This window comes from Streptomyces sp. sk2.1 (assembly GCF_008120935.1).
Lineage (GTDB): Bacteria > Actinomycetota > Actinomycetes > Streptomycetales > Streptomycetaceae > Streptomyces.
Map to the genome: position 1 here is coordinate 288,851 of NZ_RDBO01000033.1, position 54,392 is coordinate 343,242.

The 54,392-nt window shown below is 71.6% G+C and carries 37 protein-coding genes and 7 pseudogenes; 23 read left to right on the top strand and 21 right to left on the bottom strand.

The genetic code is table 11. The features are described 5' to 3' along the window. Positions 1-15 precede the first annotated feature (15 nt). From EAO76_RS13355 to EAO76_RS13385, 8 genes and pseudogenes are all read left to right on the top strand, one after another. Positions 16-3,213: pseudogene (locus tag EAO76_RS13355) on the top strand (SDR family NAD(P)-dependent oxidoreductase); the annotation flags it as partial. A 342-nt stretch (positions 3,214-3,555) separates the two neighbouring features. Further along, a pseudogene (locus EAO76_RS47565) lies at positions 3,556-7,578 on the top strand (beta-ketoacyl synthase N-terminal-like domain-containing protein); the annotation flags it as partial. Between the two features lie 159 nt (positions 7,579-7,737). Further along, positions 7,738-10,764, top strand: a pseudogene (locus EAO76_RS47570) (SDR family NAD(P)-dependent oxidoreductase); the annotation flags it as partial. Beyond that, the gene (locus tag EAO76_RS13365; protein WP_148836138.1) at positions 10,761-11,522 is read left to right on the top strand and encodes a thioesterase II family protein; all 762 of its coding nucleotides are present in this window, start codon (positions 10,761-10,763) and stop codon (positions 11,520-11,522) included. The pseudogene EAO76_RS47570 and the gene EAO76_RS13365, both read left to right, overlap by 4 nt. 65 nt (positions 11,523-11,587) lie before the next feature. Next, complete coding sequence (locus EAO76_RS13370; RefSeq protein WP_148836139.1) at positions 11,588-12,760, top strand: alpha-hydroxy-acid oxidizing protein; 1,173 nt, start codon at positions 11,588-11,590, stop codon at positions 12,758-12,760. After that, entirely contained in the window at positions 12,757-13,635 is an 879-nt protein-coding gene (locus tag EAO76_RS13375) for a thioesterase II family protein (protein ID WP_148836140.1), read from the top strand. Before EAO76_RS13370 ends, EAO76_RS13375 begins: the two co-directional genes overlap by 4 nt. Further along, on the top strand, positions 13,632-14,369 hold the full coding sequence (locus tag EAO76_RS13380; protein WP_148836141.1) for a 4'-phosphopantetheinyl transferase: 738 nt from the start codon (positions 13,632-13,634) through the stop codon (positions 14,367-14,369). The genes EAO76_RS13375 and EAO76_RS13380 overlap by 4 nt, the downstream gene beginning before the upstream one ends. Beyond that, a complete protein-coding gene (locus tag EAO76_RS13385; RefSeq protein WP_148836142.1) occupies positions 14,369-15,688 on the top strand; it encodes an MFS transporter in 1,320 nt (439 codons plus the stop codon). The genes EAO76_RS13380 and EAO76_RS13385 overlap by 1 nt, the downstream gene beginning before the upstream one ends. Positions 15,689-15,762: 74 nt before the next feature. Here EAO76_RS13385 and EAO76_RS46140 read toward each other — a convergent pair. Then, positions 15,763-16,060, bottom strand: a pseudogene (locus EAO76_RS46140) (transposase); the annotation flags it as partial. Continuing rightward, positions 16,036-16,191 (bottom strand): hypothetical protein, encoded by a 156-nt coding sequence (locus EAO76_RS44500; protein WP_187438596.1) that lies wholly within the window; start codon positions 16,189-16,191, stop codon positions 16,036-16,038. The pseudogene EAO76_RS46140 and the gene EAO76_RS44500, both read right to left, overlap by 25 nt. Before the next feature lie 224 nt (positions 16,192-16,415). Between EAO76_RS44500 and EAO76_RS13390 the strand changes: the two genes are divergently transcribed. Beyond that, positions 16,416-17,600, top strand: a complete 1,185-nt coding sequence (locus EAO76_RS13390; protein ID WP_148836143.1) for a cytochrome P450 — start codon at positions 16,416-16,418, stop codon at positions 17,598-17,600. Positions 17,601-17,793: 193 nt separating this feature from the next. Here the strand turns inward: EAO76_RS13390 and EAO76_RS13395 are convergent, their stop codons facing one another. Next, positions 17,794-19,308 carry a carboxylesterase/lipase family protein gene (locus tag EAO76_RS13395; RefSeq protein WP_222872157.1) on the bottom strand — a complete coding sequence of 505 codons (1,515 nt, stop codon included), beginning with the start codon at positions 19,306-19,308 and terminating at the stop codon, positions 17,794-17,796. A gap of 84 nt (positions 19,309-19,392) precedes the next feature. On the opposite strand from EAO76_RS13395, the gene EAO76_RS13400 reads away from it, so the two are divergent. Next, positions 19,393-20,004 (top strand): TetR/AcrR family transcriptional regulator, encoded by a 612-nt coding sequence (locus EAO76_RS13400; protein WP_148836144.1) that lies wholly within the window; start codon positions 19,393-19,395, stop codon positions 20,002-20,004. 310 nt (positions 20,005-20,314) lie between these two features. Here the strand turns inward: EAO76_RS13400 and EAO76_RS13405 are convergent, their stop codons facing one another. The 3 genes from EAO76_RS13405 to EAO76_RS13420 form a co-directional block, all read right to left on the bottom strand. Beyond that, positions 20,315-21,460, bottom strand: a complete 1,146-nt coding sequence (locus EAO76_RS13405) for a serine hydrolase (RefSeq protein ID WP_148836145.1) — start codon at positions 21,458-21,460, stop codon at positions 20,315-20,317. Between the two features lie 596 nt (positions 21,461-22,056). Continuing rightward, complete coding sequence (locus tag EAO76_RS13410; RefSeq protein WP_148836146.1) at positions 22,057-22,599, bottom strand: AAA family ATPase; 543 nt, start codon at positions 22,597-22,599, stop codon at positions 22,057-22,059. A gap of 230 nt (positions 22,600-22,829) precedes the next feature. Beyond that, positions 22,830-23,267, bottom strand: coding sequence for a DUF4259 domain-containing protein (locus EAO76_RS13420; RefSeq protein WP_148836147.1), 438 nt, complete (start codon positions 23,265-23,267; stop codon positions 22,830-22,832). Positions 23,268-23,577: 310 nt separating this feature from the next. Between EAO76_RS13420 and EAO76_RS13425 the strand changes: the two genes are divergently transcribed. Further along, complete coding sequence (locus EAO76_RS13425; protein ID WP_148836148.1) at positions 23,578-24,201, top strand: HEAT repeat domain-containing protein; 624 nt, start codon at positions 23,578-23,580, stop codon at positions 24,199-24,201. Between the two features lie 445 nt (positions 24,202-24,646). Further along, entirely contained in the window at positions 24,647-25,597 is a 951-nt protein-coding gene (locus tag EAO76_RS13430; protein WP_148836149.1) for an SDR family NAD(P)-dependent oxidoreductase, read from the top strand. 630 nt (positions 25,598-26,227) lie between these two features. Here the strand turns inward: EAO76_RS13430 and EAO76_RS13435 are convergent. The 4 genes from EAO76_RS13435 to EAO76_RS13450 form a co-directional block, all read right to left on the bottom strand. Continuing rightward, entirely contained in the window at positions 26,228-27,115 is an 888-nt protein-coding gene (locus EAO76_RS13435) for a septum formation family protein (RefSeq protein ID WP_148836150.1), read from the bottom strand. Between the two features lie 414 nt (positions 27,116-27,529). Continuing rightward, positions 27,530-29,083, bottom strand: a complete 1,554-nt coding sequence (locus EAO76_RS13440; RefSeq protein WP_148836151.1) for a hypothetical protein — start codon at positions 29,081-29,083, stop codon at positions 27,530-27,532. Between the two features lie 309 nt (positions 29,084-29,392). Continuing rightward, the gene (locus EAO76_RS13445; RefSeq protein ID WP_187438597.1) at positions 29,393-30,757 is read right to left on the bottom strand and encodes a GAF domain-containing SpoIIE family protein phosphatase; all 1,365 of its coding nucleotides are present in this window, start codon (positions 30,755-30,757) and stop codon (positions 29,393-29,395) included. A gap of 381 nt (positions 30,758-31,138) precedes the next feature. Then, entirely contained in the window at positions 31,139-32,743 is a 1,605-nt protein-coding gene (locus tag EAO76_RS13450) for a CocE/NonD family hydrolase (RefSeq protein ID WP_187438603.1), read from the bottom strand. Positions 32,744-32,924: 181 nt separating this feature from the next. On the opposite strand from EAO76_RS13450, the gene EAO76_RS13455 reads away from it, so the two are divergent. The 3 genes from EAO76_RS13455 (at position 32,925) to EAO76_RS13470 (ending at position 37,179) form a co-directional block, all read left to right on the top strand. Beyond that, positions 32,925-33,641, top strand: a complete 717-nt coding sequence (locus EAO76_RS13455; RefSeq protein ID WP_148836154.1) for a TetR/AcrR family transcriptional regulator C-terminal domain-containing protein — start codon at positions 32,925-32,927, stop codon at positions 33,639-33,641. 1,023 nt (positions 33,642-34,664) lie between these two features. Then, on the top strand, positions 34,665-36,368 hold the full coding sequence (locus tag EAO76_RS13465) for an amidohydrolase (RefSeq protein ID WP_148836155.1): 1,704 nt from the start codon (positions 34,665-34,667) through the stop codon (positions 36,366-36,368). A 31-nt stretch (positions 36,369-36,399) separates the two neighbouring features. Continuing rightward, positions 36,400-37,179 (top strand): LuxR family transcriptional regulator, encoded by a 780-nt coding sequence (locus tag EAO76_RS13470; protein ID WP_148836156.1) that lies wholly within the window; start codon positions 36,400-36,402, stop codon positions 37,177-37,179. A gap of 491 nt (positions 37,180-37,670) precedes the next feature. Here EAO76_RS13470 and EAO76_RS13475 read toward each other — a convergent pair whose 3' ends face one another. Together EAO76_RS13475 and EAO76_RS13480 are read right to left on the bottom strand one after the other, a co-directional pair. After that, complete coding sequence (locus EAO76_RS13475; protein WP_148836157.1) at positions 37,671-38,099, bottom strand: hypothetical protein; 429 nt, start codon at positions 38,097-38,099, stop codon at positions 37,671-37,673. A 21-nt stretch (positions 38,100-38,120) separates the two neighbouring features. Next, the gene (locus EAO76_RS13480) at positions 38,121-38,564 is read right to left on the bottom strand and encodes a hypothetical protein (RefSeq protein ID WP_148836158.1); all 444 of its coding nucleotides are present in this window, start codon (positions 38,562-38,564) and stop codon (positions 38,121-38,123) included. 214 nt (positions 38,565-38,778) lie between these two features. On the opposite strand from EAO76_RS13480, the gene EAO76_RS13485 reads away from it, so the two are divergent. Further along, the gene (locus EAO76_RS13485; protein ID WP_262375443.1) at positions 38,779-39,885 is read left to right on the top strand and encodes a CorA family divalent cation transporter; all 1,107 of its coding nucleotides are present in this window, start codon (positions 38,779-38,781) and stop codon (positions 39,883-39,885) included. Between the two features lie 10 nt (positions 39,886-39,895). Here EAO76_RS13485 and EAO76_RS13495 read toward each other — a convergent pair whose 3' ends face one another. Beyond that, a complete protein-coding gene (locus EAO76_RS13495) occupies positions 39,896-41,680 on the bottom strand; it encodes a hypothetical protein (RefSeq protein WP_262375440.1) in 1,785 nt (594 codons plus the stop codon). A gap of 155 nt (positions 41,681-41,835) precedes the next feature. Between EAO76_RS13495 and EAO76_RS44505 the strand changes: the two genes are divergently transcribed. Beyond that, positions 41,836-42,258, top strand: coding sequence for a hypothetical protein (locus EAO76_RS44505; RefSeq protein ID WP_187438598.1), 423 nt, complete (start codon positions 41,836-41,838; stop codon positions 42,256-42,258). 87 nt (positions 42,259-42,345) lie between these two features. On the opposite strand, the pseudogene EAO76_RS46145 reads toward EAO76_RS44505, so the two are convergent. Beyond that, positions 42,346-42,664, bottom strand: a pseudogene (locus EAO76_RS46145) (IS630 family transposase); the annotation flags it as partial. A gap of 8 nt (positions 42,665-42,672) precedes the next feature. Beyond that, positions 42,673-43,653 carry a helix-turn-helix transcriptional regulator gene (locus EAO76_RS13505; RefSeq protein ID WP_148836159.1) on the bottom strand — a complete coding sequence of 327 codons (981 nt, stop codon included), beginning with the start codon at positions 43,651-43,653 and terminating at the stop codon, positions 42,673-42,675. Positions 43,654-43,742: 89 nt separating this feature from the next. Here EAO76_RS13505 and EAO76_RS13510 point away from each other — a divergent pair, with 89 nt between their 5' ends. The 5 genes from EAO76_RS13510 (at position 43,743) to EAO76_RS13530 (ending at position 48,337) form a co-directional block, all read left to right on the top strand. After that, positions 43,743-45,116: an MFS transporter gene (locus tag EAO76_RS13510; RefSeq protein WP_148836193.1), complete on the top strand. Its 1,374-nt coding sequence runs from the start codon at positions 43,743-43,745 to the stop codon at positions 45,114-45,116. A gap of 119 nt (positions 45,117-45,235) precedes the next feature. Further along, on the top strand, positions 45,236-45,823 hold the full coding sequence (locus EAO76_RS13515; protein WP_148836160.1) for a DinB family protein: 588 nt from the start codon (positions 45,236-45,238) through the stop codon (positions 45,821-45,823). A 252-nt stretch (positions 45,824-46,075) separates the two neighbouring features. Beyond that, complete coding sequence (locus EAO76_RS13520) at positions 46,076-46,411, top strand: lysine transporter LysE (RefSeq protein ID WP_148836161.1); 336 nt, start codon at positions 46,076-46,078, stop codon at positions 46,409-46,411. A gap of 501 nt (positions 46,412-46,912) precedes the next feature. Further along, positions 46,913-47,704 (top strand): DUF2785 domain-containing protein, encoded by a 792-nt coding sequence (locus tag EAO76_RS13525; RefSeq protein WP_148836162.1) that lies wholly within the window; start codon positions 46,913-46,915, stop codon positions 47,702-47,704. A gap of 225 nt (positions 47,705-47,929) precedes the next feature. Further along, positions 47,930-48,337, top strand: a complete 408-nt coding sequence (locus EAO76_RS13530) for a hypothetical protein (protein ID WP_148836163.1) — start codon at positions 47,930-47,932, stop codon at positions 48,335-48,337. Between the two features lie 1,194 nt (positions 48,338-49,531). On the opposite strand, the pseudogene EAO76_RS46150 reads toward EAO76_RS13530, so the two are convergent. The 5 genes and pseudogenes from EAO76_RS46150 to EAO76_RS13565 form a co-directional block, all read right to left on the bottom strand. Beyond that, positions 49,532-49,666 (bottom strand): annotated as a pseudogene (locus tag EAO76_RS46150) (IS5/IS1182 family transposase); the annotation flags it as partial. 191 nt (positions 49,667-49,857) lie between these two features. Further along, positions 49,858-50,424 (bottom strand): hypothetical protein, encoded by a 567-nt coding sequence (locus EAO76_RS13550; protein ID WP_148836165.1) that lies wholly within the window; start codon positions 50,422-50,424, stop codon positions 49,858-49,860. Positions 50,425-50,624: 200 nt separating this feature from the next. Further along, on the bottom strand, positions 50,625-50,771 hold the full coding sequence (locus tag EAO76_RS44510; protein WP_187438599.1) for a hypothetical protein: 147 nt from the start codon (positions 50,769-50,771) through the stop codon (positions 50,625-50,627). 505 nt (positions 50,772-51,276) lie between these two features. Continuing rightward, positions 51,277-52,208, bottom strand: a protein-coding gene (locus EAO76_RS13560; RefSeq protein WP_399462024.1) for an IS5 family transposase whose coding sequence is annotated in 2 segments (ribosomal slippage) — positions 51,277-51,813 and positions 51,816-52,208 — 930 coding nt in all. Because the reading frame shifts where the segments join, the coding sequence is not laid out codon by codon here. Between the two features lie 125 nt (positions 52,209-52,333). Continuing rightward, positions 52,334-53,571, bottom strand: a pseudogene (locus EAO76_RS13565) (IS701 family transposase). A gap of 171 nt (positions 53,572-53,742) precedes the next feature. Here EAO76_RS13565 and EAO76_RS13570 point away from each other — a divergent pair. Then, entirely contained in the window at positions 53,743-54,045 is a 303-nt protein-coding gene (locus EAO76_RS13570; protein WP_148836166.1) for a hypothetical protein, read from the top strand. A 71-nt stretch (positions 54,046-54,116) separates the two neighbouring features. Here the strand turns inward: EAO76_RS13570 and EAO76_RS13575 are convergent. Continuing rightward, on the bottom strand, positions 54,117-54,392 hold a 276-nt coding region (locus tag EAO76_RS13575), incomplete at its 5' end, for a transposase (RefSeq protein ID WP_148836167.1).

The window sequence follows — 54,392 nt, forward strand, 5'->3', positions numbered from 1 at the left end:
GTGGTGACGGGTGTGGTGTCGGGTTCGGGGAGGACTGCGTTCCTCTTCACGGGGCAGGGCAGTCAGCGTGCTGGGATGGGTCGTGAGCTGTATGTGTCCCAGCCGGTGTTCGCTGCTGCGTTCGATGCTGTCTGTGAGCGGTTCGATGCCCGTCTGGGGGGTTCTCTCAAGGAGCTGGTGTTCGCCGAGGAGGGCGGTGTGCAGGCTGCCGCTCTTGACGGGACCCAGTACGCGCAGGCTGCGCTGTTCGCTCTGGAGGTGGCCCTGTACCGGCTCATGGAGCATCACGGTGTCACTCCCGATTACCTTCTGGGGCATTCGGTCGGTGAGCTTGCGGCCGCGCATGTGGCCGGTGTGTTCTCCCTCGACGATGCCTGCACGCTCGTGGCCGCGCGTGGCCGGCTCATGCAGTCCGCCAGGGCCGGTGGTGCCATGGCCGCTCTCCAGGCCACCGAGGACGAGATCCTCACCGCTCTCGTCCCCTACGAAGGGCGTGTGGCCGTCGCGGCGGTCAACGGTCCCGCCTCCGTCGTGGTCACCGGGGACGAGGACGCCGTTCTCGAACTCACCGGTCACTGGCGGGAGTCGGGGCGCAGGGCCAGCCGTCTCAGGGTCAGTCACGCCTTCCACTCGCCCCACATGGACGAGATCCTCGACGAGTTCCGCACCGTCGCGGCCGAAATCACCTGTGCCCGGCCGACCGTCCCTCTCGTCTCCAACGTCACCGGCACTCTCGCCACCACCGACGAACTCTCGGACCCGGACTACTGGGTACGCCACCTGCGCGGCACCGTCCGCTACGCCGACGGTGTCCGGGTACTCCAGAACCTCGGCGTCACCGGCTACATCGAACTCGGTCCCGACCCCGTCCTGTCCGCGATGACCCACACCTGCCTCGACGACACCCCCGGCACCGGAGCCATATCGCTGCTGCGCCGCGGCCACGCCGAGATCCGCACCTTCACCACCGCCCTCGCCCTGGCGCACGCGGGCGGCGCGGACGTCGACTGGAGCGGTTTCTTCCCCGGGGCCCGTACCGTGCCGTTGCCGTCCTACGCCTTCCAGCGGGAGCGGTACTGGATCGACGAGCCCCCGGCCGCGCCCGTGACCGCCACGGGCGGTCCCGCGGACGGCGCGGAGCACCCGCTGCTCACCAGCGGCATGGAGCTGGCCGGCGGCCTCGGCCGGGTCTTCACCGGCCGGCTCGACCTGGGCACCGACGCCTGGCTGGCCGACCACACGGTCATGGGCACGGCGCTGCTCCCGGGCGCGGCCGTCGCCGAACTCGTGCTGTACGCGGCGCGGAAGACGGGCTGCGGCCGGATCGCGGACCTGACCCTGGAAGCTCCGCTGGTCCTGCCTGCCGCGGAAGCCGTCGACGTCCAGCTCCTGGTCGGCTCCCCGGCCGAGGACGGCACCCGTCCCGTGACCCTGCACGCCCGTGCGGCCGACGACTCCGAGGGCCCGTGGATCCGCCACGCCGACGGCCTGCTGGACGGCGCCGGGACCACCGACGGGCCGGACAGCGGGCAGTCGGCCGAATGGCCGCCGCTCGGCGCCACCCCGGTTCCGGTCGACGATCTGTACACACGGCTGGCCGACCGGGGCTACGGCTACGGCCCCGCCTTCCGCGGCCTGCATGCCGTGTGGAGCCACGGGGACGACCTGTACGCCGAGGTGACGGCGGAGGACGACGGCAGGGCGGCCGGCGACGGCTTCCTGCTGCACCCCGCGTCCCTCGACGCCGCGCTGCACCCGCTGCTCGCGGTCGCCGGGGACGCCGCCCCGCTGGTGGTCCCCTTCGCGTGGAGCGGTGTGACCGCACTGGGTGACGGCACCGGCGTCCCGGGTTCCGACGTGCTGCGCGTCCGGCTCCGCCGGGGCCGTCCCGACGTCGTCTCGCTGCTCGTCTCCGACGGGACCGGTGCCCCGCTGCTCGCCGCCGACGCCCTCACCCTGCGCGAACTCCCCTCGGGCGCCGACCTGGTGTCCGGACGGGCTGCCCGCGACGGTCTCTTCGTCCTGGAGTGGGAGCGGTCGCGGACACCTGCCCCACCGATCGAGGCCGGAGCGGACTGGGCCGTGGTGGGAGGTGACGGTGCGGGCACGGCGGAGGCCGTACGCGATGCCGGAGTCTCCGTACGGCACTACCCCGGGCTCGGGGAGCTGCGGCGCGCCCTGGACGAGGGCGACCGGGCACCGGCGGTGGTCCTCGTGACCGAGCCCGCCGCCACCGGAGCCGAGCCGGGCGCGACGGACCCGGTCGACGTGCTCGCGGCCGAAACCGGAGCCGAAACGGCCGCCGCACGGCATCCGTTGGCGGCCCGTACGGCCCTGGCCGCGCGGACGGTCCTGGACCTCGCCCGCGAGTGGACCGCCGACGAGCGCCTCGCCGGTTCCCGGCTCGTCCTCCTCACCTCGGGCGCCGTCGCGACCGAGGGCGGCACCGGGCCGGACCCGGCTCTCGCCGCCGCGTGGGGTCTGCTGCGCTCCGCCCGGTCCGAGCACCCCGGACGCTTCTCGCTGATCGACACCGACGCCGCCGCCGACTCCCTGCGGGTCCTGGCCCGGGCCGTGGCGAGCGAGGAGGCCCAACTCGTCCTCCGCGAGGGCCGGATGTCCGTCCCGGTGCTGCGTCGGCCGCGCATCCGCCGCCCCTCCGGCACCACCGCACCGTTCGGGTCCGACAGCCACGTGCTGATCTCCGGCGGCCTGGGCACCCTCGGCCGGCTCGTCGCCCGTCACCTGGTCCGGGAGCACGGCGTGCGCCGGCTGCTCCTCACCGGTCGGCGGGGCACGGCGACGCCGGGAGCCGCGGAGTTCGTGGCCGAACTGGCCGTCGAAGGGGCCGAGACGACCGTCGCCGCCTGCGACGCCGCCGACCGGGAGGCGCTCGCCGCCGTCCTGGCCTCGGTGGACCCCGGACGGCCGCTGACCGCAGTGGTCCACGCCGCGGGCGTCCTGGACGACGCGGTCATCGGCGGGCTCACGCCCGAGCGGGTGGAACGGGTGCTGCGGCCCAAGGCCGACGCCGCCCTCCACCTCCACGAACTGACCCGTCACCTCGACCTGGACGCGTTCGTGCTCTTCTCCTCCTTCGCGGGGATGCTGGGCACGGCGGGCCAGGGCAACTACGCCGCGGCCAACGCCTTCCTGGACGCCCTGGCCGCAGTGCGCCACGCCCAGGGGCTCCCGGCGCTCTCCCTCGCCTGGGGCCTGTGGGAGTCCGACGGCGGCATGGGCGGGGAGCTCGACGCCGCCGATCTGCGCCGCCTCGCCCGCTCGGGCATCCGGGCGCTGTCCGACCGCGAGGGTCTCGCCCTGCTCGACACGGCCTGCGCCGGTGACGTACCGGTGCTCGCGGCGGCCGGGATCGACACGGCTGCCATGGACCCGGAGTCGGCCCCCGCCCTCGTACGGAGCCTGGTGCCGGCGGCCCGTCGGCAGGCCGCACCGACCGCCCGGACCGCGGACCGGCCGGCCGAGCTCCGCGCGCGGCTCGCCCGTGCACCGGAGCCGGAGCACCACCACATCCTCGTCGAACTGGTGCGGGAGCAGGTGGCCGCCGTCCTGGGCCATGCGGACCCGGGCACGGTGGCGGCCGAACGCCGCTTCCAGGACCTCGGCTTCGACTCCCTGACGGCCGTCGAACTGCGCAACCGGCTGGTCGGCGAGACCGGCGTCAAACTGCCTCCGACGCTTGTCTTCGATCACCCCACGCCGAGTGCGCTCGCCGACCGGCTCCGCACCGAACTGGCCCCCGAGCCCGCCCGTGACGCGTACGACGGCCCGGGTGACGGACTGGACGACCTGTTCGACACCCCCCTCGACCTCGACCTGATGACCGGCGACGACCTGGTGCGCATGGCACTGGGCAGCAGCGAGTCCTGAACCCGCCCACAGGGCAGTAGGAGATTCACGATGACGTCCACCGACCAGCAGCAGGTCGTCGAGGCGCTGCGGGCCGCGCTCAAGGAGAACGCGCGCCTCAAGCAGGCCCACGCCCGCAGGAAACAGCGCGACGAGGAGCCGATCGCGATCGTCGGCATGGCCTGCCGCTTCCCCGGCGGGGTGCGCTCCCCACAAGACCTCTGGCGGCTCGTCACCGACGGCGTCGACGCCGTCGGCCCGTTCCCCGCCGACCGGGGCTGGAACCTCACGGACCTGTACGACGAGGACCCGGACACCCCCGGCACCTCCTACGTGCGGGAGGGCGGCTTCCTGCGCGACGCCGCCCGCTTCGACCCCGAGTTCTTCGGGATCTCCCCGCGCGAGGCGCTGGCGATCGACCCCCAGCAGCGCCTGCTCCTCGAAACGGCATGGGAGACGTTCGAGCACGCCGGCATCGACCCCCGCAGCCTGCGCGGCAGCCGTACCGGCGTCTTCGTCGGCACCATGTACGACGACTACGCATCCCGTCTCTCCCCGGCGCCGGAGGCGTACGAGGGCTACCTCAGCACCGGCAGCGCGGGCAGCGTGGCCTCCGGGCGGGTCTCGTACACCTTCGGTCTCGAAGGCCCGGCGCTCACCGTGGACACGGCCTGCTCGTCGTCCCTGGTCGCGCTGCACCTGGCGTGCGCCTCGCTGCGGCGCGGCGAGTGCTCCATGGCCCTGGCCGGCGGCGCGACCGTCATGGCGACGCCCACGCCGTTCGTGGAGTTCAGCCGCCAGCGCGGGCTCGCCCCCGACGGCCGCTGCAAGCCCTTCGCGGGCTCGGCGGACGGCACCGGCTGGTCGGAGGGTGCCGGACTGCTCCTCGTGGAGCGGCTCTCGGACGCCCGCCGCAACGGGCACCATGTCCTGGCCGTCGTCCGCGGATCCGCCGTCAACCAGGACGGCGCGAGCAACGGCCTGACGGCGCCCAACGGCCCGGCGCAGGAACGGCTCATCGGCCAGGCGCTGACCGCCGCCGGCCTGTCGGCGGCCGACGTCGACGCGGTCGAGGCGCACGGCACGGGCACCCGGCTCGGCGACCCGATCGAGGCCCAGGCCCTGATCGCCACCTACGGCCGGGACCGTACCGACGGCACCCCGCTCTACCTGGGATCACTCAAGTCCAACATCGGGCACTCGCAGGCGGCCGCCGGTGTGGGCGGGGTGATCAAGATGACGATGGCGATGCGGCACGGTGTGCTCGCCCGCACCCTGCACGTGGACGAGCCCACCCCGCACGTCGACTGGTCGGACGGCTCGGTCGCGCTGCTGACCGAGGAGCGCGCCTGGCCCGAGCACGGCCGTCCGCGCCGGGCGGCGGTGTCCTCCTTCGGGATCAGCGGCACCAACGCCCACGTCATCCTGGAACAGGCCCCGGAGGAGCAGCCGTCCGACGAGCCGGCCGCGGCGCCGCTGCCCGCCGTCCCCGTGCTGCTCTCCGGGGCCACTGCCACCGCCCTGCGTGCCCAGGCCGACCGGCTCCACCACCACCTGACCGCCGACCCGGGAATCGGTCTCGCCGACCTCGGCCGCTCGCTCGCCACCACCCGCTCCCATCTGGCCCACCGCTCGGTGCTCGTCGCCGAGGACCGCGACCGGCTCCTCACGGGCCTGCGGGTTCTGGCGGACGAGACCGGCCCCGAAGGCGGCCCGGAGGCCGTGCGGGGCACCGCCAAGGAGGGCAGGACCGCGTTCCTGTTCGCCGGCCAGGGCTCCCAGCGGGCCGGGGCGGGCAAGGAGCTGTACGAGACGTTCCCCGCGTACGCCGCGGCCTTCGACACCGTCTGCGCGGCGCTCGACCCGCACCTGGAGCGGCCGCTGCGGGAGGTGCTCTTCGCACCCGAGGACTCCGCGGAAGCGGCGCTCCTGCACCACACCGAGTACACCCAGCCCGCGCTGTTCGCCTGCGAGGTCGCCCTCCACCGCCTCCTGGAGTCCTGGGGCGTCCGGCCCGACGCCGTCCTCGGCCACTCGGTCGGTTCCTTCGCCGCCGCGCACGCCGCCGGAGTCCTCTCCCTGGAGAACGCGGCCGAGCTGATCGCGGCCCGTGGCCGGATCATGCAGAGCCTGGCGCCCGGCGGGGCGATGGTGGCCTTGCGCACCGAGGAGACCGAGGCGGTCGCGCTGCTCGCCGGGTACGAGGGCGCCGTGTCGGTCGCGGCTGTCAACGGGCCCGGCGCCACCGTCCTCTCAGGCGACCGGCAGGCTTTGGAGTCGATCGTCGCCGCCTTCGAGTCCGGCGGCGGGAAGGCCACCTGGCTCCGGGTCAGCCACGCCTTCCACTCGCCGCTGATGGAACCCGCCCTCGACCGGTTCCGTGAGGTCGCCCGGCGCATGACCTTCCACGCGCCCCGGATCACGCTCGTCTCCGACCTCACCGGCAGGCCCGCGACGGCAGCCGAGCTCTCCGACCCCGAGTACTGGGTGCGGCACGTCCGCGAGGCGGTCCGCTTCCAGGACGCGGTGCACGGACTCGCCGGCCTCGGCTGCGTCCGCTTCCTGGACCTCGGCCCCTCCGGCGACCTCGCCGCCGTCGCCGCGAACTGTCTTGCCGAGGACACCGGGCGGCGCCCCCGCGGCGGCCACCGGGTGGTCCCCGCCCTGCGGCGCCGACAGCCGGAGGCCACTGCCCTCCTCGACGCGGTCGCCCGGCTCCACACGGACGGCGCGGACGTCGACTGGGCCGCGCTCTTCGCCGGACGAACCGCCCGCCGCGTCGAGCTGCCGACGTACGCCTTCCAACGCGGCCACTACTGGCTGGAGGGGACGCAACAGCGTACGTCCGGAACGGGAGCGGCGGGCCTCGACGAGACCGGCCACCCGCTGCTCGCCGCCGTCGCCGAGGTGCCCGGTCTCGACGGGCTGCTGTTCACCGGGCGGCTCTCCCTGACCGAGCACCCCTGGCTGGCGGATCACCGGGTCGCGGGCGAGGTGCTCGTGCCCGGCACCGCGCTCCTGGACCTCGCGGCGTGGACCGCCCGCGAGACGGGCTGCACCCTCGTCGAGGAACTCCTCCTGGAAACCCCGCTCGTCGTGCCCGAGGACCGCCCGGTGCAGCTGCGGCTGTTCCTTGCCGCGCCGGACGCCTCCGGCGCCCGGGCCCTCACCCTCCACTCCCGCCGCGAGCCCGCGCGTGGCAGGAGGAGCGCCGAGCAGTCGGGGTGGGTCCGGCACGCCCACGGCTCCCTCGCCCCCGGCGGCGGGGGGTGGCCCGCGGACCTCTCCGTCTGGCCCCCGACGCATGCCGAGCCCGTCGCCGTCCCACCGGCCGAGCTGTACGCCGACCTGGCGGCGCGGGGCCTCGCCTACGGGCCCGCGTTCCAGGGTGTCGACGCGATGTGGCGCCTCGGCGACGAGACCTTCGCCGAGGTGACCCTGCTCGAGGACGGTCCAACGCGGCCCGGCGAGTACCGAGTGCACCCGGCGCTGCTCGACGCGGCCCTGCACCCCCTCGCCACCGGTGGCGTCGTCGACGGCGGCACGGGGCTGCTGCCCTACGCCTGGTCCGGGGTTCGCTTCCACGGGCCCGCCGGCGGGCGGCTGCGCGTCCGTCTCGCCCCGGCCGGCGCGAACTCCGTCGCCATCGAGGCAGCCGATGCCACTGGCGCCCCGGTCGTCTCCGTGGCCGCGTTGGCGCTCCGCCCGCTGCCCTCCGGCACCGGAAGCACGGGGAGCACCGGACGGGCCGGGGCCGACTCCCGCGACGGCCTGCTCGTCCCCTCCTGGTCGCCACTGCCCGTACCGGCCCGCCCCCTCGCCCCCAGGCGCTGGACCCTGCTCGGCGCCGACGAGGACGGCCTGGCCGCTGCGCTCGGCGAGGCCGGTGCCGCACCGCCCGTCCACCGCGACGCCGAGGCGCTGGCCGCCGCGCTGGCCGCCGGCTCACCCGCGCCCGACCTGCTTCTGCTGCCCTGTGCCTCGGCCGACGACGGGGCCGCGACCGCCGACTCCGTCCGCGAAGTCCTGCACCGGGTCCTGTCCCTCACTCGTCTCCTCGTCGACGACGAGCGGCTGAGCCGCACCCGGCTCGTCGCGCTCACCCGCGGCGCGGTCGCCGTGGGCGGCGAGACGGTCACCACCCCCGAGCAGCGTGCCGTGTGGGGACTTCTCCGCTCCGCCGACCGGGAGCACCCGGGCCGCTTCCTGCTCGTCGACGAGGACAGCACGGCCGAGTCCCGGCGCGCCCTGCCGGCCGCGCTGGCAACGGGCGAGCCGGAACTCGCCCTGCGCGGCGGCGTCGCCCACCGCCCCGTACTCGGCCCGGACGGTCCTGCCGGGGCTCTCGTCCCGCCGGCCGACACGCCGCACTGGCGGCTCGACTACGTTGCCCGGAAGTCCTTCGCGGACCTGTCCCTCGAACCCTGGCCGGAGGCCGACGAGCCGCTGGCCCACGGTCAGGTACGGGTACGGATGCGGGCCGCGGGCCTGAACTTCCGTGACGTCCTGCTCGCCCTCGGCGTCATCCCGCCCGCCGTGGACGTCTCCGCCGAGAACCCCGGCCAGGGCGGCGAGGGAGCCGGCACCGTCCTCGACGTCGGCCCCGGCGTCACGGGGCTGAGCCCCGGCGACCGGGTGATGGGCCTGTTCTCCGGTGTCGGCCCGGTCTCCGTGACCGACCACCGGCTCGTGTGCCGCGTCCCCGAGGGCTGGTCCTTCACCCAGGCCGCGGCGGTCCCCGTCACCTACCTCACCGCTTACTACGGCCTGGTGGACCTCGCCGGGCTGCGCGCCGGAGAATCGGTCCTGGTCCACGCGGGCACCGGCGGCGTCGGCACGGCCGCCCTCCAGATCGCCCGGCACCTCGGCGCCCGCGCCTGGTCCACGGCGAGCCCCGCCAAGTGGGGTGTCCTGCGTGCCGCGGGCATCCCCGAGGACCGCATCGCCTCCTCCCGGAGCCTGGACTTCGAGGAGCGCTTCCGGTCCACCACCGGCGGCGAGGGCTTCGACGTGGTGCTCAACTCCCTCGCCGGTGAGTACGTCGATGCCTCGCTGCGGCTGCTGCCGCGCGGCGGCCGTTTCCTGGAGATGGGCAAGACCGACCGGCGCGACCCGGCCGCCGTCGCGGCCGAGAACCCCGGGGTCGCCTACCGGGCGTACGACGTGCGCGAGCCCGGACCCGACCGCATCCAGGAGATGCTGACCGCCCTGCTCGGCCTCTTCGAACAGGGCGCTCTCCAGGCGCCGCCCGTCTCGGTCTGGGACGTGCGCCGCGCCCCCGACGCCTTCCGCCACCTCGCCGAAGCGAGGCACATCGGCAAGGTCGTCCTCGCCCTCCCGGACGAGGCCGGCCCCTGGGACCCGTCGCGGGCCGTCCTGATCACCGGCGGCCTCGGCTGGCTGGGCCGGCTGACCGCCCGTCACCTGGTGACCCACCACGGCGTGCGGCAGCTGGTCCTGATGGGGCGCAGCGGCGCAACGGCCGGGACCGCCGACGCGCTCGACAAGCTGCGCGACCTGGGCGCCGAGGTGCACACGGCGATGTGCGACGCTGCCGACAGGGACGCGCTGGCCGCCGCCCTCGCGGACCTCACCGCGCGCGGTGTCCGCGTCGGCGGAGTGGTCCACGCGGCGGGGGTCCTGGACGACGGCGTCCTCGCCTCCCTGACGCCCGAGAAGCTCGACCGCACGTTGCGTGCCAAGGTGGACGCGGCGCTCAACCTGCACGACCTGACGGACGGTCTCGGCCTGAGCGCGTTCGTCGCCTTTTCCTCGATTGCCGGCACCCTCGGCTCGGCGGGCCAGGCAGGCTACGCCGCCGGGAACGCCTTCCTCGACGGCCTGATGGAGCGGCGGCGAGCCACGGGACGACCGGGCGTGTCCGTGGTCTGGGGCCTGTGGGAGGGCTCCGGCGGCATGGGCAGCGGCCTCACGGACGCCGACCTGGCGCGCGTGGCCCGCACGGGCGTGGCGCCGCTGCCGGTGAAGTACGGCCTGGAGATGTTCGACGCCGCACTGCGCCGCGACGTGCCCGTGGCCGTCGCAGCCGAGTGGAACGCGGACGGCTTGCGTGCCCGCAGCGCCGCAGGCACCCTCCCGCCGCTGCTGCGGGCGCTGGTCCCCGCAGCCCCCGCACCGGTGGTTCCCGTATCCGTGCGGGTGCCGGAACGGGCTGCGGTTTCGTCGGTGGCCGGTCTGTCGGACGTGGTCCGTCGTGAGATCGCGGCCGTTCTCGGGCATGCCTCCGCCGAGGTCGTGGCCGTCGATGGTGTTTTCGACCAGATCGGGTTCGACTCGCTCACCGCGGTGGAACTGCGCAACCGCCTCACCAAGGTGACAGGGGTCAAGTTGCCGGCGACCTTCATCTATGACTGGCCCACCCCCGCCGACCTCGTCGACCATCTCCGCGAAGAACTCGGCGACACCGCCCCCGACACCGACGAGCCCCCGACCGCCGAGGCTGCGGTTTCGTCGGTGGCCGGTCTGTCGGACGTGGTCCGTCGTGAGATCGCGGCCGTTCTCGGGCATGCCTCCGCCGAGGTCGTGGCCGTCGATGGTGTTTTCGACCAGATCGGGTTCGACTCGCTCACCGCGGTGGAACTGCGCAACCGCCTCACCAAGGTGACAGGGGTCAAGTTGCCGGCGACCTTCATCTATGACTGGCCCACCCCCGCCGACCTCGTCGACCATCTCCGCGAAGAACTCGGCGACACCGACGAGAACCCGCCACCCTCCGTTTCCCCGGCCGTCGAGGCGGCGCTCGACGAGGTCGTCCGGCTCACCGCCGAACTCGCCGACGAACCGCTCGGCGACCTGCTGCGCGACGCGGCGCGTGACCGGCTGCACGGTGTGCTGGCCGCCATCGGCACGGCCACGGAAGGTGGTGCCGCATGACCACAGCTGTCCGCGCGGGAGCCCGCTGCCTGCGCACCTTCCACCCCAAGGAGAACGCGGCCGCCCGTCTCGTGGCCTTCCCGCACGCGGGCGGCACCGCCAGGGCCTTCGCGGAACTGTCATACGCGCTCCCCGAGGACATCGGCCTCGAAGCCGTTCAGTACCCCGGTCGGCACGAGCGCAGGTCCGACCCGCATGCGGAGGAGATCGCGGTCCTGGCCGACGAGGCGGCACAGGCCCTGGCCGAAACCGCCGACCATCGGCCGCTGTTCCTGGCCGGCCTCAGCATGGGCGCGCTCGTCGCGTTCGAGACGGCCCGACGCCTCGCCGCGACGGGCACCGTGACCCGGCTGATCGTCTCGGCCGCCCTGCCGCCCTCCCGGGACTGGGAGGAGCGCGACCTGGACGCGTGCGCAGACGGCGAGATCGTCGCCGAGCTGCGCCGCCTCGGCGGGGTCCCGGAGGAACTCCTCCGGGACGAGGAGACCGTACGGCAGGTGGTCGGCCTGCTCCGGGCCGACCACCGCGCCCTGCGCCGCTACCGGTGCCCCGCCGACACCGCCCTGACGGTTCCGGTCACGGTGCTGCTCGGCGACGCGGATCCCAAGGCCGACGCCGACCGGTGCCGCGGCTGGGCGGACCACACCACCCGCGACGCCCGCACCGAGCTGCTGCCCGGCGGCCATTTCGCCCTGGCCGACCCCGGCACCGGTTCGGCCCTCCGCCTCACCGACCGGATCCGGACGGACCTCATATGAACGGCTCCCGTACCACGACCCCCACGATCGCGGCCCCCGCCGCGCCGCCCCTGAATGGAGATGCCATGCGGGCAGTCCCCGCCGATCTGGTGCGTGAGATCTACCGGGCCGGCTGCGACGGCCGCGTTCCCCGCCTGCCCACCGACCTGACAGCGCTGGAGGACGAGGCGCTGAAGGCAATGACGCCGGCCGCCATCGGATACGTGATCGGCAACGCCGGGACCGGCCGGACGGGCCGGGAAAACCGGGAGGCCTTTGATCGCCGTCGGCTCGTGCCCCGCATGCTGCGCGATGTCAGCGCGCGTGACCTGTCGGTCACCCTCTTCGGACAACGCCTGCCCGTCCCCGTCCTGTTGGCCCCGATCGCCTCGCAGACCGTGCTCCACCCCGAGGGCGAACTCGCCACTGTTCGGGGCGCGACGGATGCCGGCGTGCCGGTCGTCCTGTCCACCGGGTCCTCCCACAGCCTGGAGGAGGTGGCGCGGGCCGCCCCGGACGGACAGCGGTGGTTCCAGTTCTACTGGCCCTCGGACCGGGCGGTCGCGGAGTCCCTGGTCCGCCGTGCGGAGGCCGGCGGCTACACCGCACTCGTCCTCACAGTCGACGCGCCCGCCTTCGGCTATCGGCCGACGGACATGGACAACGGCTACCTTCCGTTCCTGCACGGTGCGGGCCTCGCCAACTTCACCTCCGACCCCGCCTTCCGGGCGGGCCTGCCGACGGACGCCGACGGGCGTGCCGTCGTCGAGCACTGGGCCCGTGTCTTCGGCAATCCGGCGCTGAGCTGGGACGACCTGCCGTGGCTGCGTGAACTGACGGAGCTGCCGATCCTGCTCAAGGGCGTCCTCCATCCGGACGACGCCCGCCGGGCGCGGGAGTACGGCGTCGACGGTCTCGTCGTCTCCAACCACGGCGGGCGCCAACTCGACGGCTCCGTCGCGGCGCTCGACGCCCTGCCGGTTGTCCGCGCCGCTGTCGGCCCGGACCTCCCGGTCCTCCTCGACTCCGGCGTACGAACGGGCAGCGATGTCCTCAAGGCACTCGCCCTCGGCGCGAACGCGGTGCTCTACGGCCGCCCCTACCTCTACGGACTCGCCCTGGACGGGCGGGAGGGCGTGGCCCACGTCCTGCGGTGTCTGCTGGCCGACCTCGATCTCGCCCTCGCCCTCGCCGGCTGCCCGGCCGTCGCCGATGTCACGGGGGACTTGCTGATGCCGACCGGAGGCGAGCAGCGATGACCTCGACGACGGCCTCGGCCCCGAACACGTACAGGCCGGATCATGAGGGTTGGATCCGCCAGTACCACGAGCCGGGCGGGGACGGCCGCACCCTGGTGTGCTTTCCCCACGCGGGCGGATCCGCGGTGACGTACCACTCGCTCTCGGCGGAGCTGTCCGTCGACAACCGCGTCCTGCTCGTACAGTACCCCGGCAGACAGGACCGCCTGGCCGAACGGCCCGTCGAGGACCTCCGGGAACTGGCCGACCACATCGTCGACGCGCTGGCGCCCTGGCTGGACCGTCCCCTGGCGCTCTTCGGGCACAGCATGGGTTCGGTTCTTGCCTACGAGGTCGCGCTGCGCCTCGAGGACCGGGACCGGCCCGGCGGTCCGGTCGATCTGATCGGTCTGATCGCCTCGGGCCGGGGTGCGCCGTCCGTACGGCAGGACCGGGGCGTGCACCTCATGGACGACGAGGAACTCACGGCCGAGATGGGCCGACTCTCCGGAACACCCTCCGCGCTGCTGTCCGACAGGGACTTCCTGGCCACCGTGATCCCCGCCCTGCGGGCCGACTTCAAGGCCGTGGAGACCTATCAGGGCGCTGCGGACAGGGCGCTGCGGTGTCCCCTCAGCACGTACTGGGGCGACGAGGACGGGAACCTCGCCGACGAGGACATGCGGAGGTGGGGCGCCCACACCCGGTCCCGGTTCGCCACGCGTCTCTTCCCGGGCGGCCACTTCTACCTCCAGGACCGGGAGCCGGATGTGACGGCGGCGATCCGGAGCGACCTCGCCGCCTTCACCGCGGGCTCCCCGGATCGGGATGAAGGAACGTCACCGTTCTCGTACTGCAGTCGGATCCCGGCCCGGTCGATGGGAGTCAGCCTGTGATCGAGCAGATCCTTCCGTATGGCATGGCCGTGTCCGAGGTGTTCGGCGACGTGCCGCAGGCCCACCTCTACCCGGAAGAGGCCCGTGTCGTCGAGCGGGCCGTGGCGGCGCGGCGCAGTGAGTTCGCCACAGGCCGCTGGTGCGCCCGCCAGGCCCTGCGGCGCCTCGGTCTCCCGGCCATGCCGATCCTGCCGGGCTTCGACGGCGCTCCCGAATGGCCGGCATCGGTCCTGGGAAGCATCACTCACTGCACCGGTTACCGCGCCGCGGTGCTCGCGCAGACGGGCGACGCGCACATGTTGGGCATCGATGCCGAACCGAACGCCCCACTGCCCGAGGGAATCCTGGAGTTCATAGCGCTGCCCGAGGAGCAGCGGCTCCTGGACCGACTACGGCTCCTCGCTCCCGAAGTACATTGGGACCGGCTGCTGTTCAGTATCAAGGAGACGGTATACAAGAGCTGGTTCCCCTTCACCCAGCAGCAGCTGGACTTCGACGAGGCCATCATCTCCCTGGAAACCGACTCCACGACGTTCACCGCGCGGATTCTGCCAAGAAAGTGGCCCTCGCCCGAGGCAGGCCTGCTGCAGGGCAGGTGGCTCGCCAAGGACGGTCTGCTGCTGTCGGCCATCGCGGTTCTCGGGACCCCGGAAGGCCGGACGGCGACGGGCCGCCCGCGGCAGGGCCACGCCGCCGGGAACGATTCGCTCTCACGAAAGGCGTGCATGCTGTGATGTCCTCCGAGTCCCGGTCGCAGAGCCTCCGGAACCAAACACTGCCACCGGAGCCGGCTCGCCCGGCCCGGTCCCGCTGGGGGCTGCTCGCCCAGCGGAACTTCCGGCTCCTGTGGGTCGGCGAGACGGCGAGCAAGCTCGGCAGCAGCATCACCACCGTGGCCCTGCCGCTGGTCGCCGCGGTCTCGCTCGACGCCGGTCCGTTCGCCGTGGGTCTGCTCACCGCGGCCGTGTGGCTGCCCTGGTTATTCCTGGGGCTGCCGGTAGGCGTGTGGGTGGGACGCCTCCCGGCACGGGCTGTCATGCTCACGTGCAACGTCGTGTCCATGGTCGTCTTCGCCAGTGTGCCGGTAGCGGGTTGGCTCGATGTCCTGTCCATGCCGCACCTGTTGGCGGTGGCCCTGCTGGGGGGTGTGGCGTCGGTCTTCTTCACCACCGCCTACCAGGTCTACCTGCCGGAAATCGTCGGCCAGGAAGATCTGATCGAAGGCAACTCGAAACTCCAGGGCGGCGCTTCCGCAGCACAAGTAGCGGGCCCTGGCGTCGGCGGTCTCCTCGCCCAGCTGTTCGGGGCGGTCACGGGACTTCTCGCCGACGCGGGCACATTCCTCGTGTCCACGATCATGCTGATGATGATCCGGACTCCGCGGAAGCCGTCCAAGCCGCGTGACCGGTCCGACGGTTCGCTGTTCAAGGACGTCGCCGACGGGCTGAGGTTCATCGTCGGCGATCCATTCCTCCGCTCCCTCACCACGTTCGGGGCGGCTGCGAACTTCGCGCTCACCGGGTACCAGTCGATCCTGGTCCTCTTCCTCATCCGCGACGTGGGGGCGGCACCGGGCATGGTCGGCGCCCTGGCCGCCGCCGGTGCGCTGGGCGGCATCCTGGGAGCAGCCGTCGCGAGGCCGATATGCCGACGCCTCGGCACGGCCCGCGGTCCGCTGCTGGTCCAACTCGTAGCTGCGCCCTTCGGCCTGCTCCTGCCGATGACCACGGGGGGAGCGACGCTCATCCTCTTCGTCATGGGATCGATCCTGCTGGTTTCCGGGGCGATGGTCTGCAACGTGGTCTTCGGCAGCTTCCGCCAGAGTTACACCCCACCCGCCCTGCTGAGCCGAGTTGTCGCCACCTCCATGTTCGTGAACCACGGGACGATTCCGGTCGGTGCCCTGGTCGGCGCCGGGCTCGGATCGGCGATCGGACTGCGCTCCACCATGTGGGTGATGACCGGACTCCTCGTCCTTTGCAGCGGAATCCTCCTGGCCAGCCCGCTGCGCCGGCTTCGGGACATGCCCACGGGCACGCGCGTGGTCTCATGAGGACCGCCCCGTGAACGGTCTATGGTGTGGCCCGGACGTGGGTGGTCGACGCGTGAACCGCTCGCCCACTCGCCGAGGGCGAGGTTGTGCAGTCGCGCGATGAAGATCTTCCGGACCTTCATCCAAACGAAGACGTGCTCGACGCGGGCGCGGGCCCGTTTGTGGGAGCGGTTGTGTTCCTCCTTCCGGGGCAGGAGTTCCCAGCCTCTGCAGCGGCGGTGCGGGATGGCCAACCGGTGCCCCGACAACTGCCGTCGACGATGGTCACAACGGTCCGACGGCCGCCTCGGCGCCGAACTCTTCCCAACCGCGGGAGCCGTGCCGGTTTCCCGGTACGGGGCGGCCGGCTACGACCACCAGGTGGGTTTCGGCGTGCTCGGCGGCCCGTCCAACAGGGCGATGTCCGCGGCGCCGTCGTGCGCGTTCGTGGCCGGGAGCCCGTCGGCCGGCAGCCGGGCCATGGCTCCACACGGGTTCGTGGCGGGTGCTGTGGACACCGGCATCAGAGGTCACCTTCCAGAGGGATGAACCGTGCGGCGACCGCCCGCACCTCGGCGAGACGGACCACGAGCGAGAACTGCCGCTCCGGCCGGGGCAGGGACTCGATCGACACCTGGAAAGTTCCAAAATCACCCAATGACCTGAATCGGAGTTCTGTCGTTGGTCGGGTGTCGAGGCGTGCCCGGCTGTCCGGGCTGCCGCTGCAGCAGGAACCAGGAGGAACACCGTGCCCGTCGCCCCCACCGTCCCCCTGCACCGGGCTGAGTCCCCGGTGCCCGGGCCGCCCCGGCTCGTCGAGCTGCCGAACGGCACGCCCGTCTGGCTCGTCACCCGGTACGACGACGTGCACCAGGTCCTCACCGACCCCCGCTTCGGGCGCTCACCCATCCACGAGCCCGGTACGTCGCCGGTCGCCGACAGCCCCAGCCTGCTGGACAGCCGCGAAGCCATCGGCCAGCAGGACGGCGACGCGCACCTGCGCCTGCGGCGTGCCGTCGGACGGGCCTTCACGCCGCGCTCGGTGGAGCACATGCGGCCGTGGGTGACCGCGGTCGTCGACGGGCTCCTGGACGGCCTCGTCGAGAAGGGATCGCCCGCCGATCTCGTCACCGACTACGCGCTGCCCCTGCCCTGCACGGTGATTCACCGGCTGCTGGCCGTGGACGACGTTCCCATCGAGCGGCTGCTGCACTGGGCCGAACACGCCTTCGCCGAGTCCGCCGCAGCGCGGGAGGAGGGCGATCGCGCCCGATGCGAACTGACCGCGTTCACCGCTGAGCTGATCACCGAGCGGCGCGGCGCGCCCGGTGACGACGTGGTCAGCTCCATCGTTCAGGCCGCCGACGGCGAAGGCGGTATCCCCGAGGCCGCGCTGGTCAATCTGATCGCCACCATGATCGTCGGGGGTCACGACACCACCATGACCATGCTCAGCAACTCCCTGGTCTATCTGCTGACCGAACAGCCCGCGGCCTGGGCCCGGTTGGCCGGCGACGAACAGGGCGCCGCGGTCCTCACCGAGCGCCTGCTCCACCTGATTCCCCTCAACGACCACGAGGAACGCCCCGGCCGTCTTCTCGCCGCCACCGAGGACATCCGACTCGGCGGAATGACGATCCGCTCCGGTGAATTCGTCGCGACCGACCGCGTCGCCGCCAACCGTGACCCGGAGGCATTCCCGGGCAACCCTCACGCCGACCTGTTCTCACCCCTGCCGAGGCCCTCGCTCGTCTTCGGCGCGGGCCGGCACTACTGCCTGGGAACCTGGCTCGCCCGGGCCGAACTCCAACTCGCCCTCCACCGCCTCGCCTCCCGCCTGCCCGCCCTGCGCCTCACCCTCACCGCCGACGACATCGTGTGGCGGCGCGGAACCGTCAGCCGCAGCCCTCTCCACCTGCCCGCGGCCTGGTGAGGGACAACCGCTGAGGCGCCCCACGACGGTCCGGAAGCGTACGGGCGTCCACGACCCGGCAGTCGGCCGCCGACCCGCTGGTGCGGTTCCCGGCCGACCCGGGTTCACAACTCCCGTCCGTGGCCTTCCGCCGACGCGCCGAGTGCCGGACGCGGCCCCGTCGGAGGCGGGGCGACGGAGCCGGTACCGGACGTCATGGGCTCCACGAGAGATCGAAGGGGGCGATGGAGTGGCCTTCCCAGATCCGGCGGGAGGCCTGTTCGGGGTAGGGCAGAGTCTCCGACTCGGCGTCCAGGACGCGGGTGAGCCGCTGGTCGGGCCGGTGGGCGGCCCAGCCCGCGTCCCCGGTGGTGACGAAGCGGATCCATGCCCCCCTGATTTCGTCGGAGAGCGCGACGGCCTCGGGGGCGGGCTCCTCTCCGACGAGTCGCACACCCACAGGGCTGTCCAACGTGCCGAACGCCAGAGGGACATCGAGGCTGTGGCAGGCACCCAGGGCACCGTCGAGCACCGGGGCGGTCCAGCGGAGCTCGAACAGGTACGAGGTGCCGCCGGCTGCGGCGTTCGCCTCGGCCAGCTTCTGCGACGGCATACGGAAGAGGGCGTCCGAGTACACCGTCTCCACCAACTCCTCCGGGTCGACCCGGGGAAACGCGTCACGGTACGCCTCCGCGCCGTGCGGTTGCGGGGCAAGCAGTTCCAAGGCCGCACGGGCGTCCTGCCCGGTGAAGGTGCCCCGCCGTCCGCCCATGACACTGAACAGCCGGAATTCGTCCCGGGTGTGGCCGGTGAGCAGCTCGATCCCGCTCGCGCGCCCACCGGTCAGCGCGGACCACGGCGTTTCGGGGAGGACCTCTCCGTCGATGACGGGACACAGGGCGGTGCCGGTCTCCGTGAGCCGTCCCCAGTTCTCCCGGTGCGCATGGAGATCGGCGTTGAAGGCGGTGAGCCCTGCGGCCAGGCGCCAGGGGTCGATCTCCCGCAGGGCCGCCGCGGTGGGGGCCGCCGCGCCGAGCCGCTGCGCGAACGCGGCAGTGACCTGCCGTGCCAGCGCGGGGGTGCTGTGCAGTCCCGGCACCGAGTGGGCGATGGCCCGCCGGAACAGGCCGCGCGCCGATCTCATCGCGAGCAGGGCGGCGACCGACCCCGCCCCGGCGGACTGTCCGGCCACGGTGACCCGGTCGGGGTCGCCCCCGAAGGCGGCGATGTTCCCCCGCACCCACTGCAGCGCCGCGACCTGGTCGAGGAATCCGCGGTTGGGCGGCGCGTCGTCCAGGAACGCGAAACCCTCGACGCCCACGCGGCAGTTGATGGTCACCACGACGAGTCCCGCCCCGGCCAGTGCTGCCGGGTCGTACATCGGGTCGCTCGACGCCGCCGAGACGTAGCCGCCCACCGGGAGCCACACCAGCACCGGTAGTCCCGCCGCACCCGTATCCGGAGTGCAGACGTTCAGCGTCAGCCAGTCCGTGCCCTGTGACGGACCCGCATCGACCGGCAGGGACAGCGGCACCGCGGGGCCGAACTCCGCCACCTGCCTCGTCCCCTCCCAGCGGTGCGGCGGGGCGGGCGCGGCGAAGCGGAACGCTCCCACCGGGGGCTGGGCGTAGGGGATGCCGCGGAACACCGCGTGCCCCTGTCGTCGGCGCCCCTGCACGACACCTTCCGTGGTCCGCACCCTTGGCCGTTCGGGCAGTTGTCCAGGCATGACCCCAGGTTCATAGGTCAGGTGTATTATGTCAACTGTATGGAAAAGATTCCGGGCCGCTGAGGAAGACGGGAGGGGGCGGCGATGCCGAAACAGGTGGATCACCGCGAACGCCGCGAGGCGATCGCCCGCGCACTGTGGCGAGTGGTGGAGCGACGCGGTGTCTCGCATCTGACGATGCGTGTGGTCGCACAGGAGGCGGGCATCTCCCTGGGGCAGTTGCAGCACTACTTCGCCTCCCGGGCCTCCATGCTGTCCTTCGCCATGGACTTCGCGTCCGAGCGGACGTCGCTGCGCGTCGAACAGGGACTCAAGGAGCTCGGCGACCGCCCGCATCCGCGTGACGTACTGCGACTGACGCTCGCGGAAATGCTCCCCCTGCACGCCGACGCCCGCGCGACCAGTCGGATGAGTGCCGCCTACGTCCTGGAGGCACTGCACGACGAGGCCGTCCACGAGCAGGCGCGCCGCGGCCTCGTACGGGGACGGGCCCTCGTCGAGCAGCTGGTCCGCCAGGCGGTCGCCGACGGGCACATCGACTCCGACCGCGATCCGGCGACCGAGACCAACCTGCTCCTCGCCCTCACCGGCTTCACCCCCCTGATCGAACTGGACGTGATCGGGCCGCAGGACGCACTCACCGCGATCGATCTGCATCTGGACAGGCTGTTCGGCGAGAACGCCCGCAACGCGTGACCTGAGCCCGCCCGCAGGATCAGGATTCACCGGCATGGATACGCACACGTGCCGGCCGCCCGCGGCGCCGGCCTCGACGAGGCCCGGCCGGACGGGCTCCGTCAGGAGGCCGGGGCCGGCACGGGCGTGACCGGCGCCGTCCCCGGCGAGGGTGGCGCGAGGCGGTCCTGTGCCGCCGTTCCCCGCCCGGCCGGGGCTCGGACGATCACGCGGTGGAGGGGGCCGTCCTCGACGGGACGGTCCGAGCCCGAGAAGCGGCGGCGTGACCGTCGGCCGGCCGCCCGCGTGGTCGTCCTGCCCCGCTGACGGGTTACCGCTTCGCCGGAACCGTGCCGCAGAACTCCGCCTCGATCAGCTTCTGGGTGTCACCGGCCCAGTCGGCGTTGAAGTTGGCGGCGAGGGAGTGCTTCCCGTCCCGGGTGACCTGGGCCTCGGACTGGGACCCGTGGATGCCGCCGCCGTGCCCCCAGACCTCCTTGCCGCAGCTCAGCTTCTGCCACATGAGACCGAGCCCGTAGCCGACGTCGGGCAGGTCGGGAGAGACCTGGACGGTGTCGGTCATCTCCTTCATCTCGGCCCTCGGGAGCAGTTGGCCCTTGAGCAGCGCACGGTAGAAGGTCTGCAGGTCGTTCGCGTCGGAGACCATCTCGCCGGCGGCGCCGGCGATGCTCGGATTGAGGTCGGTGACGTCGTGGACGGGCCCGCCGGTCCCGGGGGAGAGCTTGGAGTAGGCGCGGGAGTTCGGCTCGGGCATCCGGGAGCCGGTGCCGGGCACGGAAGTGGCGTGCAGCTTGAGCGGCTTGACGATTCGGTTCCCGATCTCCTTGCCGTAGGGGCGCCCGGTCACCTTCTCGACGACCATCCCGGCCAGCACGAAGTTGGTGTTGGAATAGTTCCAGTCCGTCCCGGGGGCGAAGTCGGGCTCGTGCGCCATCGCGACGGCGACGAGCTGTTCCGGGGTCCAGGTGTCGTAACGGTGCTGCAGGAAGCCGGGACCGAAGACCTTCTCCTGGAAGCCGGGGTCCTCGGTGTAGCTGTAGATGCCGCTGGTGTGGTTGAGGAGCTGGCGGACGGTGATCCTTCGCCCGTCGTGCCCGTGCCCGCGCACCACGGCGGGCAGCCACTTCTCGACCGGGTCGTCGAGGTCGAGCCGGCCCTCGGCCTGGAGCTGGAGCAGGACGGTGGCGGTGAAGGTCTTGGTGATGGATCCGACCCGGAACCGATCGCTCTTCTTCCGCTTCCCCGCGGTGTCGGCCCAGCGGGCCCTTCCGTCACGGGCCTGCGCGACGGCCCCGGGCACGCCCTCGGCGACGGCCGCCTCCAGGGCCTGCCGGGTGGCGGCGTGGGACGGCTCGGCCGGTGACGCGGCGATGGCGGGCGCGGCGAGCGCGGTGGCGGTGATCCCGGTGACGAGTCCGGCGGCGAGGAGGGTACGGACGGTACGTGCGGCTGACATGTGCGGGCTCCCGTGATCGTGAACTGCGGTCACGGGAAGGGACCGGGGGAGACGAGTGGCGGGTTGAGCCCGGTCGTGGCGGTTGAGCCGTTTTCAGCCGTTCGCGGGATCGGTCGGGTGCGAGAGCGACCTGGCGCGGGCCGATCGGCCCGCGCCAGGTCGCTCAGGAACCGTGCGGACCGTCCCGTCGGCCACCGGCGCATGCCGGGCCGATCGGTCGGCCCGCTGCCCGCTTCCCGGCCGGTTCGAGCCCGGGGCTCCCCGACAGCAGCCGCTGCGCGGGCGCCGACTGCTCCCGCCCGCCCTCGTCCCGCCGTGCGGTAACCCACTGTCCGAGGCCCTCACCCCGCACGACCGCCTTCCCGACGGTGGCCGGGAGCGCCCCGCCGGTCCGGACGCGGGCCTGGGCGAGGCGGAAGCGCCGCTGCACGCAGTGCACCGCCCCGGGTCGACCGTGTCCGGCTCGTCCTGTCGCGCCAGGGGGGCATCGCCCGGCCTACGAAGCCGGAGGGCGATGCGGGAGCCGTGGTGGGAAAAGACGTCCTCGGGACAGATCGCCAATGGCGGATTCGGGTACCGGAACTGCCTGAATGGCCCTACGGCTGCGTGGCCGGGTTGCCCAGCCATGCGTTGACAATCCGTTTCGCGGTGTCGCCGACGTGCTGGTCGCTCGTGTCGATGACTTCCGTACCGGTCGAGTCCGACTGCCTCATCCGGTCGAGCTGCTGGAGCGTCCGGCGGAGCTGGTCGTCGGCGCCCGAGCCGATCTCCCGGCGGCAGATCCTGGCCTTGAGGGTGGGGAGGTCGGCGATCAGGCGGACGGGCGTGATGTCGGCATGGGGAACAGCGTCCGAGATCCAGGGAAGTTCGCTGCTGAGCGTGGCGAACACACCTGTGATGAGAAGCCGCCTGTGGCCGAGGGCCGCAAAATTGGCCCAGAGCGCGGCGAGGTTGCGGCGGGCCAGCTCGCCGGGTTCCTGCCCTTCCGGTGGCCAGGGATGGACGCGGTCCAGTTCGTCGGAATCGATCAGAGCGTGGGAGACGTTCCGCTCCGCGAGCAGACGAGCGATCTCGTAGGCGGTTGAGGACTTGCCGACACCTGCGGGTCCACAGATCACCAGCACTTTCGTTGTGGGCATGGCCGGGATTGTGGCGGAGACGGCCTCCATCCACCAGCAACTTTCCGAGCGGCGACGGGAAACGTCGGCTGCGTGGGCGGCCGGGCCCCCGGCGGCTCGCTGCCGTTCACGGCCGGGAAGCCGAGGCCGAGGGCGATCTTCCGGGAGAGGGCCCGGCGCACGAAGCGGCCTGTCTTCGGTGAGTTCGGGTTCCGGCTCAAGTTCTGCGGTCCGTGACCGCGGGTCACCGATCAGATCTCGAAGAGGGCTTCCTCCTGCGGCGGGACCGGAGGGTCGAGGACGTCGCGGAGGCGGGTGATGTCCTGGCGCCACTTCGACCAGTTCACGGCTTCGGCCCACAGCTCGGCGAGTTCGGACCGGTTGGACACCACTTGGTCCAGGGCGTCGACGGCGAGCATCCGAAGGTCTGCGGGCAACTCCGGCAGCGGCTCCGATGGACCATGGCCCGAACACACCGGATCGCCGCCAGGATGCTGGGCGACGACCAGGGCCGCCGCGGCCACTGCACACTCGCCGTCGTAGACACCAAGGAAGTCCACAGGCCCGGCGGCACGTTCGAGCACGCTCCGGATCATGGCTTCGCGTTCTTCCCGTGCTGTCCCGTCCAGGTCACCGCCGAAGTCGGCGGCGGTGTCGTTGTCGAAGGGGCCGATGTCCCAGGTACCCATGTCTCTCCTTGCGTGGCTGCCCGGGGATCGTCGCACTGGCCGCTGACAGCGAGGTCAGTGGGCGAGCGGCAGTAGGACCCCGGCCCCTGCGATTCTCATGTATCGCCCGAGAACGCGCAGGGGCACCGTCTCCGGCGGCAAGCCCTCACGCTCCAGCCATCGCAGATGATCGACCGGCATGCACGCGTATGTCCTCCGGGTGCCCGGGCCCTCGTACTTCCGCCCTCCGCAGGAAGCCGTCCGCCTCCCGAGGATCCCTGCCCTCCAAACCGCGGTCGATAAAGTTGCCTGTGAGAAGGACACCCTGCGGGTGCGGTCGACCGGCCGGCTGGAGGGCACGGGCGTTCCCGTGCTCGTCGTCCGGGGCTTCCACCTCTTCAACGAGAACATCAACCACATGGGAGGTGGTCGGGCGATGACCCCTGAGGAGCAGGATCTGATCATGGGCCTGGCATTCGTACCAGGTGTGGGTCGGACGCGCACGATCGACGAGGTGCTCGCCCACTTCGGCGAGTCCGACGGTGGGGCCCTGGCGCTCCGGCTGCTCCGGGACGCCGTGGAGCGCCGGGACGCCGACGACGTCGAGATGGCGTTGATCGTCCATGGCGCCGCCGACGCCTCGGCCGAGGAATTCATGGAGCCGTTGACCGAGCTGTTCCCTGCCGAATGGCACAGGGAGCACGAGGACATCGTGTCCATGCTGGGCAGGCTCCGCTCGCCCAGGACGATGCCGACGCTGGTCCTGGCGACTCACTGGGTTCCCGAGCACCTGGACTGGGACGAGAACCGGGCGCTCGCGGTGAAGGCGATCTGGGCGCTCGGCGCCATTCCCGGCGAGGAAGCCCGGGACGCGCTCAAGGGCCTGCGCGACGCCGAGAACGAGATCATCCGTGAGAACGCGGTGAATCAGCTCGCTCGCCGAGGCGAGCTCTGACCGCGGAGTCGTAGCCGTTCATCCGGAACGCCCGGCTCATCCGGAACGCCCGGCCGGGTTTCCTCGGCCGGGCGTTCCGATCGAGATCAATCCCACCAGGATTTCCCGTACCTCAACTCCTCCCACCCGTAAACCACCCGCCGGGCCGTGAGCGACTCCCGAAATCAGGTTCTGGCTCACCTTCTGCGAAGCCGAGCCGATTCCGGCTCCCGAGGGCGACGGTTCTGGTGAACCGGCAGGTCAGCGGCTTGCTCCAAGCGGGCCCCCGGACCGGGGAGGCGCACGTTCACAGAAGTTGAGCCAGGGCCGCGTCGGCGGGATGTCGGCCGTCCGGCAGGGCTGTCGGTGACTCGTGGGCGATGTGTCGGTGGCCGCTGGAACCGTGGATGCCGGTTGTCCGAGGGAACAGCCGTAGTCGCCTTCGACAGCAAGGAGCCTCGTCCCCATGTCGCCCGTATCCTCCACCTCGTCCTGGAGCGTCCAACGCCCACCCGGTGCTGACGGCCGTGTCTTCCTGGTCACCGGCGGCAACGCAGGCATCGGGTACTTCGTCGCGGAGCAGCTGTCGGCGACCGGAGCCACCGTCGTGCTCGGCAGCCGGAATCCCGCCAGGGCCGAAGCCGCCATGGCCTCGATCCGTGCCCGTGTCCCCGGTTCGCGGGTGCGGTCCGTACGGCTGGACCTCGCCGACCTCCCGTCGCTCGAAGCGGCGGTGGAATCGCTGGGGGCGGGACGCCTCGACGCGGTGATCCACAACGCCGGCGTCGCGCTCGACGACCTGCCGCGCGAGGAGACCGGCGACGGCCACGAGCTGATGTTCGGGACGAACCACCTCGGGCACTTCGCCCTGACCCAGTGGCTGATGCCGCTGCTGTCGGCCGCGCCGGCGGCCCGTGTCGTGACCGTGGGCAGCTTCGCGGCGAAGTCCGAGCGGCTCGACCTGGACGACCTGCAGTCCCGGAAGGACTACCGGCCCAAGCGCACCTACGGTCGCTCCAAGCTGGCGCAGATGTACTTCGGCGTCGAACTCGACCGCCGCCTGCGTGCTGTCGGCAGCACGGTGGCAAGCGTGGTGGTCCACCCCGGCGGCGCGCTGGACTCCCTCACCCCGTCACGGCCACCGGTCCACGTGCGTACCAACGGCGCACGGCTGAGAGCGGCGCCCGCGGCCCTCCTCGTCCAGGGCAAGCACGCCGGCGCCTGGCCCGCGGTCCGAGCGGTACTGGACCCGGCCGTGCGGGGAGGCCAGTTGTGGGGACCGCGCGTCTTCGGTCTGCGCGGCGAGCCCCGGCGCGAACCGGTGTGGAACCACCTCGCCGACACTTCCGTCTCGGCGCGGTTGTGGGACGCGAGCCGCGATCTGACCGGCACCGACCCCAGCACAATCCCCGGATAGCTCAGGCACACGCGTGTCCTGCACGCGGCCTTTCCGGTGGGGGACCTCGGCGGAGCGGCCCCCTGGTACGGCCAGGACCGCCCAAACCGGCGACGGGGCGCAAACGTCGTATGCGATCTGTGCGACGACGCTGCTCTCGGCACGGCCGGTGAGGACGCGGCGTAGTACCGGTGGAGGGCCTCCATGACTTTCGTCGCGCGCGTCGAAGACCCCATCGATCGGACTGCGCGAGGGGACCGCCCCGGCTCCCCGGTGCCGAACCCGCCTTCCTCTCCGTGGAGCGATGAGGACTTCGAGGAGTGGTACCCGCGGAACGGCAAGTGGGACTGTCGCCGGACCGGCCGGCCGTGGTGCCCGTCCTGCGGCCCGGACGGACCTGGCCTCCGACTGCCGTCGCCGGAGGCCAGGTCCATTTCTCTCTCGGGGCAGGGCGGAGGCCGTGCCGGTCCCGCCGGTCCCGCCCGTCCTCAGGGCGGTGACGCGGCTCTCCCACAGGGGCTGAAGGGACCGGGCCGCGGGATCGGGATCCGGATCTCGCGATGGGAGCAGTCGCCCTTGGTGGCCGTGACCCCGGCCCCGTTCGGGCGGCCGGGCCCTCGACGGACCCGGCCCCGCTGCTCCGACGGGGCGTCAGCCCGCCCAGACCTCGGCCTCGTCGGCCGGGACGGTGGTGGCCAGCCCCAGTTCCTTGCGGGCGGCGACCGACTTGTTCGGGTCGATGCCGCTGAACGCCGGGTCGTAGGCGAGGTAGAACGCGTCGGCGTCGGCGGCGTTCGCGGCCTTCTTCCAGCTCCCGGCCGCCTTCGTCAGCGTCGCGCGGAGCTTGCCGACCTCGGTGCCCTCGATGCCCTTCAGGCCCTTGAGGTGTGTGTCGAGGGCGGCCGCGACGGCTTTGGCCTGGGCCTTGTAGCCGGCCAGGTCGTCCTCGACGGCGTCCTTCTCGGACTGGTTCGCCCACAGGGCCTCGTAGACCGCGTTCGAACCCTTGAGGTACGTGACCTGCTCGGGCTTGAGGGACTTCGCGGTGTCCATCGAGCCGCTGAAGGTGCCCTTCTCCGCGGTGTAGGTGCAGCTCACCGAGCGGTCACCCGTCGCCCAGCTCTCCTTGGTCGGGGTGTAGTAGAAGAGGGCGACGCCCTTGGGGAGCGCCCAGGTGTCCGGGGCGTACTTCTGCGCCTCGACCGGGCAGCGGGTGTCCGCGATCGTCGAGACCCCGTCGTCGCCGGGGTACTTCATGTCCTTGTCGATCGTGAACTCGCCGACGACCTGGCCCTGGTGCGCCTCGTCGCAGGGCACGATCTCGACGGCGTACGCCGTTCCCTCGGCCTTTCCGTTCGGGTTGTAGCAGTCGCCGGTGTCCAGCGAGAACACCGAGCGCTGACGGGTCACCTTCTTCGCGCCGTCCTTGGCGCTGTCGACGGCGTCGGAGACGCTCGAACATCCCACTGCACCGATCGCGAGCAGGGCAGCAATGGCGGATATGCCGCGAAGGGGGCGATGCCGAGCAGGGATTGCCATGACGTGTACATCCTCTTTAACTGTTCTTTATAGAGATTGCGCGCATCATATGCCATTCCTGTGAACCCGTTGTGCGAAGGGCCTCGCCTCATCGCGGTGTCTCTGACTCGCTACGGGCCGCGAGGGTTGTATGCGGGTTGCTCGCAGGTTGCCCGACCCCGCAATCGAGGCGATCGAGAACGGCGAAACGGCCCCCGGAGGTCGTTCTGACCCCGGGCGGCCGAGCCGCGGCATGCGTGGTGCCCGGCCGTCCGGTTTCGACCGGATCATGCCGGGCTCGCGTGCCCCGGCACTACTTCCCAGGGCTCCCGGTTCCGTTCGACCGGGGGAGACGTCGCCGGGCTTCCCCCTCCGCCCTGCGGTCGCACGTACCGGAACCCGCTCCCCGATCCGGTCCGATCCGAACGAAAGAACCTAGGTGAGGGGGCAGGTGAGTGGCAGGACCCGCTCGGTCAGCCGACCGGTCAGACGGGTGGGGGTGACGGCGACTTCGGCGAGCCAGTCCGTCGCGGTCAGCTGGTCGGTCAGGGGCGGCAGTTCTCCGGGACCGATGGCGCACCAGGAGAGGAGCCGGTCCAGGTCGATGCCCTGGCCGTCGGGGCCCAGGCAGCCGTCGGCGTTGCTGTGGGTGGCCAGGACCAGGGCGAGCAGCCGGGTGGCGGCAGGGGCCTTGGCCTTGCGGAGCTTCTTGTCCGAGACGGCTCTCTGGGCCCACCCGGAGAGCTTGGGCCGCAGTTTCCTGCCGAACGCGAGCGGTCCCGAGCCGTCCTCATCGGGAACCAGGGAGGGGACGGTGACGGCGGTGGGGTTCTCGGGCCGGGAGGCGAGCAGATCGGCGGGGGTGCAGGGGAGGCGGAGCCAATCGCAGTCGACCAGTTGCGCGACCAGGTCCGCCGGCTCTCCCAGACCCAGGCCGGTGAGGTCCTGGCCGACGAGATTGCCCGTGCCGCCGTGCGCGGCGCGCAGCGTCAGCATCACCATCAGCAGGCGCGCCTCCGGCCCGGGCAGCGGGGCGGTTTCGGTGACGTGGGCCAGGACGGACCGGGCGCAGTCCCACTGGCCGGGGCGGGTCAGCAGGCGGGCCACGGCCGAGGTGTCGCTGCTCGCGCCCTGGCCGGTGCGCTGCTGGTGCTGGAGGAGGACGGTGGTGGCGGCCTGCTCGGCACGCCGGGCGTCCAGGTGCAGGCTCGGGTCGCCGGTGGTCTCGGCCCAGGCCGTGAAGGCGCTCGCCTTGCGGCTGTGGAGGTCGGCCAGGAGCGCCAGGTCGGGTTGGTCGCGTTGCTGGTAGGCGCGGAAGAGGTCGCCGAGTTCGATGAGTTCGTCCCGCAGGGCGACGGGTCGCAGGGTGTGCGGGATGACCCGCTGGGCGATCTTCACCTGCCGGGGACGACGCCGCACCGGCGCGGAACGAGGAGCCGGAACCGGGCCGGCCGGAACCGGGCCTGCCGGGGCCTGGCCGGCGTGGGAGAACTGCGGCACGCCCACGCCCACGCCCGCCGCTGTCGCCGCGGGGGCCGGGCGGTCGGCGGGCCGGGGTTCGGGGGCCCGGGAAGTGGCCGCGGTCTTCACTCCCGGCGTGGCGGCCGCGCACCGCGAGCAGCACTCCATGGCCTGCCACCAGCGGCCTTCGCGGTCGGTTGACACGGCCAGGACGCCCGGCCCGCCGCACCGCCAGGTTTCGGTACGCGCGTGGCGGTCGGTGTCGGGCAGATGGGCGTGGCAGCCCTCGGCCCGGCATGCGCAGGACGCCCCGGGCCTGGGGGCGGAGGCGGCGCGCAGATGGGCCTTGAGGTGGGCGACGGCGGCCGCACGGCCGGCGGCCGCCGAAGGAAGACGTTGCTCGGCGCAGGCGGGGCGGCTGCACGAGACGCGCACCACCTCGCCGCCCCGCCCGACGGGGTCCAGCCGCACCGTCCACCGGCGTCCCGGCATTCGCTCGTCCAACTCGCTCACTGGAGCCTTCCCCATCCTGCTTCCTGGCCTCGATGCCTGCCGCCGCTTCCCGCCGATCGGGCGGTGTGCGGGCGGTGGGTCCACCGTATGCGGGCGCAGGGGAGAAAACCGGTGAACTTGCCCTGTTTCCCGGCATGCGGCGATAATGCGCGCGTCGCGTGGCCGGTATCCACCCCGGGCCAGGTGTTCTCCGGCGGCGCCGGGCACGGCGGTCCGGATCGGTTCAGCCGTCGGCCCGCTCCGGTGCCGGTCCTGGGACGGGTGTCCCGCTGCTCGGCGCGGAAGCCTCTCCCGCACCACCGGCCGCGGCGCCCCGGCCCGTATTCAGCCCCGTCCGTCCGCGTCGGCGGGGGCCCGTCGGACGGCGGGCGGGGTGCGCAGGGCGAGGATGGCCAGGTCGTCGTGGCCGTCGCTGGGGTGGTGGTCGGCGAGGAGGCGCACGAAGTCGTCCAGGGGCAGATGGACATGACCGGCGGCGTGTTCGGCGAGTCGGGCCAGGCCGTGGTCGATGGAGTGGCGGGGGTGTTCGACGAGCCCGTCGGTGAAGAAGACCACGGTGGCCCCGGCGGGCACGGGACGGGTGTGGTCGGGACGGCTCTGGTCGGTGTCGACCGCGAGCGGCAGGCCCGGCTCGGCATACAGATACTCCGCGTGCCCGTCGGGGCCGATCAGGAGCGGGGGAAGGTGACCGGCCGTGCTCCAGTGCAGCCTCCAGCCGTCTTCCGCGGGCTCGATGCGGGCCAGGCAGACGGTGGTGACGGGCAGGTCGGTGATGCCGCTCAGGGTGCGGTCGAGCTGGGCGAGGACAGAACTGGGCGGGGCGAGCCGGTCGTAGAGCAGGGCCCGCAGCATGTTGCGGGTCTGGGCCATGGCGGCGGCTGCGCGCAGGTCGTGGCCGACGACGTCGCCGATCACGACGGCGCACGTGTTGTCGGGCAGCCACAGGACGTCGTACCAGTCCCCGCCGAGATGGCCGGGGCTGGAAGCCGGGCGGTAGATGGCGGCGCCGGTGAAGGGGTGCAGATCGGGCAGGGCGGGCAGCAGGAGGCGCTGGAAGTGTTCGGCGCTGGTGCGGACCTGTTCGAGCAGGCTGACGTTCTCGATGGCGATGCCGGCGGCGCCGGCCAGGGTGACGACGATGTCCTCGTCGTCGCGGTCGAAGGGCCGCCCGTCACGGCGTTCGGACAGGTAGAGGTCGCCGTAGATGGTGCCGCGGACACTGATGGCGACGCCCAGGAGGGTGCGCATGTGCGGGTGGCCCGGTGGGAACCCGGCCGAGGCGGGATGGGCACGGATGTCATCGACGCGCAGGGGCTCGGGATGGTGGATCAGATGTCCGAGGACACCGAGGCCACGGGGGAAGTCGATCCCGGCCAGGTTGGCGTGCTCGGACTCCGACAGGCCCGCCGTGATGAACTGCTCCAGCCGCTCGCCGGACTCGTCCAGCACGCCCAGCGCGCCGTAGCGGGCGCCGACCAGGTCCCTGGCGGTGGCCACGATGCGGTACAGGACCGCGGGCAGCTCCACCTCCTGGCTGATCGCCAGCACCGCGTTCAGCAGCCCCTGCAGCCGGTCCTTGGCGGTGGCCAGTTCCCGCAGCTGCGCGGCGATCCGGTCCAGCTGACGATCCAGCTGCAGGGTCAGGTCGGTGCGGGGCCGCTCGGGCTCCTCCTGCCGGCCCGCCATCATGACCGCCCGGCCGCCGCAGCCGCACCGCGGTCACGCATCGACTCACCCAGCCACTCACGCGAGCGGTACACGCCGGCCTCCTGGCACTCCGTCATCGGACGAGGGGTCAGCGTGACACGGCGGGGCGGCCCACCCCGGTCATTACTCCCGCGGCAGCACGCCCCCACTCGGCAGGGGGAGCCCGTCGAACGGGCCACCGACCTCCCGAAGGGCGAGGGGCCCCGCGCTCCGGCCGAGGCCCAAAGGCATGTGGCGCGACCGCCGTACGCGACGGAGGCATCGACACCTGTCTCGGTTCCCGGCACTTTCCCGACGCGGAGGAGCGGGCCGGGCCGTCCGGCCCGGCCCGGCCCGTCGACCGTTCCCCGGAGGACCGACGGATCACACGGGCCCGGAGCTGCCGGGAAGTACCAGCGCCGAGTCCGTGTGGAGCGTGATGCGCACCGGTGTGAAGGCGGTGGCGTCCACCGGCGACTCACCGGTGCCGGGACTGCGGGCGTAGCGCGGATGGGCGCCTCCGCTGATCTGCCAGCGCATGCGGTGGCCGACGGGGAAGCGGTGGGCGGTGGAGCTCATCGGCACGGTGACCTGCGAGGGTGCCTGCTCGGCCGTCCGGAGTCGGCCGAGCCCGTCGCAGATGTTGACGGAGCGGCCCTGCGGGTCCACGTCGCACAGGCGGGTGAAGACATCGGCGTACCCGGTGTCCGTGGAGACGCTCAACCGTGCGGAGACGGGCCCCAGGACGTCCAGGGGCTCGGTCAGGGGTGGGCCGGTGAATGTCAGGACGTCGTCCCGGGCCTCCAGGGTGGCGTTGTTCCGGGCACCGGCGGTACGGGAGAGCAGTGCGCCGCCCAGGGAGGGAGTGGGGTCGGCCGGGTCGTAGCGGAACGCCGCCACGGGCGCGGAGTCCGCGGGGGCCTGCTGGGTGAGACGCCCGCCGGGGACGGGGTACCACGAGGTGGCGGCTGCGGCCGGCGGCCAGTCGTCGAGGTCCCGCCAGGCGTTCTCGCCGCCGATGTGCACACGCACCGCGGTGGGACGCAGGCCGGAGGGATCGGCGTACAAGTGGGCGCGCAGCCACGCGAGGCTCTCGGCGAACACCTCGGGCCAGCCCTGCTGCAGGGCGGAAGTGTGGGTCCAGGGACCGACGAGCAGGGAGGTCCCGCATCCGGCTCGGCGCAGCCGGTCGTACTGTTCGAAGGTCTGGTCGGCCAGTACGTCGTGCCATCCGGTGATCAGGGCCGTGGGCACACGGAGCCGCTCCGCCGACTTCACCGGCGACGCGCCGTGCCAGTACGGGTCCTCGGCGTCCGGGTGCGTCATCACGTCGTCCAGCCAGGGCAGTTCGCCGCCGAGGGCCGACACGTACGCCCCGCGCAGGGGCTGCGCGGTGGTGACGTCGCGCAGGCGCCGCTGCAGGCGCAGCGTCGCCTTGAGGAACGGTGCCATGCCCTGGTGCTGGTAGTTCATGCCCACGCCCACGGCAAGGGCGTTCTCCAGGCGCAGCGCACCGTCCGCGTGGAACAGGGCGTGGGGATCGTGCAGCCCTACTTGCACCACCATCGCCTTCAGCTCCGGGGGCGGGTCCGAGGCGAGGGCCCATTGCACGTAGCCGAGGTAACTGGGGCCGACGGTTCCCAGTGTTCCGTCGAACCAGGGTTGCTCGCGCAGCCAGGACACCGTGGCCCGGCCGTCGGCGACCTCGTTGCGCCACAGATCGAACGTGCCGCCCGAACCTCCGGTGCCGCGGCAGCTCTGCAGGACCACGTGGAAGCCCTGTTCGGCGAAGAGCAGGCCGTACTGGGGCGACCACGGCAGGCCCCGGCCGTAGGGCGAGCGGACCAGGAGGGTGGGGAAGTCGCCCCGGGCACGCGGAAAGTAGTGGTCGGTGACCAAGGGGCTGCCGTCGGCGGCCGGTACCGACAGCCCCGGCTCCCATCCGGCCTCGTGCCGTTTCGCCGGCAGACCTCGCCAGGTCGCCCTCATCATCCGTGAGGAAAGCGGCGGTTTTCCGGCGGGTGGTGCCCAGACCGGTCCGGCCACGGCGTCGGGCCCGTGTGATGGCATTGTTCCCCTCCTCTATTCTCGTACGACGTACGAGAATAGAGGATGCTTGGATGACCTCGGCAGGAACCGCCCCGGCAACCAGGGAAAGGAGCGCGAGGCCGTGTCCGGTGACGGAAAGCCCGGGGCCGAGGGCATCGATCCCGAACGGCTCTGGCTGCGCCCCGCCGAGCCCCGCAGGGGCCGCAGGCCCTCCTTCAGCCGGGAGGCGATCACCGCGGCGGCCGTCGCCCTGGCGGACACGGAAGGGCTCGACGCGGTCACCATGCGGCGGGTGGCCGCCGAGGTCGGAGCGGGCGTCATGTCGCTCTACAGCTACGCCCCCGACAAGGAGACGCTGCTGGAACTGATGGTCGACCACGTCAGCGGCGAACTCACGGCCGCGAACCCGCCCGGCGGCGACTGGCGTGCCGATCTGAAGGCCGTGGCCCGCCTGCAGCGCGCCCACATGCTGCGCCACCCATGGCTGCCCGCCGCCCTGTCCACCCGTCGCGTTCCGGGCCCCAACACGCTGGCCTTCCTGGAGCACGTGCTCGCCGCCCTGCGGCCCACCGGGCTGGACGGTGCGGCGAAACTGGAGGTCTTCGCCCAGCTCACCGCATTCGTGGCCGGGCACGTCGCCCATGAGATCGCGCAGGCCGCGGTCTCGCGATCACCGGACCGGGTCGCAGCCGAGAGCCGCTACCTCGCCGCCGTCGCCGCCGACGGCTGCCACCCGGAACTCGCCGAAGCCCTTTCCGCCCCCGGACGTCCCCTCACCCCCGACGCCACCTTCACCCGTTTCCTCAACCGCCTGATCGACGGCCTCGACACCGACTGATGCCGTGCCCCTGCGGCTGCCGCCCCGCCGGGCGTCGGCGACGGCCCGGTTCCCGCTGCCGCCGAAGCCGTCGGTCGCCGCCTTCCGCGGCGGACAGGGTTTCTCGGTCCCCCGACCGGACCGACCTCGACGTCGACGTGCGCACCCCCGCCTTCGACGCGCACGACGCCGAAACCCTTGCCCGCAAGGCCGTCGCCGAGCCCGACGCGGAACTGCCCGCCCCGGCGCCCGCGAAGGTCGTCCGGTGCGCGGCGCGGCCGCCGTTCCGTCCGGCCGAGGACGAACTACCCGCCACCGCCCTCCGCGAAGGCCGACACCCCACCCGTGTCCCGGCTTCCTCCCGACTCCACTCCCGGCAACGACCCGCCCCGTCGCGACGAGCACCGACGGGGCGCGGACCGCGACGCTTCGGAACGGCGGGCCGGGCGCAGCCGATGCCGTGGAACGCATCGACCCGCGATGGAAGACCAACACACGTCCAATGGCGGCGAGTTGGAAAAGTCCCGCGGCGAAGACCTCGCCCGGGTCGGTGCACGCCGCAACCAAGTGCGCGCCGGAAACAGTCCTGAACGGGTATGGGACCACGTGCGTTCAGGCGCCGGAACGGCGCGGACCGTACCCGCGGCCGGTGGGCGCCGTGCCCGGCCCGGCCCTCACGAGCGCGGCCCTCGTGACCGCCGCGGTGTTCCGCGCCGGACGGGATACGCAGGAGCCGCCGGCACCGGGTACGAGGAGAGCACCGACCCCACGACGCCGTTCGACCCGGCACGTGCCGGCCGGCCGACGGCTGCCACGTCCGTGGCCGGGTCCGGATGACGGCCCAGGGGACGAGCAGGCGCAGACCCTCCTCGGAGAGCGAGCCGCGTTCGGCGGTTCCGGAGGGGAGACGCGGCCGTCCCGCTCTTCCCCGCGAGTGCGCGTATCGGTGGGATGACCGATGTGCGGGGGCCGGACGCACGGACATAGTCCTCGGGAGATCGTTCGCGGGCGTCCCGGTACGTCCGCCTGTCGAAAGGACCTTTTGTGGGCACGCATGCGGATCTGGTATTTCTCGGCGGCCGGGTGGTCACGGTCGACGCGGAATTCTCCGTCGCCTCGGCCCTGGCGGTGACCGGCGGGACCATCAGCGCCGTCGGTGGGCGGGACGACGTCGCGCCGCTCGTCGGACCCGACACCCGCGTCATCGATCTGCGGGGGGCGACACTGCTTCCCGGCATCAACGATTCCCATCTCCACGCGTGCGCCTTCGGCATGGCGACACCGCCGCTCTCCGTCGACGTCGGCCACCCCGCCGTGTCGTCCCTCGCGGACGTGGCCGAGACGGTACGGGGGGCCGTCGAGCGAGTACCGGCCGGGCAGTGGATCACGGGGCACGGCTGGGACACCGGTTACCTCGACGAGTGCCTCGCCGATCCGTCGCGGCTGCCCTCGCGGCACGACCTCGACGCCATGAGCCCCGACCACCCCGTCGTCCTGTACTCCTTCTCCGGGCACGCCACCTGGATCAACTCCAAGGCGCTGGAGCTCATCGGGATCGACCGGCACACCGTCGCGCCGCCCGGCGGGGCCATCGTCGCGGACGGGTCCGGGGAGCCGACCGGGCTGCTCCACGAGGGAGCCCAGGCCCTCGTCCAGAACGCGCTGCCGCCGCTCAGCCGGCAGGAACGGACCGACGCGATCAGGTCGGCTCTCGCCACGCTGGCCCGGCTCGGCGTGACCAGCTACACCGAGCCCGGCCTCGGCCCCGGCGGCGACGGCATCATGCGGGGCGCGCTCGGCGCGGAGACCCTCGACGTCTACCGTCGGCTGCTGGCCGACGGCGAACTGACCGCCCGCGTCGGAGTCCTGCTCCTGCCCACCGGCATGGCGAGCACCTCGGAGGAGTTCGCGCGTGCCCTCGCCGCGGCCGACGGGACCGGCGAAGCCGATCCGCGCCGCCTCGCGATCCACGGGGTGAAGATCTTCGCCGACGGCATCGTCCCCAACAAGACGGCCTGGATGCACGAACCGTACGTCGGCGGTGGCTGCGGCTCCCTCTGCGTCGGGGGCGGTACCGACGGCGAACGGATCACCGAGATACGCAGCATGATCCGGCACGCCCACGCCGCCGGGCACCAGCTGGGCGTCCACGTCACCGGTGACCGGGCGATAGACACCGTCGCGGACGCCTTCGCCGCAGCCGTGTCCGAGCATCCCCGGCCCGACGCCCGGCACTACGTCATCCACGGCGACTTCCTCACCCCGCACAGCATGAAGGTGCTGGCCGCGCACGGCTTCGGCGTCAACATGAACCCCACCATCAAGTGGACCGTCGCCGACATGGAGGAGGAGTTCGTCGGCACCGAACGGGCCGCGTACGCGTGGCCCTACCGCGATGCCATCGACGCCGGGGTACGGGTCGCCAGCGGCTCCGACGCTCCCGTCACGTATCCGGACTGGCGCCAGGGCGTCGCCACCATGGTGCTGCGCGAGTCGAAGGCCGCCGGCCGGGTCAGCGGCCCGGAACAACGCATCGCCCTCGCCGAGGCGATCCGTACGTACACGATCGGCGCGGCCTGGCAGGACTTCGCCGACCACTGGAAGGGCTCCCTGGAACCGGGCAAGGCCGCCGACCTCTGCGTGCTCGACGGGGACCTGCTCACGGCCGACCCCCATGACATCCCGGAGATGCCCGTCGTCCTCACCGTCATGGCCGGGCGGATCGTGCACGACACGCTTCGCGATTGACGTATTCCGGACGCTTGATCATCCTTGGGCCATGGCAGCACGGCGGAGCACAGCGGACATCCTGGACGCGGCGGTGCGGGTCCGTGAGGCCGCCAGGAGCGGCGGGAGCGGCATCGGCACGGTCCTGACGGCGCTGTCGCAGGTGGTGGAGTACGACCACGCCTCCCTCTCCCGGTGGGATCCGCAGCGGCGGCGCCACACCACCCTGGCCGGGAGCTATCCGCAGGACGCCACGTCGTACATCGAGGCCCGCCTCCACCACGACCCGGTGTTCCGTGTGCTCCGCGGCCCGGCCCGGGGCGGCCTCTGGCTCAGGGACGTCCCCCGGCACATCCTGGCGTCGTCGCCGGGCTTCCAGGAGGTGCTGTCCCCCCTCGGCATCAAGGACGGGGTGGCCCAGTGCCTGTTCGCCGCCGACGGCCGGTACGTCGGCATGCTGAACGTCAGCGCCCGCCGGCCGCGGCACGATCCCGATCCGGCACGCGCCGCGATCACCCTGCTCACCGAGGCGCTCGCCGCGGCCGTCGATCCCCGTACGGGCCCGCCGCCCGAGGAAGCCGCTACGCCCGGCCCCGAGGCGGACACACCGCACCCGCCCGCACGGCGGCCCGGAGGACTCTCGCCACGGGAACTCCAGGTGCTGGCCGAAGTGACCGCGGGCCGCACCAACCGGGAGATCGCCGAGCGGCTGCACATCACACCGCGCACCGTGGGGACCCATATCGAGCACATCCTCGCAAAGCTCACTCTCCCCAACCGCGCGGCTGCCGCCGCCCGAGCCGTCGCCTGGGGAATCGAACCCTCCCGCTGACGCGCCCACCGCAGGAAGGCCGCGCAGCCCTCGGTTCCCCGAGCCGCTCCGGCGCACGGGCCCGCGTCGGCCGGGTACGGGGACAGTGCGGACCGTGGCAGGATGGCGGCATGTTGATCCGAAAGGCCGATGCTGCGTAGGCGTCCGAAGGAGTTGCGTGCGGAGCGTTGGCGGCCCGGACGAGGTGTTCCGGTTCGCCGGATCCGCAGTGTTTCCGCGGCGACTCGTGCAGCGATCCGGAAGTTGGAAGAAGAGCGTCTGTGGCCGGGGGCTGTGTTCGCTGCCCTGGCGGAGTGCCGGTGGTATCTGGGGCAGCCGGGGCGCGTTCTGCCAGATCCGGTGATGGGCTGCGACTGCTGTGATCCTCTGGTGGCGCGAGACCGTCTGGAGGACGTGCTGTTGTGGCTTCCCCGTGGTGCTCGGGCCGACCTCGGCAGGCTCGTTGCCAGGCTGGACGCCGAGTTCGACCGCAGGGCCGTATCCCTCAGCTCTCACCTCGTGCCGGCAACTTCGTTCAGTGCTTGCGGATATTGGCGCCGACGATTCATGGAGAACTGAGGGGCGGGCGGTTCCTCGCTGCTCAGCGCTCGGCCGACGGCCTGCTGCTCGGCGCGGGCGCGGGTGGTGGAGAAGCAGTAGGAGCCCGTATCCAAGTGCCACCGCGCCTCGCGTTTGCCCCCGGCCTTGTCCTGGAGCCGTCCGGCCGACTCCATCCCGCGCAGGTTCAGGACGCCCACCGCGAGGTTCAGGCCGGCCGCGCCGAGCGGGACCGGCCGTCCGGCCACGGCCGCACGGTCGACGAGGACCGGGCCACGTTCGACGTCCCCGAGACCGAGGCAGGTGCCCACCCGGTCCCGGGAACTGAACACCTGGACGACGGAGCCGGGTTGCTGCTCGACGGCCCATTGCTGACGCGTCACCAGCCTCCCCGGACAACACACCTAGCGGCGGTCGCTCTCGCAGGCTTCGAGGCGTACGGCGGACAGGTAGTGCGTGCTCCGGGGGTTGACGTCCGCGGACAGCAGGAGTTCGCGGTCCGACGGGTCGAGAACCTCGGTCAGTTCATGGATGGGGTAGCCGAAGAGGTCGAAGTCGCCGAAGGCGACCGGAACGTCGGCGGCCCGGTCCGGGACGCGCTCGGTTCGTTCGACGATCAAGTGCCCCATGGTCCGCTCGGTGCAAGCCGTGCAGGCATAGGCCGTGACCAGGACGCCGCAGTGAACGAAGAAGAAGGTCCAGTGCGTTCCACACATCCACCCGCCGACGCGGATGTCCGCCAGGGTCGACGCCGTCCACTGTGCCGCATGCTCGGTCATGCCGAATCGCAGGACGCCTGCGTTCGCCGGGAGGACGAGCCCGGTGCCGGGCATCAATCGAAAGGTCACTCGAACAGTGTGCCGGGGCGCGTCGGCCGGACCACCCCGCTCGGGTTCCGTCGGAGGAGCGGAAGAGCGGCTGGATGCCGGCGGAGGAGGCGGGACGCATGGGCCCGGACCGGATCCACCGGCAGTCCCAGGAGGAGTCGGTACGGCGGCTGCGGCGCCCCAAAATCCCCGAGGTCGGCGCGTATGTCCGGTTCGCGGCGCTTCCGCCGTGAAGATGGACCCCGGCACGGCCTCGGGCATCGAGGCGTACATGGTGGCCGCGGACGGCCTCAGCGACCCATGGCGAGGGATGATGATCGTATCGGTGGTGTCGATGCCGGAAGGAACGGTCACTCGCACCCACGTGTCGGAGGCACGCAGGCGTCTGGCGGCGTCCCGTTTCCTGCTCGTGGACGTCGAACTGCCCGAGGAGGGCCCACCACCCGGCGGGAGTCCGTCCGGAGCGGAACAGCCCGCCGAACCCGAGAAACCGCTCGCCCACCTTCTCGGGCTGGAGGCCAAGGGCGTGGCGTGGCTCGGCAAGGAAGGCGAATCGGCGCGGGCCGAGTTCCTCGGGGACAGCGCCGCGTTCGTCGTACCCATGCTCCAAGGGGCCCAAATCACCCATGTCCATGCCTTCGTGACCGAGCAATACCTGATCACGGCGCACCGGGGACCGGCGGGGCCGATCAGGAGCCTCACCGCCAGGCTGCCGCACGAAAGGCCCCCCGACAGCGTGGCCATGTTGTTCCTGCTGCTGGAGGAGGCCCTGGACACCTTCCGTCGATCCGCGGTGGAGGCACTGCTGGAGGTGGAGGACCTGGAGGACGAGATGTTCCGGCACCGGGTCCCCCAGCAGGTCTACCGTCTGGCACGGCTGCGACGGCGCGGAGCGCTCCTGCACCACGCGCTCCTGCCCTACCTCCAGGTGACGGACGAGATCTTCACACGCCGGATGATGAACCCCGGCTTCCCCGAGGAGCGCCAGAAGCTCGCCCGTGACTACCAGCACACGGCGCGGCTGGTGCTCACGGACATCGAGTCTCTCCAGAACGCCGCCCGCCGTGCCTTCGCCAGTTACTCCTCCCTGGTGTCCGGCGAGCAGAACAACGTGATCAACCGGCTGGCGATCGTGTCGACGATCTTCCTTCCCCTGACCTTCCTGACCGGCTTCTTCGGCATGAACTTCACCTATCTGACCGACGAGTTGGAGAGCAGGAGCATCTTCTGGCTGCTCGCCGTGGGACTGCAGGTGGTGTTCCTCTTCGTCGCCCTCTACGCGCTGCACCGCACCCGACTCTGGCGGAGACTGCGCGATGACGGCAGTACCGACCTCCAGTAGCAGGGCCCTGTCATGTGTCCGGCTGCGGACACGTCGGCGCGCTGCGGCCGACCGCGTCCTCAACACCTCGGCACCGTCGCGAGCGCCCCGACGCACTCGCTGACCTACTGCCCGCCGGCCGACGCGTCGACGGCCACGGGGACGCCTGCGCGCCCGACATTCTGATCGGCGACGACGGTACCCGCATCGGCCACGTCGACCTCGGCACCTCGGCGTCGCCGCACGCCTCTGCGGCCTTCCCGACGTCGCCCCCGTAGGCGTGCGCGATGGCGAACTTGCCCCGGCATTCGAGCGCCGCGTCGAGACACCCCCGCACCCGGAACTCGGCGCACGCCCGCGCGAACAGCCCGACGGCACCCGCGAAGTCCTCGCGCCAGACGGCGAGGATCCCGTGGTGATGCCACACCCACGCCGACTCCCGCCGATGACCGCCGAGCCGCGCCGCCTCCTCGCACGCGGCGAGCGCACTTCGCACCTCGGCGTCCGGGGCGCCCTGCAGAATGCCCAGATACGTGTCGGTGACCAGCGCCCGGACCCGCGCGTCCGTGTCCGGGCCGCCGTGCGCCCGGTCGGCGGCGAGCAGCAGCGACAGCCAGCGGCGTCCCTCGGACAGCAACCCCGCCGTGAGCCAGTAGTGCCGGGGCGACACGGCCAGAGCCAGACCGGCCCGCGCCTGCCCGGGCCGCTCCAGACAGAACTCCAGGGCCGCGCGCAGGTTCGGATGGTCCAGCCGCAGCCGTGTGAACCAGTCGACCTGCCGGGCCCCGAACCACTCCTGCCCGGCCCGTGCGGTCGGCTCCGCGTAGTGGTCCCGGTGGCGGGCGCGGAGCACGTCGAGCGAGCCCGACGCGACCAGCCGCTCGTGCCCGTACTCCCGTATCGTCTCCAGCATGTGGTAGAGCGAATGCCCGTTCTCCTGGCGGCAGTTGACGATCGACCTGGCCACCAGCGCGTCGAGCAGCGCAGCCGCCGGCAGTTCGGCGTCCGCGCAGACCCGCTCCAGCCCGTCGAGATCGAAACCGCTCCGGAACACGGAGGCCCGCGCCCACAGCAGCCGCTCGCGCTCCGTGCAGAGTTCATGGCTCCAGTCGATCAGCGCGCGCAGGGTGCGCTGCCGCTCGGCGGCGACGCGGCTGCCCCCGGTCAGCAGCGCGAACCGGTCCGTGAGCCGCTCCAGGATCTCCCGCGGTGTCAGACTCCGGACGCGCGCAGCGGCCAGCTCGATCGCGAAGGGCAGCCCGTCCAGACGGCGCACCAGCTCGGCGACGGCGACGGCGGTGTCGGACTCCGTCACCGCGAAACCGGGCAGCACGGCGGCGGCCCGCTCGACGAACAGCGCGACTGCCGGATTGCCGCTCAGAGCACGCAGCCGGCGCCCCGCGCCCGCGACGTCACCCGCCTCCGGGACGGGCAGCGGCTCCACCGGAAAGACCTGCTCGCCCGCGATCCCGAGCGGCTGCCGGCTCGTCGCCAGCACGCGCAACCCGGGGGCGCCACGCAGCAGTGTGTCGGTGAGCCGGGCGCACGCGTCGACCAGATGCTCGCAGTTGTCCAGGACGAGCAGGACACGCCGCTCGCCCAGCCGGGCCACCAGCGCGGCCGTCGCATCGGCACCCGGGTGCCCCGGACGGGCCACGTCGAGGGCACCCAGGACACCCGTCGCGAGCAGCTCGGGATCCCGCAGATCGGCCAGCTCGGCGACGTGCACCCCGTCGGGGAACGATCCCGTCACGTCCGAGGCCACCCGCAGCGCCAGCCGCGTCTTGCCCACACCCCCGACCCCGGTGAGCGTCACCAGACGGGCACCGGACAGCAGCCCCGTGATCCGCGCCGTCTCCGTCCGCCGCCCGATCGGCGACGTCCGAGGAGGGCCTGGTCCACGGATCCCGCCGGGGCTCCACCGGCTGGCCCTGGCACCGCGTCACCTCCCTCCACATCGAGGGCGACGCCGTGAACGCCCTGGCCACCCGCCTCGGCAACGGCTACCGCATCGAGATCACCCTCGACGACGGCACCCGCCTCCGCACCGACGGCCTCGCGCGGCACGCCGGCGACCTGGGCCGTGTCCTGCTCCTGCGATGCCCGCACATCGCACTGAAACCCCGGATCCCCCGGTACGCCAGGGCCGGCGCCTGGCTCCTGGCGGGCGCGGCGGCCTGCACAACAGCGATCGTCGCCATGATCGTCCACATGGCGACCCACGCGACCGGGGAACGCCACACCCACCACCTGGCCGGCGGACTGACGGAGGTCACCACGGAACCCGGTATCGGTGAAACAGGCATCATGATCCTGACCTTCGCCATGATGGCGTGCGCGATCACCGCGATTGCCTTGGTCGTCGCCTACGTACGAGGCCGGGCACACCGCTGAACACCCGCGTGCCCGCCCCACACGTGCCCCCTGCAACCGACCGCGATCGTCGGGGCGAGCGAGGCACACGTACGTTCCGGAGGCTTCGAAGGCCGGAGCGAAGCACAGTTCGCCCCGGTTCTTCGTCGCCCGGTGGCGGATCTTCTCGCCTCTGTGGGCGGACAGGTTGTCCAGGATGAGGTGGATCGGGGCGCCGACCGGGCGGGAGGCCCGGATCGGTTCGGGCGCGACCAGGGTGTTCGCGGCACCCTTCTCGCGGCGACCGACACCCCACAGGGCGTCGTCGTCGGCCGAGGAGCAGCCGCCTGGAAGCAGCGTACGCCGTGGGTGCGGTGGCAGGTGGCGGGGTGCCGCTCGGGGCGCCCCTCTCCACCCGGCACGACCCGGCGATGGGCCGGATGCCGAGCAGTTCCCTCAGCCCGAACCGGCGACCAGTGCTTCGCCGAGCGGGGTGCGCCGGTAGAGCACCGACCGTCCGGACCGGGCGCGGACGAGTAGCCCCGCGCCTCGCAGGATGGCGAGGTGGTCTCCTACCGCACCGGGTGCCATGGCGAGGCTTCGGGCGAGGTGACTGGTACTGGCAGGGGCGTCCAGCGCCACCAGCAGCCGGGCTCGGGCCCGGCCGACCAGAGCGGTCAGCGCGTCCGGCCGGGGGACGGTCTCCTGTTCGCCCCACAGGGCGGCGGTGCCGCGGGCAGGATAGACCAAGGTCCTGGGCCAGGGGTCTTCCAAGTGGGCGGCGATATGACCGACGAAGACCGAAGGGATCAGCAGCAGCCCGTCGCCGGCGAGGCGGACCGTTCCGACGCGGGGGAAGAAGCCGATCTCGATACCGCCGGCACGCCAGGCGATGCTCGGGTGCAGGCTCTCGATGGTCGTGGCCCATCCGTGTTCGCCGATCACACCCACCCGGTGCACGACATCGCGCTCACAGATCGCGCGCAGTTGCGGCCAGTCCGCGGCGAGCAGCTCGTGCCACGCCCGGTCCATCGCCTCGGCGATCCTGGAGGTGGCGTCCGTCGAGTCCAGCACCGCGCGTACGCGGGGATCACGGGCGGACGGACCGGTCGCGGTGGCGGCGAATTCGTGGCGGGCCGCTTCCAGCGGTGTGGCCCGGATCGTGGCCAGGTCGTCTGCCCAGGTCTGGTTGAGCCCGCGCGGGGGCGGGGCGACGAAGTTCGGTCCGCCTCGCGAGGTCTGCAGGGCGAGGACGGCGTTCAGTTCGGTCTCGCGGCGAAGCCGTTCAAAGGCCGGCAGGAGCCGGGTGGCCCAGGCCCGCGGCAGCGGCCGGCCCTGGCCGGCGAGCGAGCGCAGCAGCAAGCAGAGGTCCAACGCGGGTGACAGTGCGAAGCGGCTGCGCAGCAGGTCATCGACGGAGACTTCGAAGCGGAGCACCCCGCCATGCTACTGGGGGACGTCTGCTCCGATTCGTCCAGCGACGAATCATTGGTGAGTGGCATGAGCGCATGGCGAGGCTGGGCGTCATGACCCCAACCGCCGAACCCGCGCAGGGCGACCACCGTGCCACCTACCGGGAGGTGCTGGCCGAGCCGCGATTCCGGCTGCTCTTCTCGACCCGCACCGTCGCGATCACTGCGGACTCGCTGCGGATCACCACGTTCTCGGTTCTGGTCTTCGCGGCCACCGGCTCCGCGCTGTTGAGCGCACTGGCCTTCGGCATCGGCTTTCTCCCGCAGTTGTTCGGCTCGCTGCTGCTGGGCTCACTGGCCGACCGAATGCCGCCCCGCGCGCTCATCGCCGGCGGCTACGCCCTGGAGTGCGCAGCCGCCCTGCTGCTCGCCCTGGTACGGATGCCGATAGCGGCGAGCCTCGGCGTCGTGGCGCTGGTCGCCCTCGCCACACCGGTGTTCAGCGGCGCGTCGAGTCGGCTGGTCGCGCAGTGGCTGGAGGGCGACGCCTACGTACTGGGCCGTTCACTGAACAACATCGCTGCCTCCGGCGCGCAACTGTTCGGTCTGGCGCTGGGAGGTGCGGTCGTCGCGGTACTCGGCCCGCACCGGGCGCTCGCGGTGAGCGCCGCCCTCTACCTCGGCTGTGCGCTCGCTGTCCGCATCCGGCTGCCCCGGCTGCAGCCGGGAGAGTCCGGCGGCACACCCGGCGGCCCTCGGGGCGATGGCGGGACCGTCCGGGCAAGCCTGCACGGTGCCGGCCTGCTGCTGCGCGGACACACGGTGCGACGACTGATGCTGGCCCAGTGGCTACCGCCCGCGTTCGTAGCGGGTGCGGAAGGCCTGATCGTCGCATACGCGGGAGGACACCACTTCGCGCCCGGCCGGTACGCGGTGCTGATGGGCTGTCTGCCGGTCGGCATGCTTGTCGGTGACCTGCTGGTGGGGCGACTGCTGCGACCGCCCACCCGGGAGCGACTGGTGGTCCCGTTGATTGCGCTGATGGGACTGCCGCTGGTCGGCTTTGCCGCCGAGCCCGGAGTGGGCGTCTCGTCCTGTCTGCTGCTGCTCTGCGGCTTCGGATTCGCCTACGGTCTCGGCCTGCAACGGCCGTTCCTGGACGCCCTGCCGCAGGATGGCCAGGGCCAGGCCTTCGGTATGCTCGGCTCCGGCAGCATGACGCTTCAGGGCGTCGGGCCGGCCTGCTTCGGCTCGGTGGCCGCAGCCATCGGAACGGGCGGCGCAATCGCCCTGGCAGGCGGCGCGGCGGCGCTTGCCGCCGGCTGGATTCTCACCTGGCACTCGCCCTCGTCCCCGGTCCCCGTCCCGAACCACTCAACGGGATCGGGGAACGGCATCGAACAGCATGCGCGCAGTTCTCCTGCGCAGCAACCGTCGCAGGTCGGGTCGGCCGCGAACCGTCACGCACCCCGCCCCACATCTCTCTGACAGACAGTCATTTCCGTTGGCTCATCGTGCAAGGAGTCCTGAGCCCCGGCTCTGCCGGTCGTTGCGGACCACCTGCGGGATCTTGAGACCACCAACAGACCATGGAAGGTTCATGCCGCATGATCGATGAATTCGCGAAGGGCAACCTGCACGGGAGACTGCGGCGGGACCGCGAGGCGCTGCTCTGGAAACTCGACGGCCTGTCCGAGTACGACGCCCGTCGGCCCCTGACGGCGACCGGGACCAGCCTCCTCGGCCTGGTCAAACACGTGGCCACCGTGGAGGCCAGGTACTTCGGCGAGGTCTTCGACCGCCCTTCCCCGGAACCGCTGTGCCGGTGGCAGGACTCCGACGGCAGTGACCAGTGGGCGGCCGAGGACGAGACCCGCGACCGGATCATCGCGTTCTACCGGCGCACGTGGGAACACTCGGACGCGACGATCGACGAGCTCCCCCTCGACGCACCCGGCCACGTGCCGTGGTGGCCGGAGCCCGGACCCAACACCAACCTGTTCGCCGTCATGACCCACGTCCTGAGCGAGACCAACCGGCACACCGGGCACGCCGACATCCTGCGCGAGGGCCTCGACGGCCGGACCGGGGTGCGCGCCGAACACGAGGGGCGGATCGACGAGGAAGCCCGCGCGGCCCACCGCGCGAAGATCGAGCGGGCCGCCAGGTCGGCCGCATCGAGCAGGGCTGAGTGAGGAGCGTTTGGTTTCCCGATGCCCGTTTCATTCGGTCCGGCTGCCGAGCCGGTTGAGGACGGTCTCGTGGATGGGGTGGCGGGCCATGAGGTTGACAGCGGCCGACCGGTGGGGGCCTCCATGTCCTTCGTCAAGGTGTGACCGTGCGCCGTAGTCGGCGGCTCCGGAGCACCTCGGCAACCATTCCGGCTCGGTCGGGGTCCTCCATATCGGGCTCCGTTCGGGCCGTCGAAGCGAGGGTGGAGGAGCGCCGTGGGGGGCCGCAGGGCAGCGAAAGGCGTCGGCGACTTCCTGATCGAGCTGGTGGGAGAAGCCGTGGCCGAGGTGATCCTCGGCCTGCTCGCCTGCGCACTGTTCGGCGGCCTGGCTCTGATCGCCTACCTGAGCTGGTCCTTCAGCCCACGCTTCACCATCGCGGGGGCCGGGCTGCTCGGCCTCTTCCTCGCCCACGGCGCCCGGCAGACCTTCCGCGCTCCCACGAAGGGGCGCCGTCGGGGCCTCGCCGCCCTGACCGCTGCCGGCTTCATCGTGACCGCCATGACGGCCCTCTTCCTGCTGCTCTACGCCACAGGCTGCGACTGCCTGTGAGGCCGTTCGACCCGATGCGCTCAGCCGCCCGGCACAACGCTCAGCGGCCAAGTCGGGACGCGCGGTCACGTAAGACCGGGGTCGGTCACACGGTGGCTGTTTTTTTGGGGGTGCGGGGTTCTGGAAGGTGCCGTGGTGGCGGTCGGGGCGGTTTCGGGTGGGTCTGGCAGGGTGGCTGTCGTGAGTGATGACGTGTCTGTTCGGGGGCCGACTGGTGAGGGCATGCGTCCGTGCGACTTCTGTGGTCATCCGGTCGTGATCGACTCGATCGACGAGCGTGACTGCCCTGTGTGTGGCGAGGATGCCGAGGTTCAGCCCGACGCGGCCGGCTGGGGTTCGTAGAAGGTTCCGTCGCGGAGCATGGCGAACTGTCCGGCCCGGCGGGCAGAGTGATGCAGGCGCCGGAACTGCGTGGACCAGCATGGAAGTTGCCAGGTTGAAGCGGATTCCCGGACACAATTCGCAGGCGTACGACGACAGCAAGCACCTATTCTGCCCGTCATGACCGACTGGAAGAGTGTCGAGGCCGCCGACTGCGCCGTGCCCCACGACCGCCCCATGGACGACCTCGTCCAGGAATTGTCTCGTGCGCTGGCAGATCCCGATCCACTGGTCCGGGACGGCGCGCCCCACACCGTCCTCGCAACCTGGATCGCCCGCGGCACGATCGAGACGTCACGGCGGCTGGAACTGGGAGACCAGATGGCCGCCCGTCTCACCGACCCGCGGGTCGAGGCCCGCACCTTCGCGCCCCTCGTGCTCGACATGCTGGTGGCCGCGGGGGGCTTCAAAGCCGGCTGGGTCGACGCGTTCGAGCGCTGGTACCCGGCCGAGCGGGATCTGCGTGGTCACGACGAGACCCTCGGCTGGCTTCACGCGGTGGCGCACGGCGCGGACCTGCTCGCCGGCTTCGGCTGCCACATCGAGGTGGCGCCGGTGCGCATGCTGAACCTTGCCGCTGCGAGGCTGACGGCGCACACCACCCACGTCTACGACCAGTTGGAGGACGACCGCCTGGCCCGGGCGATCGCGCGCGTCCTCACCCGCACCGACCTGAGTGAACGCGACGCCGTCGGCTGGCTCGATCCAATCGCCGACCGCTTTGGAGCCGACCGCATCAGCACCCCGGTGCCCGCCCACATCAGCAACTGCCTGCGCACCCTGCGCCTGCTCTACATCCTCGCCGACCGGGGCGTGCGCCCTACCAGCGAACTGCCCGCGGAACCCCTCCACCACCGCGACGCGATCAAGTCCGGCGTTGCCACCACTCTCGACCGGATCGTCAGACGCTGACCAGGGACGACGGGGCCGGACCTGGTCGCACACGCCGGCCACCCCTCAAGGAGAGTGGCGGGGCCCGGGGGCGTGCGCCGCTGACGACCACGCAAGGTGACCAGTCGCCCGGACCCCTCTGAGAGGCCGGTTTGAGAGCGTTTGACCGTAACTTGTCCTGAAGGGCGCTCATCAGCGGTTACTTCGGCTGCGCTGTCCTGCGGGGCGACAGGCGATACTCGTCCTATGGACTGGTTGGAGCGAGCTCGGGCGGCGGAACGGCTTCAAGAATGGGACGTGGCGATCGCGCTGGTAAGCGCCCACGCCGAATGCTTCTCCGGCGATCCAGACATGCACGACAACCATCTGTGGCACATGGATCTGCTGGCCCGGGCGGAACGGATTCCAGAGCTTACGGAGCGCGCCCTCACGGACAGCCACGCACGTCGACGACTCAACAGATCGCTTCGAGAGCGGGGCATGGAGGCGGCGCTGCGTGACCGCGCCGAAGACGGTGACCGTGGCGCCCTGTACGTCCTTGTTCGGCTGATGTGCGAGACGGGTCGGGTGCAAGAAGCCCAGAAGGTAATTCAGGACATCGGCCCGGACGACCAGTACGCACACCAGATTGTGGCCGGAGATTGCCGGCCGTAGGTGTCCGGCCATGACTTTCTCGCGAAGTTGCCGGTGTCGACTTCGGTGAGAATGTCGAGCTTGGCCAGGCGTTTCAGTTTGGTGCGGGTGCCTTCGACGTTCTTCGGCAGCAGCTCGTGACCCAGGGCTCGGCAGACGCCCCTGCCCCTCAGGGGGCGGTTCGTGAATCTTTGGGCAATTATGTGGCCGCGTTCACCCGCATCGAGGCCAGAGTATGGTTCGAGACCGTCGTGGTCGAGAACTCCCCGGATTGGCAGACGACATGGTGAGGGTCGAAGAGCTGGAGGCCGTGCTGCCTTCGATGACACGGTGGCGTGTGCCGGGCGGACACAGCGTGGACTGGACCGCCCTCGAGGCGGACCTCGGGACGGCGCTGCCCTCGGACTTCCGCTCTCTGGCGGAGGCGTACCCGGTATTTGTCATCGACGATTTCCTCATGGTGTCCCTTCCCGCGCCCGGCGCCGAGGCGCCATGGGCGTCCGCGTCCAGGGACGACGAGATCCTTCAGGATCTGTACGAGATGGGCGACACCGAGGGTTACGTTCCCTACCCGCAGCCGGGAGGCCTGATCTCCTGGGCGTCGTCCAATTCGGGGGACACTTTCTACTGGAGGACGAGCCCTGCGGATCCGGACGCATGGCCGGTGGTCGTCCGCACGGACAACGCCGACTGGATCGAGTTCCCAGTCGGTGCCGTCGAGTTCCTGGCCGGCGTGTACGGGCGCACCATCGACGTGCCGGGCATGCCCAGGAACTTCCCCAGCGACAACCCGAAGGTTCTGGGCCTGAGCGACCGCATCGACTGATCGGCAACTCGGAGGGCTCTATGTGAAGTCGGTGCCCGTGTCGCCCTTTCGCTGGGGGCGAGCGGCCTGGCCGCGGGGTCGCTGGTCGGCCATGGCCGCGGCTGGGTGAACAAGCCCTGCTCGGCCTCGACCAGGATTCCGCGTTCGACCAGCCGCTTGAGCTTCAGGCGGACGTCGTTGATGTTGTTGGGCGCGATCTCCACGTCCATCGTCTCGCACACCGCTCGAGCCCGCAGCGGGGCATCGGCTGCGGCGGACACTGCCACGATCTGGTGGTGGGCCGGATGGTCCGGCAGCTTCGTGGTCGGTGGCGCGGGCGGCCGCGGATCGGGCAGCTCGAGCAGCGTCTTGCACATGATCCGGATATCCTCCGTCACCCTGCCGAGCCCGTCCGGCAGCGCGATACCGGCGGCGTTGTCGTGTACGGAGGCGGCCAGTACCACCACCGCGATCAACAGGCCCAGCACGTCGACGGCCAGTCCGCGCTTGTGGCCGGACACTTTCTCGTTCGCGTCCCGTCCGGACCGGTACAGCAGGGTGTTGACGATCTCCCGCATGTCGTAGTTGCCCCGGTGGCCGCCGACAGGCCGGGCCGGCTGTCCGCCGACCGCGGCTACGACTACGACAAGTACCGCCGCCGCCTCCGGGCCCGCGGACCGGCCCGGTCGTTCGGTTCGGTCATGGCGAACAGCCCCTGGAAGAGGCGGAGAGCGGATCAGCCGGCCGGGTTCGGACCGGGACCGAGCGGGGGGAGGCCGTGGGCGGCGAGGAGGCGGTCGGCGAAGTCCGAGTCCGCGAGGGGGACACCATGGGCGGCGAGGAGGGTGAACAGGTCTGCGAGTCGACGTGGTCCGGTGCCCTGCAATTGATGGCCCGGGCCGAGGCCGAGGACGCCGACGAGGGGTCCGAGGCCGGTAACGGGGGTCGTGGACAGGCGCAGACGCATCGTGAGGCGAGCTGCGCCCGAATCAGGGTCCTCGTCGAAAATCATGTCCAGGCCGGTGATGTCGTGCCAGCGGTAGCGACGGCGCAGCAGTGCTCTGGAGAGGGTGAGTCCCTCGCTGTCGGCCCGCACCCAGAAGCTGATGGGGGCGGGCAGGGCCACGACGGGGACCATTGCGACAACGATCAGCAGGCTGGGGACGGCGCCCAGCCGGTCCACCGCGCCGCTCGTGCCGAGGACGACAGCCACCAGAAGACCCAGCAGGCAGCCGGGCCCTACGCCCGAGAAACGCCACAGGAAGCCCAGGCGCACGGTCCGGAACCGGTTCGTCGTGTTCACGGGCTCAATCCTGGAGCCTCGATGTCACCATTCCGCCACGTTTCCAAGGCCCTTGCGCCACGGATGCGCAGCGGTTGCATGCCGACCGGAGCCGATTGCCAGGAGGGCGGTCACGATCGGCAGGCCATGGCCACCAGTGATCCGAAGGCGATGGACAAGAACACTGCTGCTGCCGGGACGCCCGCGCTTTCGGCCGGACCCTACGGGGGTGCCTCGGCCTTTTCCGCCGTGTACCCGCCCAGCGCAGGCGTGACGCTGTCGTCGGAGGCCTTCTTGATCGTGTCCACCAAAAGCTTGACCTCGCTCTTGTTCACCTCCTCGTCGCTAGGAGCTGTTCGGCCGATCATGCGCCTGTGATGGAACGTGCATGATGTCGCCCAGGTCGTGGCATCTGCGACGCCACCACGGCCAGGCGTCTGGAGTGTGAGGGTCGGGCAGAGTGCGTGCCAGGAAGTCGGCGTCGGCTTCTTTGACGGCCGACGCGACTTCCCGGGCTGCTCGTCTGTCGAGAGCGCCGATGGCTCGCTCTATCAGGAGGCGGTCGTCCCAGATGTCGTAGCCAGGCAGGTGCGGTCTGGGCAGGTAGAGCGGCCATCCTGGACGGCGCACGAAACCCCGCCAGCAACGGACGGCCTGTTCGAGCGCCAGGGCGGGAAGACCCCGTTCGGCCTCGAACCGGGCCGCCTGGCGACGCGTGTGGGGTGAGAACTGCGAGGACCGGCGCCGGTAGTCCTGAAGACGGGACCGGCAGGCAGCGTCCAGACGTAGAGCAGCCGCCGTCTTGCGGGGCATGACTCTTCTTTCGAAGTGATGATCTCGGCAGGTCACTCTACTGTCTGGTCTTGCGGTGGTTCATGTCCTGAGCCAGATGGCCGGCGCCGCTGCGGTTGCGGTGCCGAGGTAGACGTAGCCGCGCTTGTCGTGGCGAGTGGCGACAGCTCGGGCGTTCTTGAGTCGGTTGATGGCCCGTTCGACGGTGTTGCGTTTCTTGTACCGCTCTTCGTCGAAGCCGGGTGGCCGTCCGCCGTTTGGGCCTTTGCGCAGGCGGGCGGACTGGCTGTCGGCCTTCTCGGGGATGGTGTGCTGGATGCCGCGTTGTCGCAGGCAGTCGCGGATAGGCCCGTTGCTGTAGGTCTTGTCCGCGGCGAGGCTGTCGGGCTTCTTGCGAGGTCTGCCGGGCCCGAGACGGGGGACGCGGATCTTCTCCAGCACGGGCTGGAACTGCGTGCAGTCCGCCCGCTGTCCCGGCGTGACGATCAAGGACAGCGGGCGGCAGCGGCCGTCCGCGCTCAGGTGGAGTTTGGCGGTGAACCCGCCGCGCGAACGGCCCAGGCCCTCACCTCCAGCACCACCTCCACCAGGCGGCCGTGAAGACTCTGCCACGGCGTCTCGTCCTGGTGTTCTCCCACCGCGGCCCCCTTTGAGGCGGGTGCCGGCGGTGGATCGGTGCGGGCCCCGACCGCGTGCTGGTGAGCACGGTCGACGGTGGAGTCGACCGAGATGTCCCAGTCGATCTCACCCGCCGCGTCGGCCTCGGCCTGGACCCGCTGGAGCAGGCGCTCCCAGGTCCCGTCGGCCGACCACAGCCGGTGGCGTTCATAGACCGTCTTCCACGGACCGAACCGTTCGGGCAGGTCAGGCCACTGGACGCCGGTCCGCACCCGGTGCAGGATCCCGTCGATCACTTGCCGGTGACCCCGCCACCTGCCACAACGCCCGTTGCCGACCGGCAGGAACGGCCACAACCGTTCCCACTCGGCATCGTTCAGATCACCCCGCCCCATGCCCGCATCAACGACCCGGACGAGCGGTAGTCACATGATCGGCCGGACAGCTCCTAGTACTCCAGTGCGGTTTCGTGATCTATCCACCGGTTTCGTGGGCTGAACGTCCTCTGTAGTGGCTGCGCCTAGCTGCTGCTTGGTGGCATCTGCGCCAGTTCGACCAGTGCAGCAGCCGGGCCGGGGATACGACTGGTGGGTCGAGGACGGCGGTGAAGAGGTGGCGGATCTCCGGGACGGTCAGCGAGATCGGGCTACTGCCCCGGGTGTGGTGATGAGGTTCCGCCGGCCGGTCGGGGGCCGCATCGGCGGCGACGGCGGCCAGGAAGGCCAGCGCGAGCATGGCGAGCGTGATGTGCCGGTGCCATGAGGTCCAGTTCCTCACCTGATAGTGGTCCAGGCCGACTTGACCCTTGGCGGCCTGGAAGCACTCTTCGACGCTCCAACGGCTGCCGGCCACGCGAACGAGTTCGGCCAGGGGGGCTGCGGTGGCTGACCAGCACAGGTAGAAGGCGAGTTCCCTCGTGGCGGGGTTGCGGCGGACCAGGAGATGGCGGTATTCGCCGGTGCCGATATGGATCCAGGCCCAGTCGTAATAACGCAGGCCCTTCGCGCCATTGCCGGCGCTCTGCCGGTGCCAGGCGGCCTCGGGCAGGCGGCCGACGACCGTGTCCGCGCGAATCGGCGTACGACCGGAGTTGATCCGGCCCCGGACAGAGCGGGCGACGGCCAAAACGTAGCCGGTCCCGCGTGTCTCCAGGGCGGCACGAAGCTGCGTGTCCTGCCCGTATGCCTCGTCGCCGGTCACCCACGGTGCCTCCACCCCGGCGTCCAGTGCGGCGGCAATCATCTCCCAGGCCAGGCGGGGCTTGGTCGCGAACTGCACCTCGCCGGGAATCCCGGCCGCCTGACGGCGCTCGGGATCGGTGCACCAGGAATGCTCGGGCAGGTAAAGCCGCCGGTCAATCAACGCCCGCCCCCGACCGGTTGCGTAGGCGAGGAAGACGCCGACCTGACTGTTCTCGATACGTCCGGCGGTGCCGGTGTACTGCCGCTGGACGCCTGCCGAGGACCGGCCTTTCTTCATGAAGCCGGTCTCGTCGACGATCAGCACCCCACCCTCGCTGCCAAGGTGGTCGACGGCGTAAGCGCGGACTTCGTCACGGACGGCATCAGCGTCCCAGCGGGCACTTCGCAGCAGACGCTGCATCGGCCCGGGACGAGCGTGACCAGCCTGTTCTGCCAGCCGCCAGCAGTTCTTCCGCTCCACTCCGGAGAGCAGTCCGAGCAGGTACGCGCGGGCGGTGGCCCGCGGCTCCACCCGCCCGAACCGCCCCGCGATCCGACCCATGACCTGGTCGAACATCGCCCGCCAGCGAGCAGGCTCTACGCTATGGCCCACGGCCACCGCACGATCTTCAGGAGTCCACACAACCCCCGATGATCACGCGATGGCCGTTCCCGCTCCCGGCCAGGTCCAGGGCAGTACCGAACCCCTCGCTTCGGCCCGACGGCCCCTGATCGACAAGATGAGCGCATGGACAGCGAACCTCTGCAGATCCCGCTTGATCAGCTCCGGCACGCCTTCGAGCTGGCGCTGCAACACATCGAAGCGTCAGCCGGCAGCGCTGTGGCGCTCGAACGCGACTACTTCTGGTCTGTTCCGGGCGACGAACTCTACGACGTCCCCAACGAACCGAGAACGATCACGATCGGGCAGCTGTCCGAGTCCTGGCAACACCTTGAAGACCTACTCGCCGCCCCGGACCGAGCCGTGGGCCACCACCTGGTCTGGCTCGCCGATGTCCTCCGCGCGATCGGACAGGACACCGCCCAGTAGCCAACGCATGCGCAACGTGACGCGGAACTACGAAGTCACACTGGAGTACTAGGGTCTGTGTGATGTCGCGATCAATCGGCTGCTCGTAACAGGTCTTCGATCCAGATCATCGAGGCGCGGAGTTCGAGGCCGGCGAGGTAGCTCTCGGGGGTCTTGTCGAAGCGGGTGGCGATGCCGCGCCAGTCCTTCAGCCGGTTTATCAGGCGCTCGATGGTGTTGCGCTCCTTGTAGAGGTCTGCGTCGTGGCTGACCGGCCTGCCCCCTCGGCTGCCTTTCTTCGTGCGGTTGGCGGCTTGGTCCTTCTTCTCCGGGATCACCGCCTTGATGCCGCGTTTCCGCAGGTAAGA

What these genes read in the sequence shown, in the direction of transcription:
- EAO76_RS13570 (WP_148836166.1), top strand. Translation starts at nt 53,743, where the DNA reads ATGGACAGCGAACCTCTGCAGATCCCGCTTGATCAGCTCCGGCACGCC.
- EAO76_RS13420 (WP_148836147.1), bottom strand. Translation starts at nt 23,267, where the DNA reads ATGGGTACCTGGGACATCGGCCCCTTCGACAACGACACCGCCGCCGAC.
- EAO76_RS13470 (WP_148836156.1), top strand. Translation starts at nt 36,400, where the DNA reads ATGGCAGCACGGCGGAGCACAGCGGACATCCTGGACGCGGCGGTGCGG.
- EAO76_RS13365 (WP_148836138.1), top strand. Translation starts at nt 10,761, where the DNA reads ATGACCACAGCTGTCCGCGCGGGAGCCCGCTGCCTGCGCACCTTCCAC.
- EAO76_RS44500 (WP_187438596.1), bottom strand. Translation starts at nt 16,191, where the DNA reads ATGCCGGTGTCCACAGCACCCGCCACGAACCCGTGTGGAGCCATGGCC.
- EAO76_RS13485 (WP_262375443.1), top strand. Translation starts at nt 38,779, where the DNA reads ATGGACCCCGGCACGGCCTCGGGCATCGAGGCGTACATGGTGGCCGCG.
- EAO76_RS13510 (WP_148836193.1), top strand. Translation starts at nt 43,743, where the DNA reads ATGACCCCAACCGCCGAACCCGCGCAGGGCGACCACCGTGCCACCTAC.
- EAO76_RS13440 (WP_148836151.1), bottom strand. Translation starts at nt 29,083, where the DNA reads ATGGGGAAGGCTCCAGTGAGCGAGTTGGACGAGCGAATGCCGGGACGC.
- EAO76_RS13515 (WP_148836160.1), top strand. Translation starts at nt 45,236, where the DNA reads ATGATCGATGAATTCGCGAAGGGCAACCTGCACGGGAGACTGCGGCGG.
- EAO76_RS13370 (WP_148836139.1), top strand. Translation starts at nt 11,588, where the DNA reads ATGCGGGCAGTCCCCGCCGATCTGGTGCGTGAGATCTACCGGGCCGGC.
- EAO76_RS13405 (WP_148836145.1), bottom strand. Translation starts at nt 21,460, where the DNA reads ATGTCAGCCGCACGTACCGTCCGTACCCTCCTCGCCGCCGGACTCGTC.
- EAO76_RS13445 (WP_187438597.1), bottom strand. Translation starts at nt 30,757, where the DNA reads ATGATGGCGGGCCGGCAGGAGGAGCCCGAGCGGCCCCGCACCGACCTG.
- EAO76_RS13530 (WP_148836163.1), top strand. Translation starts at nt 47,930, where the DNA reads ATGGACTGGTTGGAGCGAGCTCGGGCGGCGGAACGGCTTCAAGAATGG.
- EAO76_RS13435 (WP_148836150.1), bottom strand. Translation starts at nt 27,115, where the DNA reads ATGGCAATCCCTGCTCGGCATCGCCCCCTTCGCGGCATATCCGCCATT.
- EAO76_RS13430 (WP_148836149.1), top strand. Translation starts at nt 24,647, where the DNA reads ATGTCGCCCGTATCCTCCACCTCGTCCTGGAGCGTCCAACGCCCACCC.
- EAO76_RS13525 (WP_148836162.1), top strand. Translation starts at nt 46,913, where the DNA reads ATGACCGACTGGAAGAGTGTCGAGGCCGCCGACTGCGCCGTGCCCCAC.
- EAO76_RS13395 (WP_222872157.1), bottom strand. Translation starts at nt 19,308, where the DNA reads ATGCCTGGACAACTGCCCGAACGGCCAAGGGTGCGGACCACGGAAGGT.
- EAO76_RS13385 (WP_148836142.1), top strand. Translation starts at nt 14,369, where the DNA reads ATGTCCTCCGAGTCCCGGTCGCAGAGCCTCCGGAACCAAACACTGCCA.
- EAO76_RS13375 (WP_148836140.1), top strand. Translation starts at nt 12,757, where the DNA reads ATGACCTCGACGACGGCCTCGGCCCCGAACACGTACAGGCCGGATCAT.
- EAO76_RS13410 (WP_148836146.1), bottom strand. Translation starts at nt 22,599, where the DNA reads ATGCCCACAACGAAAGTGCTGGTGATCTGTGGACCCGCAGGTGTCGGC.
- EAO76_RS44510 (WP_187438599.1), bottom strand. Translation starts at nt 50,771, where the DNA reads ATGATCGGCCGAACAGCTCCTAGCGACGAGGAGGTGAACAAGAGCGAG.
- EAO76_RS13400 (WP_148836144.1), top strand. Translation starts at nt 19,393, where the DNA reads ATGCCGAAACAGGTGGATCACCGCGAACGCCGCGAGGCGATCGCCCGC.
- EAO76_RS13450 (WP_187438603.1), bottom strand. Translation starts at nt 32,743, where the DNA reads ATGAGGGCGACCTGGCGAGGTCTGCCGGCGAAACGGCACGAGGCCGGA.